Source organism: Runella aurantiaca (genome assembly GCF_003339505.1).
Classification (GTDB): Bacteria; Bacteroidota; Bacteroidia; order Cytophagales; family Spirosomataceae; genus Runella; species Runella aurantiaca.
In genome coordinates this window covers 1-57671 of record NZ_QPIW01000022.1, presented here as the reverse complement: position 1 = coordinate 57671, position 57671 = coordinate 1, and the positions used below count along the sequence as shown (strand labels likewise).

The window sequence follows — 57671 nt, the reverse complement described above, 5'->3', positions numbered from 1 at the left end:
GAAAAGCAACGACGGAATCAACAAATTGAAGTTATACATTGCCGACCAAAAAGGCAAAGATTGGGGCGGTGTCAAAGAACTCCCCTTCAATAGCGACGATTATTCTACGGGCCACCCAGCGCTTTCACCCGATGATACCAAGCTTTATTTTGTCTCAGACATGCCCGGTGGATTTGGTGGCACGGACGTTTACGTTGTGGAATACAACAATGGACAATGGGGCACGCCTGTCAACTTAGGCAAAGAAATCAATACCGAAGGCAATGAAATGTTTCCGTTTATCGACGCAGGCGGCAATCTCTACTTTGCCTCCGACGGTCATGAAGGATTGGGCGGTCTGGATATTTTTTATGCCGAGCTGAAAGAAGGAATTGCTTACAAAGGCGTAAAAAACCTGGGTGCCCCCATCAACTCCGAAAAAGATGATTTTGGATTAATTAGCGATAAAGAATTGGGTACTGGATATTTCAGCTCCAACCGCAGCAAAGGCGTATCTGACGACAATATTTACCGCTTTACCCGCACCTGCCGTCCGCTTGAAATCTTAGTACTTGATGCCAAAACCAATACTCCCATCGAAGGTGCAGACGTTAGAATCGTAAAAAATGGTTCTAACCAAGACATTCAACAAACAGGAATCGATGGTGCTACAAAAATTTGTTTAGAATCACAAACCGATTACGACTTTAAAGCCATCAAAGAAGGATACGCTACCAACAATATTCGCTTCTCCACGATGACCCAGTCGGCCAATCCACAGATGAGCGTGTCGATTTACCTCAACAAGAGCGAGAATACTATTTTGCGAGGAACGGTAAAACGTGAAGTAAATCAATCACCACAGGAAGGCGTAAAAGTAACCCTGAAAGACCAGAAAACGGGTGCTGAGCGCACCGTAGTAACGGGCCCTGATGGAGGATACGAGTTTGAAGTTGACCCAAGTCGCAACTACGATCTGCGGGCCGAGGGCGACGAGTTGGCGACCAACGAACAGACCATCAACAAAAATAAGAAAACCAAGAAGAAAATCGTGGAAAGTGACCTGAGCATGTACGGTACAGGCGACGTGTTTACCCTCGATAATATTTATTACGATTTGGATAAGTTTTTCATCCGTCCCGAAGCCGCTAAAGAATTGGATAAAGTAGTAGGCCTGATGAAGAAGTATCCAACGATGCAAATTGAGTTGCGGTCATTTACCGATAGCCGCGCCAGCGACGTGTACAATCTGCGCCTTTCAGAACGCCGCGCCCGCGCTGCCTTCGATTATCTGGTCCGCAAGGGAATCACCCCATCACGTTTGGTAGCCCGCGGATATGGAGAATCTGAATTGGTCAACGATTGCGTTGATGGAACAAATTGTGAAGATGCCGAACACCGCCTCAACCGTCGAACAGAATTCAAGATTCTGTCAGTCAAAGGAGGAGTGGGTGAAGCCCTCACTGGAAAGTAAAAGTAATAGCAGTATAGTAAGGATAGGAAACAAACGGCGAGGCTATTAGGCTTCGCTGTTTTGTTTTTGGGGCGTCCTAGACCTTTTAGAACAGAAAAATGTTAAACAGAAAACAGATAACCGCAAAACAGAAAAATGCAGGGACGGGGCCGTAGCAGCGGTTTTACAGTTCCCAAAACGGGCAGACGCGAGGCCTGCCCCTACGTTTACATTTGACATTTATTATTTTGCAGTTTTACGGTTAACTGATACCGACCAGCAGGCCTGCCCCTACGTTTACATTTGACATTTATTATTTTGCAGTTTTACGGTTAACTGATACCGACCAGCAGGCCTGCCCCTACGTTTACATTTGACATTTATTATTTTGCAGTTTTACGGTTAACTCCTACCAACCTACCTTAACTTAGCAGTCCTAAACACAGGTTAACGATTAATCCAACCTAACAACTCATGCAAATTTCATTAATCAGCGCCATGTCAGAAAACCGAGCCATTGGCTTGCAGGGGCGCTTACCCTGGCCTCATTTACCCAACGACTGGGCTAATTTTTTTGCGGTCACGAAAGGTTGCCGAATGATTATGGGTCGAAAAAGCTACGATACCCCCGACCGTTTAGCATCAGAAGTCGGCAACTTTGTTATAACGCGTCAAGAAGATTATACGTTGGAAGAGGGTTTTATCCGAGCTGGAAGTCTAGAAGAAGCCCTTGAAGCCTGCAAAAATGACAAAGAAGTGTTTGTCATCGGCGGTGCTGAAATCTACCGTCAGGCATTGCCATTGGCCGACATTATTCATTTAACCCTTGTACACGGTACATTTGATGGAGACGCCTTTTTTCCAGCATTTTCCGAATCTGAGTTTAAACTAAAAAGCCGGCAGGATTTCCCCACCGACGCGCAACATGCCTACGCTTATTCTTTTTTAGTGTACGAAAAAACGAAGAATCAATAAAATCCAGCTAGGTTGATTTTCTTAGCTTTACAAAACACGTCAGGGTTCCATCAAATGGTCGTGCCACCGTCCACGGTGTAGATTCCGCCAGTACAATAACCCGAGGCATCAGAAGCAAGATAAAGCACCAGAGAGGCTACTTCTTCGACCGTTCCCATGCGAGAAATCGGAATCCGTTTGGTAAAATGATTCAGCGTCTTTTCGTTTTCCCACAAGGCTTTACTGAATTTGGTTTTAATCAATCCCGGACAAACCGCGTTGACCCGTATGCCGTCGTCACCCCACTCTTTGGCAAAAACCTTGGTCAACATATTCAAGGCTGACTTGCTGACGCTGTATATTCCCAAACCTGGGTCAGGCGTTTCTCCCGCAATACTACTAATATTGATGATGCTGCCTCCACCCCGTAGTTTCATGACGGGATGAACCCATTTACTGAGTTGAAAAGGCGCTTTTACGTTGATGTCCATGATTTTGTCGAAAGCAGCATCTGGACAGTCAACGGTGGGCCCGTAATAGGGATTGGAAGCCGCATTATTCACCAAAATATCAATTCCTCCGTAGATTTCAACGGCTTTGTCACACAGGTGTTTGATGTGGGCTTCATCGCCCATGTTTGCCTCAACGGCCGTGACGTCGGCACCTGTTTGGCGAATTTCTTCAGCGAGCAGCTCCAAATCAGCGAGTTTACGACTACTGATGATGACTTTTGCGCCAAATTGGGCAAAATAACGCGCAATTTGCTCGCCTATGCCTTTGCTGGCCCCCGTAATTACGGCAACTTTGCCCGTTAAATCAAAAAGATTTTTTACTGATTCGCTGTTCATAACTTTGGTTTAGGTAAGATTAAGGTATAAAATCCGACTTTCAGTTTTTGGCTTTTTTCTGGATAAAATTTCTTAGACCATCCGCCGCTTTTCGTTGAATTTTTTTCTCCAAAAAACGGCTCCAGCCCAATAATTTTCCCGTCAGTCCCAACGCTTGCGACGACCATTCATAAAAGCTAAATCGGTCGTCATGGCGCGAGATAAGGTCGTTTTTGAACAAAAATTCAGCGTGTATTACGTTATGAACGGTACGCCCAGTCGCCGAAAAAGTGTATGTAGCTTCCCAGTCGCAACTTCCGCTTCGGTAATCGGCCTGAACATTCCCAAACGTAATCGTTAAGTCAGCGCTTCTGGTCAGGAGCATTTCCCACATGAGTCCCGCTTCTTCGCCCTTTAATTTAGGAAAAACAGGATCAGAAAAACGAACATCTGGATGATAACAGGCCTGCATGGTACGAAAGTCTTTCTGCTGAAAAGCCGTATAAAATCGTTCAATAAGGGCTTGATTTGGGTGCATTGTATTAAAATAAGATTGTGCAAAAAAGGTAGTATTCGTATTTCGTGGTTTTAAGAAACCGCTGTCGTTGGTTGTTGGGTTTGAGAGCCCAACAACACAGGTTTGAGAACCCAACGACACATTCCCAACGGCGCTACGCAACCATCAGCCCTCCGTCCATCACAAGCGTGTGCCCAGTCATAAAAGAAGCCGCCGAAGAAGCCGCGTAAATAATGGCGTCGGCAATTTCTTCGGGCTTTCCGAATCGTTTCATAGGAATAGCATTTTGAAGCGCATCTAGGTAATTGGTGTCGTCGTTGGTCATGGCATTTTCGAGCATGGGCGTCATCGTAAACGAGGGACAAACGGCATTGATGCGAATCCCATGTTTGGCGTATTCAAGGGCGGCGGTGCGGGTCATACCCACTACGGCGTGTTTGCTCGCCGAATAACCCACGTGCCCAGCAAAGCCCCCCAAACCCGCTACCGAGGCAAGATTGACGATATTCCCGTTTTTCTTTGCCAAAAAATGGGGTAAAACCGCCTGCATACAATTAAACAGGCCAAAAACATTGATTTCCATTACTTTTTTAAAGTCTTCGGCAGGATACCGTTCGGTCCGGGCGCGCGGTCCCAAAACTCCCGCACTGTTAACGAGCACATGAATCCCCCCAAAACGCTGAATACAATCCGTAACCATGCGTTCTACATCTTCGGCATCCGTCACATCAATGCGGGCAAAAGCCGCATCTGCTCCCACTTTTTCAAGCTCTTCCATCAGTACATCACCTGCTTTTTCAGACAGGTCGGCAATGAATAATTTCGCTCCTTCTTGTGCAAAACGAAAAGCCGCCGCCCGCCCGATTCCGGAGCAACCGCCGGTAATAATTACTACTTGGTCTTTAAACATCATGAGGGTTGAAAATGAATGAATGCGTATATTCAAAACTAAAAAAATGCAATTGAATCCATTTTTACTACGATTTAATCTAATTTTTTGACTTTCTACACCATAAAAAATCGAAACCAATAGATTAGAAGTAATTTTACGGCACGCATTTTGGTTAATTTTCCGTTGTAAAACAAATATACCTGAAAGTTGATAGACTATTACCTCTAACCACTCCCCTATGAAAATAACTGACCAAACGCCGCAATCCTCTCCCCCTCTTGAAAATGAGTGCGAAGGCCTTCCGCCTTTTATAAAAACTTGGCCCCAAATGTACGGGATTGTGATTGGGACTTTAATTTTGCTCATCGTATTATTTTACGCAATGATGCATTATTTTGACTGATTTCCCCGCCGAATAAAATTCCCACATTTATAGTTCCTAACTCTTAACCGCACGGGCTTTCGGGCCATGTCTTAACACCACTTTCTCAATGAGTTCTATTGACTGGATTGTACTGATTGGTACGCTTGGTTTTATCGTTTTGTACGGAGTTTATCGCAGCCGAGGCACACAAAACATGGAAGATTACCTCATTGCCAATCAGTCGCTTCCGTGGTATCACGTCTGTTTTTCGGTGATGGCAACCCAAGCCAGCGCCATTACCTTTTTATCGGCGCCCGGACAGGGATTTTCAGATGGAATGCGCTTCGTTCAATTTTATTTCGGCCTACCGCTCGCCATGGTCGTTTTGAGTATTACGTTCATTCCTATTTTTCACCGCCTCAAGGTATTTACCGCCTACGAGTTTTTAGAAAAGCGGTTTGATATGCGCGTCCGGATGTTTACCGTAACGCTGTTTTTGCTTTCCCGAGGCCTTTCTACTGGACTATCCATTTATGCCCCTTCCATCATTTTAGCTACTATTTTGGGTTGGGACATCATGTGGACCAATATCTTTATGGGAACCGTGGTGTTAATCTACACCGTGTCTGGCGGCACGAAGGCCATCTCCCATACGCACGTCCAACAGATGATGATTGTGACCGTGGCGATGTGTGTAGCGGGCTACATGGTGGTGCATCTGCTGCCCGCTGATGTAGGTTTTGTAGATGCCCTCAAAATAGCGGGTAAAGCGGGGCGACTCAACACCATTGATTTTCATTTTGACCCCAATAGCCGCTACAATATTTGGTCAGGGATTATCGGCGGTTTTTTCTTGCAGCTTTCCTATTTCGGCACCGACCAATCGCAGGTAGGGCGTTATCTTACGGGTGAATCCATCGGCCAAAGCCGCTTGGGTCTGATGATGAATGGTTTGCTCAAAATCCCGATGCAGTTCCTGATTTTGTTGGTAGGCGTGCTGGTTTTTGTGTATTACCAATACAATCCAGCCCCTTTGTTTTTCAATAAAGTAGAAACTGACAAACTTAAAACAAGCATATATGCAACTAATTATCAACAACTTGAGCAAAAACATCAGAAATTAACCTTTGAGCGCCAACAGACCGTCAACGCCTTGGCAAAAGCCATGGATAGTGAAGATGAGGCAGAAGTAAACCGTCAAAAGACAATGCTACAAACCAATGAAGGCATTGCCAAAGAGATACGTAATGAAACCGTGGCCCTCATCAAAAAGAACAATCCCACTGCCGACACCAGCGATGTAAATTACGTTTTTCTGCGGTTTGTGCTCGACCGTCTACCCATCGGGCTCATCGGGTTACTCATTGCGGTCATTTTCAGCGCCTCCATGGGTTCTATTGCGGCGGCTTATAGTTCATTGGCTTCTACGAGTATTGTGGACATTTACAAACGCCTGTACCGTAAAGACGCCTCCGAAAACCATTACCTTACCGCCTCGCGCGTGGCTACCATCGGTTGGGGCGTATTTTGTGTGGCAGTGGCGCAATACGCCAGCAAATTGGGTAGCATGATTGAAGCCGTAAATATCTTAGGCTCATTGTTTTACGGTGTTATTTTAGGGATATTTCTGGTGGCTTTTTACTTTAAAAATCTCGGTGGAAAAGCCACATTTTGGGGGGCTGTGCTGGCCGAAATTGGCGTAGTGGTATGTTGGCTTTCTGACATCATGGCGTTTTTATGGCTCAACGTCGTTGGCTGTATTCTGGTCATTTTGTTTGCTTGGCTTTGGCAATTTACGGTTGAAAAAGCCCCCGATAAAGCCTAAAAGTTTCACCGCTAGTGTCTTTGGTTGTGAGCAACCAAAGACACTCTGTGGTATCGGTTGCTCACAACTGATACTTTGTAAACCAAAAAAGCTGCACAGTCGTTGTGCAGCTTTTTTGTTGGTAACCATAGCAATGCCCTTCAAACAAAAAGCATCACCGACGAGTGATTACTTATATTCAGTGTCTACGTCGGCGAAAATACGGCCGCAGTGTTCACAAACAATGATTTTCTTTTTCTCACGAATATCAGCCTGACGCTGAGGAGGAACGACGTTGAAACAACCTCCGCAAGCACCGCGACGAACCGTTACTACGCCAAGGCCATTACCTGAGTTGTTACGAATCTTTGTGTAGGATTTATACAAGCGGTCTTCTACTTTGGTAGCCTGGAGATCGCGTTTTTCTAAAAGCTTTTTCTCGTCTTCGTGACTTTCAGAAGTGATAACATCCAGCTCTTGTTTTTTAGCTTTCAAATCTTCGCGACGCTCTTTGAGCAAAGCGTCAGTAGCGGCGATTTCTTCTTTTTTGGCCTTCACTTTGTAATCAGCCTCCCGAGATTTCTTTTCGGCAAGCTCAATTTCAAGCGATTGAAGTTCCATTTCTTTGGTGATGGCGTCGTATTCACGGTTGTTACGAACGTTCATCTGTTGCTCCTTATAGCGGGCAATCAGTTTTTCCGCGTCTTTCTTTGCGGCTTTGTAACGACTGATTTCATCGTCAAGAGCGCTGATTTCGCTGTTGAACTTCCCGATGCGGGTTTCAAATCCTGCAATGTCATCTTCTAAATCTCTTACTTCTTCGGGCAAGTCGCCGCGGATTTTTTTGATGTCATCTAATTGAGAGTCAATTTCTTGCAATTTAAGGAGCAAGTCCAGTTTCTGCGCGACTGTCAGTTCCATTCAGTATTTACGATTTACAATTTTCGATTTTCAATCTTTTACTCAAGAGCGGTAAAAGACTGGATTTGTATTAGTTTCCGACAAAATTGTCGCAAAATTAACGAATTTTTTCGACAAATATCGTTGTAATAATTCTTTTGTGTAAACTTCACTTTCATAATGTCCGACATCACAAATGAGAATTCGTCCGTCGGCATCAAAAAACTCGTGGTACTTATAATCGGCCGTCACAAAAACATCGGCTTTGACTCCAATAGCATCATTGAGAAGAAAACCGCCTGCCCCCCCGCATACTGCTACTTTTTTGATAGAATCGCTCACCAAAGCGGTATGGCGAATCATCTGCAAGCCCATTGTATCTTTCAAATGCGTTAAAAATTCATCTCCCGTCATCGCATTCGACAATTCGCCTACGGCTCCCGCTCCCACTTCTTGGTTTAGATTTTGCAACGCTGAAATATAATACGCTACTTCTTCGTATGGATGGGCTTGTTTGAGCTCATTGAGTACTTTCCCCTGCAAATGGGCTGGAAAGATTACCTCAATGCGATTTTCCGTTACTTCTTCGTCTTTCAGAGCACTCCCGATGAAGGGTTGCGCCACTTCATTGGGTCGGAATGTTCCGGTGCCATTTACCCGAAAACTACAATGGTCATAATTTCCAATAGCCCCCACACCCGCTTCATACAGTGCGTCCAAGACGATTTGGGTAACTTCCGTCGGGACAAAACTAACTAATTTTAGTAGGGTATCCGATTTCGGCGCTAAAATCCTGACATTTTGAAGTTGAAGTCGCTCGGCAATCATTGAGTTTACTCCCCCCATTACATGGTCCAGATTGGTGTGGATGGCGTAAATGGCAATGTCATTTTTAATGGCTTTGATGATAGTCCGCTCAACGTAGTTGCGCCCGTTTAATTTTTTAAGTCCTTTAAACACAATCGGATGGTGCGCCACAATCAGATTACAACCTTTGGCGATGGCCTCCTCCACTACGGCCTCCGTCGAGTCAAGCGTCAACAGTACGCCGGTCACCTCAATTTGGGGATTTCCCACAATCAAACCTGCATTATCATACGACTCTTGGTAAGAAAGGGGCGCAAGTTGTTCTAAATAATGGGTAATTTCTTTGACAAGCGTCATTTTATTTAATTTTGTAACTCTTTAGAAATGAGAATTTTCGAACATAAAAACACATTTTTTTATAAAAAAAGCGTGTTTTTATTTGGCGAATGTATTGCATTGAACGCTAAAAATACTACTTTTGCACCACTTTTAGCAGAAACCAAAACGCAAAAAGTAAATCTTGGTTCGGTAGTTCAGTTGGTTAGAATACCTGCCTGTCACGCAGGGGGTCGCGGGTTCGAGTCCCGTCCGGACCGCCAACAGTGTTTTAGTAACGTTCTTTCAAAGTAAAAATGGTTCGGTAGTTCAGCTGGTTAGAATACCTGCCTGTCACGCAGGGGGTCGCGGGTTCGAGTCCCGTCCGGACCGCTTGGAAGCTCAGAGAAATCTGAGCTTTTTTTGTTTTATACCCTTTCTGACGCTTCTAGGGCACTTTTTTAAAAAATCATACACTAACAGCTTTGATACTTTTTTGATACCTGCCACACTGTTTTATTAAAACTTCTTCTATCATACCATTTAAAAAAGGCTGAAAATTGAGCAACGGTTGAATTTCCGGTGCCACCCGTTTTGGCATTTTTCTTACTATGTTTTACCATATCATAGCAGATTTTTTGCTACTTTTTTGATACCTGTTTTTCCTGTTTTCCAATACTTATGTTTGTGCGAACTTAAAAACACAAGCACAATGAAAGTAAAGTATGAGTTAGTTTTCGATCGTAAGAAAGAAATTCAGAAAAAAGGCAAAGGATTGGTGCAGATTCAAGCTTACTTAGGTGGAGCCAGGCGCTATTTTTCAACCCGACTGCACCTGACGCTTAAAGAATGGGATGATAAAAAGAACACTGCCAAAGACCCCTACACTGCCAGGATGCTGCGGGAAAAAATCGGAGAACTTGAAAACTTCGAAATTCATTACAGAGCTACCCATAAGAAGTTTAGCTTAAATGATTTTAAACATTTTCTCAAATCGTTAAAACCGGTCAAAAAGGTTGATACATTGAGTTTCACAGAATTCTATCGCCAGCAGCTAGCCAAACAACCTCAATTGGCTAAAGCTACAATCGTGACCCAAACTGTTACCTTCAATACGTTGTGCTTGTTTAAAAAACAGGTAGAATTTGAAGACTTGACGTATTCACTTTTACAGGACTTTGATATTTTTCTCCGTAAGGAAGGAAAACACATCAATACGATAGAGAAGTATCATCGTCACCTTCGTAAATACATTAATCTGGCCATCCTCCATGATTTACTGGCAGAAGGTAAAAACCCCTATCGAAAGTTTAAGCTAGTTACTGAGCCAACAGACACAATTTTTCTACTGCCTGAACAGAGGAAACGAATCGAAATGCTTGAGTTTACACCGGAACAAAAGGAGCTGGAAATGGCAAGGGATATGTTTTTATTCAGTTGCTATACCGGTTTGAGACATTGCGACAGCTATGCCCTAACCCGAGAAAAAATTATTTTTACTGAAGATGGCGAGGACTTAAAATACCAATCAATAAAAACAGGCAAATGGGATTATAAGCTGCTATCCCTATTGTTTGACGGTGCACCCGCAAGAATTATCAAGAAGTACCTTCCGCAAAGAAATAATGTAAGGATTTTCAAAGGGATGACTAGCCAAAAAGTAAATAGCCTGTTGAAAATTATTGCAGTTATGGCGGATGTTGACCCAAAATTGTATTTTAGAGCATCAAGAGATACCTTTGGGACAACTCTCTACATGCTGTCAGGAGATGACAAGCTGGTTCAATTACAACTTCAGCACAGTAAACGAGAGCAGACTGACAAATACATTCATGCAGTACAACAAATCCAAAATGCAGCCCTCAAAAAAATCTTTAAACAAAACAGCTCACCTTCCAATGACGGAGGAACTGAGTCAGGACAAGATTGATCTTGTGAATTTTACGGATAAAAAAATTACCGTTAAACATTACCTGAATTTGTACATACGTCCCGTTGTCGATAATGATGAAACAGAAAAAGACCCCACTTTGTGGAGACATACTGTATACGTTCGTATCACCTTTAATCGGCTGACCGCTAAAATTAAAAGTGCAACTAACTTATGGTGTACCGTCAATGAGTTAAATACGCTGAGCAAAGACATCCAAAAATTGCTTGATCGAGAGAGTATGTTTCTAATGGACCATATAAGCAGAGCTTATTTAAGTTTTGTAAGGCAGAATAGGTCCCAGACAACCATGGAAGAGTTTGATATCAATAAACTGTTGGAAGGGTTTAAATATGAGGATTATGAGTTGGATAATATAGTAAACAAATTGTTAAACCAAAGTATGATAACGTACTTGACTCAGGAATTCCCTAATGAAGATACCTCACTGCTTAAGGAAGCTATTCATGGTACTTACAATATAAGCCCATTGGAGTTGTTTACTTATTATTCCAAAACTATTCCTTCGTTAAGTCAATTTAAAGAAAAATATGCTGACGAAATTTGGACATGGAAAGTGCTTTATATCAACTTCAAGAATACTAATTCGGAATATAATCGTTTAGGAGCTTCAATTCTTGATTTTACGCATGGTGACTTTAAAAAGGCCTTTATTGAGTCTAATCCCACCCACAATTCACTGTATATCAAAATTATAGACAACATTCAAGCGTTACTTGAGGAGCATTTTCACCCTGTTTCCTTTAATTTTATTTAGCCGATTTTTCAGAATTTCAGAAAGAACGCTATTATTTTAAATGTTTTGTTTGAACGATTAAATCTATTTTGTTAATATTGCATAGTAAATCATACCAGATTTTTTCAACCCTCATTACCATGAAGCAAAATCCCAAACACGACCCCGGTCCTCAGGCAGTAGACTACTCCAAATTAATGTCAGAAATGACCCAGCACTTTGAGCGTATTACTCGGTTGCTTGAAAATCGACAGGAAACATTTACGTCCCCAGACAAATTACGCCCAGCTGAAGTTTGCAAAAAAATGGGATGGTCAAGGTCCAAATTCGAGCAATTTAAAAGGGATGGAGCATTCCGAACCGTGAAGATCGGCGGAATGGTATTCGTATATGCTTCTGATTTAAATAAGCTATTTCCAGAAGATTTCTTTTAATCCTTCTCAAATCAGGGAACACCACTCCCCTATCAATTAATCATCTCCTCTTCCAACAAGTCCCAACTGTAGAAAACCTACGGTGGCTACACTATTGCCTAAATTTACTCCATAAAGCGATGTCAAAAATGCCCTTTCAATTTGAAAAGCATCCTAAAAAGAAAGGCAGATGCCCTTCCTGCGGTGACCCTAAAAGTTTTAGATATTACGAAAAAGACGGTGTTCGACTCAGTGAAGAATTCGGAAAATGTGAAAGAACTAATAGCTGTGGGCACCATTCTAAGCCTAATTTACCGTCGTTTTCAACTACCATTTCATCGGTAAATGTCGGCTCAGACTCCGAAACACTGTTACCTGATGTTTACAAACAGGAGCAATACAAGACATGGAATGAGAATCAGGAAAGCGCATTCCATGTCTACTGCCAATCACTGGGAATTACCAAAAAGCACCTCTCAAAACACAGTGTAGGGACAGATCAAAAAGGAAGGACTGTTTTTATTCTTAAAAATGAAAAAAAGGAAATTGTAAACGCCAAATGGATACTCTACAAATCTGATGGACACCGTGATAAGGCTTTTACCAGTCATTCATTAAAACAACCTCCCGATGGCAAAAAGTATGGAATGTGCCTCTACGGAGAAGATTTATTGGACCCTGAAAAGCAAAAGATGGTCATTGTGGTGGAATCCGAGAAAACCAAGGTAATCGCATCCTTTTTCTACTCTCAATTTGATTGGGTAGCCTGCGGTTCCGCCAACGGTTTGACAGATACCAAAATTACTCCATTGAAAGGACGAAAGGTAATATGGCTGTGTGATGCTGATAAGGCTGGCAGACTGGAAGCTTCAAGTATTAAAAACTTAGAGAAACACGGAATTGATTTTGAAATTATTGACCTGTTTCCCGAACGAAATGATGGTTATGACATTGCCGACGCAATTGGTGACAAACAGCTGCACGACATTCTTTCTGGGGTACGAGTGGTTAATTACGGGGTACATTTGGATTCAACAAAGCAAAAAAAGGATACCTATGCACTAAATCGGTCCCAATACAGTACGGTTGATTATCGAAAGGATGGAAGTATTTGGGTGTTAGGAAAGAAAAACTGGGAGAATGTTGCCAATTTTCACTTGTTCATTAAATACTGCACAGAAGATGAAAACCAACAGATTACGTGGGTATTGGAGTTACGCCCCAAAAATGGGGATACCGTTTTTTTGGAAGTGGAACATGATGGTTTTTGCTCATCCAAACGGATGAAAAACCTGATTACGGCAAAACAGCTAAGTTTTAAAGCGAATGACGATCATTTATCAGAAATTCATGCCCATCTCTTTGCCTTAAAAAGCTTCTCTAAAGCCGTCAAAATTAACCGTTTTGGCCTTCATCGTGAATCAGAATTATTTTTGTTTGCCAACCATGCTGTAACTCCCGAGGGAGAAATAATCAGTCCTGACGAGTTTGGTATTGTATCATTCAAAGATTGGTGTATTTCAATTCCACGCATCAATACCAACAAAAGACATCGTTTTACGCTGTCGGACTATCCGATTAAGTTCAATGATTGGTTTAATCTATTCCAGGAAGCACATTTAAAAGAGAATGCATTTCTGCCGGCTTGTTTCTATATTATGTCGCTTTTCAGGGATTTAGTGATTCTGCATAAGCCAACTTCCCCTATACTTTATGCGAAAGGTCCCGCCGGTACAGGTAAGAGCAGCATCATCCGAAGCCTGACGTATCTTTTTGGTTTTAAGCAGGACGACATAAACCTTAAATCTAAAAATACCGATGCAGCGCTTATAAAACTCATGAGCCAATCGTCAAACACATGCCTATGGATGGATGAATTTGTGAATAACTTGCCTCAGGAAGGATTATTACAGGCTGTGTATGACAACACAGGCTACCATAAAACACCAGACAATAGCCGTAATAAAACTGAAACAGAGAGTATTGATATTCATTCCGCCTTAATGCTGACCAGCAACTACCTCCCTCAAAATTCTATCTTTTTTTCACGCTGCCTTTTTATCCCCATTGAATCACACCAAAAAACAAAGGAGCAAATTATTGCTTTCACCCGGTTATCTGAGCTTCAGGAAAATGGACTGGGAATGATTACGGTTGAATTACTGAAACACAGGGCATTGATAAAAAAATCATATGATTCTGCTTATGCAACCCTGTATGATCGGTTTAAATCAGGTTTTATTAATGAAGGATTAAATGAACGCCTGTTTAGCAATATGGCTCAAACGATGGCCTGTGCTTTTGTTTTGACATGCGAAGGGCATATAGCGCTTTGTGAGTACACTGATAGAGAAGACATTTTGGACGAGTTTACCGAAATAGGAAGAAAATCCATAAGTCGCCAGCAAAGTATAAATAATGTCAATTCAATACTTGCTGAATTTTTTAACACTCTGCAAGTAATGTTCGACCAACATCAAATTCACGAAGGAATTCATTTTAGGTTTGAGGGCCCCTTCCTTTATATACGTGCTCCTTTGATTTATACAATTTTCATGGAGAAATATCGTCGTATACATCACAAAGAGGCACCGGATAAAGACAGTGTTTTTCAGGAAATTCTACAAATGGAGGCTCCAAGAACCGAAAAAGAGGTAAAAAAGACAATTCGTTTCCGTCAACATGAAAGAAACGAAAACAAGGCTCCAACTCAGGCAGTAACAAACTCTCTTTCAATAACTTATGAATATGTAAAATCAAAATACGATTTAGACCTTATCAACAGACAACCCAAAAATTTTTAATTTAAAAAAAATGACCATTTTTCTTACAACATTACAACAACAGTATATAAGTAATTGATTATTAATATTTTATATTAAATATTGTTGTTGTAAAGTTGTTGTAAATCTGTTGTAGTGTTGTAAAATATTTTTTTGATGCTGTTGTAACTGTTGTAGGCATTTACAACAGATTTACAACAAAAATAATTTTACAACTAATTGATTATCAAATTTTTAAGCTCGGTGTTGTTGTGTTGTAATACAACAGCCAATTATGCCCTGTCGCAACTTTTTTTATTGTCATTTTCTTTTTCCCTCATCTGAAATATGTACAACTTTTAACCCTGAAACATTGTCATTTATTAAAGAACTGAAGTATCGGCTTTGGGTGATTATAAAAACACCTTAAAAAGGCAAAAACAGCAGATAAACCACGTATCTAAGTCATAATTAGACTTATTTAATTAATTTTGCATATATTTTCTTTAACCCTTTAACAGCATGAACACTAAAGACAAAACCTTCAATTTTCGTGTGGATGAGCCCACCAGACAACTACTTAAAGATTTCGCTCAGGAGTTACACCTTAAAGAAAGCGAGTTCATTCGCAAAGCAATTGTCAGCTTTAAAGAGTTGACCGGCCAAGTACAGGCCGCCGCCCTGGACAGGGAAATAATTCAGGAGCAGGAAGCACAACTAAAGCAGCTCCGTTACCTGCTGGATGGGTATGAAAAAAATGAAACCTTTACCACACTATTCAAAAATATCAAGGGTCATACCATTGAGGGTAAAAAAATCTGTTCCAAGTCCGATCTGGTTGAGTTGCTGGCCAAGAGTGCTGCAGTGGAAATAGTGGAAGCAACTTCGGAAACAGAAGAATCAACAATCTCAATCTCCCCCGTTGTATTACAGGCGCATGTAACGCCCGAAACCATTGAAGAGCCCATCACCCGCCAACACGTAATGAGTTTCTTAAAACGAAATTGGCTATGGTTATTAGGACTAGGATTAGCACTGGCAGCATTTGTCTTCTGGAGATGGACCTCAATCTTGAAAATGCGACCAAAAATCATCCAATATTCTCCTTCAAAATCAGAAGAAACCCTGCTGGCAGCCTGATTGTCTACACAAATGTATGTACATGCCCTGACATGTAGAGGTATATGTTCTTTTGCTTAAAAACCCACGTTACAGGCTTGTAACGTGGGTTTTTGTTGTCAGAGAAGTATATATCTGGGTTAAAAAAGCGATGTATATACAAATGTATGGACAATTGTATGTACAAAGGTGTGTATTGAAAGTGGTTGTAACTGTATACAGTAGGATACCGTACTTTTTGCCGATAGATGCAACGACATTGGAAGAGAATACATCCCCATTGTTTACTAAAAGGCTGCGTTTACGTTTTCATAAACAAAAAATATATGTAAACGTGACAGAAATACAGATTGTAGATCAGGCATTGAAAAATCTCCAAACCACTATGCCATTAAAGGGAACATAGCGGGCCATTGGACAGTACATTTCAACCGATAGCTGATGAGAAGGCATAGAATGCAAAAATTAATGGAATGGCAACGGAACTAAGCTGAAAGCAGCGTTTTAGAATTGAATTCAAAACTTATTATGAGCGGCAATAAAACTTGGGCTAACTTTGTCCAGTTTTTTGCATAAAAAACTGGACAAACCTTTATCTTTGTTGACAAAAAAATAAATGAAAGTATCTGAATATATATCGTTTGTGATAGACCGACTGCCTAAAGGGTATGTATTCACCTATATGGATTTAGGTGTAGAAGTCAATAAAAAAGAAGCCGTTATCAAATCCCTAAATCGGATGGTGGTAAAGGGCAAAATTGCCAAGTTATCCAAGGGCAAATACTTCAAACCGGAGACTACGCCCTTGGGGCCAGTGCAACCCTCCCAAAAACAGGTAGTGAAAGATCTGTTGGAAGAAGACGGTAAGGTCATTGGGTACCTGACAGGCTACAGCATCTACAATCAGCTGGGTTTAACAACCCAAGTGAGCAACACCATCCAAATTGGCCAAAATCACCCTCGTGCCGCTTTTCAACGTGAGCGTTATACCATAACCTTTATCACACAAAAGAATATCATTACTAAGGACAACATCCCGTTGTTACAAATTCTGGATGCGATTCGATACATCAAAAAAATACCTGATGCCCGCATAGAGCAGTCTTGTCGACGGTTTTTGTCCATTCTTAAATCCCTCTCCGAAAAAGACACCACGACCATCATTCGATTGGCCCTCAAATATCCTCCGGCTACCCGGGCACTTTTGGGTGCTATGATGGATGAATTACAATGGGCAAACCTCGCCGAGCCTTTGTATAAATCGCTGAATCCCTTGACCAAATACCCATTGACTGGAGCGAAAAAAGCACTATCGACCACCGAAAAATGGAATATCGAATGAACCTTCACGAAAACAAAAGACTGTTTAGGAATTTGGCCCAGCAAATGGCCGATGTGCTGCGCATTCCTGCCATCTACATCGAAAAAGACTATTGGGTAACGTATGCGCTACGGGCGGTTTTCAGTCATGCAATTGGTGAAGACACGGTCTTTAAAGGCGGTACGGCCCTGTCCAAATGCTATCAAATGATAGAACGTTTTTCGGAAGATATTGACTTGGTGGTGATGCGGCACGAAGGCGAAAGCGATAACAAACTCAAAACCAAGTTGAAAACCATTGGAAAAGTAGTGAGTGACCTGCTGCCCGAAATAGAAGTGCCGAGCATTACTCAAAAAATGGGGATGAACCGAAAAACAGCACACACTTACGACAAAGAATTTGAGGGTGGATATGGACAAGTCAGAGATTCCATTATCATCGAGGCTACCTGGTTGGGCTACTACGAGCCGTATACTACCCGAACGATGAACTCAATGATTGGGGAAATGCTGTTGACCAACGGGCAGACCCAATTAGCTGAGCAATATGGGCTTTTGCCTTTTGAGGTACGGGTATTGGAACCTACCCGTACACTTTGCGAAAAAATCATGAGTCTGGTTCGATTCTCGTACGGGGAGAACCCCATTGAAGATTTGCAACAAAAAATCAGGCACACCTACGATTTGCACCAATTATTGCAACAGGCAGAGTTTAGCCGTTTTTTTCATTCACCTGCCTTTGATGAAATATTGCTGAAAGTAGCCACGGATGATGTAAAAAGTTTCCGCAACAATAACCGATGGCTGGCGTATCATCCCCGGGAGAGCTTGATGTTTCGTGAACCGGACTATGTATGGACTGAACTGAGCGAAGTATATCAGGGTGAATTCAAAAATTTGGTCTATGGCAAGCTTCCGGCGGCCGAAGCCGTGCTCAACACGCTGAAAATGATCAGCGAGCGACTTACAACGATAAAGTGGACAATTGAAATAGACTTTAACGTATGAAATTCACCGAAGAAAAACCGGAACAGGCATTTTACAGGTGATACCTAAAAGCCGCTTTTGGGCTGCTTTTCTATACAGATGTATATACATGCCCCGGCGTGTAGAGGTATATGTTATATTCCTTAAAACCCACGTTATAGACTTGTAAAGTGGGTTTTTATTTTGGAATAATACCTCTAGCTCAGTTTCATTCCCCCAAATACGGATGTATATACACCATGTACATACAAATGTGATACAAAACCTTTAAATCATAGCCTAAATTAAGAGCTCCAACGACCGTTTGATAACTATTTCATGGGAGATGTCAGAAAAATGCGTAGAAAGGTGGGGGTCTCGCTTTTTGGAATAAGTTATCTTTAACTTCAGAACGCTATGAGAGCAAAGACCTATCGAAGCACCAACGGGTGGACCGCCCCTCAATCTTTAAGCACTTTTGGCATACCGGTTACAAACGGTAAAAAAACCAAATACTTGGGGCTCGAAGAGTTTAACTTTACGGAGATCTACAAGAAGCATAAACTGGCTTTCATTCCCGCGTTCAGCATTGAACGAGATGCCGTGATTCCTATCGTCAAATTATTTTACAGCGTTCCGGGAGCTACTTTTCATTATGCTACATTGGAGAATGTCCGACAAATACCGCAAAATCCTTTGATTATTCAGGCGATACGTGATAATCAATTGGCGGATATGGTAGACTTCGTTGAAAATAATGCCGCTTTTAAGCAAAACTACGGCATCCTGTTTAACCCTGCTGTAGACATTTGGAATAACTGCTTCGCCAGCAATGTGATTATTGCTGATGGAGTAGATACTCGCTTTGTTGTCAATGTTTATTATGAAAAATTGTACTCTATTCAGCCCCATAACAACGTAGAATGGACCAATCTAAAGCGAGTAAGGAGCTTATATCCAGACACTTAAAAATCAGCACCTCTTCTATGATTTACTCAGCGTTTACATACATTTTCTCGACTTATGAAAACTGATTTTTGCCTCAATAAACAACATATTGGGACTGATTTTGCTATTTTGCAGCGCGGCAAGGATTTGCGCGAATGCTTTAGAAGCGATAGAAAAGCAATAATCAGTATGAACGAATCAGAAAAAGATTTAAAGGCAACCCAACAGGTAAAATCCAAAAAACGAGTAGCCGAACATGGTGAAGTTTTTACAAATGAACGTGAAGTAAATGCAATGCTCGACTTGGTGAAACACGAAACAGAACGCATAGACTCTCGTTTCCTTGAACCTGCTTGTGGTAATGGCAATTTTTTAGTAGAAGTTTTGAGACGGAAATTAGGCGTAGTTGACAGTCGATATGGCAAAAGCCAAATTGAGTGGGAACGCTATGCGGTAATTGCAGTTTCAAGTATTTATGGGGTTGATATATTAGAAGATAATGCTTTGGAGTGTCAAGAACGACTATTCTCTATTTTCTCAAAAATTTATTTGGGAAAGTTTGGCACAAATTGCAAGTTAGAGTTTATAAAATCTATCAAATTCATCCTTAAAAGAAACATCCTCTGGGGTGATGCCTTAGATTTTACTAACCCCATTACCAAAAAACCAATCGTATTTTCTGAATGGAGTATGGTAACTGAGAATATGATTAAACGCAGAGATTTTGTCTTTAAATTTTTAGTGGAGAAAACCCACCAGTTTTCAATATTCAATGACGAAGGCAATCCTGCGGCCATTGACGAGCCAGTCAAAGACTTTCCGCTGATTCATTTCTTAAAGCTTGGCTAAGATAAGATGATCCAAACCAATTACAACCCTGATGTACTATCTTGCCTTGCCAACCTAAGCAACGATGAGGTGTTTACGCCGCCCAATCTGGTAAACAACATTTTGGATTTGCTTCCTGCCGAGCTTTGGCGCAACCCAAACGCCAAATTTCTTGACCCTGTGAGCAAAAGCGGTGTGTTTTTGCGCGAAATGGCAAAACGGCTGATGATGGGGTTAGAGCCCCAAATTCCTGACAGGCAGAAACGTATTAATCATATTTTCAAAAACCAACTTTACGGCATTGCCATTACGGAGTTGACCTCTTTGCTCTCTCGACGCAGCGTGTATTGCTCCAAAACCGCCAATGGTAAATATTCCATTTGCGAAACCTTTGATAATGAACAAGGTAATATACGCTATGAACGTATGCAGCACGCATGGCAAAACGGAAAGTGTACCTTTTGTGGAGCAAGCCAAGAGGTGTACGATCGAGATGATGCATTGGAAACTTATGCGTACAATTTTATTCATACAGACAACCCCGAAAAAATATTTAATATGAAATTTGACGTTATCGTTGGTAATCCGCCCTATCAATTAAGTGATGGTGGCTTTGGTAAAAGTGCAGCACCATTGTATCATAAGTTCGTATTACAAGCAACGAAGCTTAATCCTAAATACCTCACCATGATTATCCCATCAAGATGGTTTGCCGGCGGAAAAGGGCTAGATGACTTTCGTAAAGAAATGCTCAATGATTCAAGGATAAAGAAAATAGTAGATTTTGAAAATGCGGGAGATTGTTTTCCGGGCGTAGACATAGCTGGCGGCATTTGTTATTTTTTATGGGAAAAAGATTACAAGGGTGACTGTAATGTAGTAAATGTTGTTAATGGAAAAGAAACACATTCTATAAGAGCACTTAATGAATTCTCAACATTTATTAGAAATAGTGAGGCCGTTCCAATTATTAGAAAAGTTCTTGCGCATAATGAGGCTAAAATGAGTACTATGGTTTCAAGCAGAAAGCCTTTTGGTATTCCTACAAATGGAAGACCCCAAAAATCGGGGGATATAATATTACGTTGGCAAAACGGAGAAGGTCCTTACAAAAGAAATGATGTTACTATAGGCACAGAAATTATAGACAAGTGGAAAGTAATAACTTCTTATGTTGGCTTTGACCATGCCGGAAATCCGGGAAAAGATGGCAAGAGAAAAGTATTCTCTAAAATTGACATACTTCCTCCCGGAACTATATGTACGGAAACGTATTTAGTTGTAGGGGCATTTAAAACCGAGAAAGAAGCCAACAATCTCAGAAATTATATGAAAACTAGGTTTTTCAGGTTTCTAGTATCGCAATTTATGTACTCTCATCATATTACTAAGGATTCTTATCAATTCGTCCCTATTCAAAATTTTAATGAAGAATGTCCTGAAAATAAGTTATATGAAAAATATGGTTTGACATCTGATGAAATTGGAACAATTGAGAATACAATTAGATCAATAAATAATTAACATATAAAAACTAATCTAATGACAAGACAAGAATTTTTTGAAATAGTAGGTTACTTCGCTAACCCTATACGTGATGTAAGAATTGAGATAGAAGCTCGTGAAATTACAATTACCAACTATAACCAGGCTTATATGTCTCAAACAGGGACTCCAATTCCAATTGGCTCGGATGCAGTTACCATTCTATCTAATAATGCAAATAAATGGGGAAGAGAGATGAGAGTATATTTTATTTGTACTGATCATGAAACTACTCCCGATTCATTAGATGAATTAATGACTAGTAACAATCGCCCTGGTTATGAAAAATGGACTAATCGACTGAATAGTAGAAGTATTATTGATGATTTGATCGGTCTTGGATTTAGAATTGGTGGACCTCAAAATCTTGAAAATATTCAAGGCCATATCGACCCACAAGACTTAAATGATTTTAACAGTGGATTTAATAAACCCTAGTTAAAGTATTTTATATTTGTGTTAACACCGTTACATGACGAAAAACTTCTTCCCTCCACGTCCATCTGCCAATCCTACTATTTATGCTTATGAGTTGGTAGGGGTAACCACGCATAAAGGTTTGCTCAAAGTGGGTTTTACCGACCGTGATGCCCAGTCGAGAATCGCCGAGCAATTGAAAACAGCCCGTCTTCAGTATAAAATCGTGTTTGAAGAATCGGCCATGAAAAATGACGGCAGTTCCTTTACTGACCACGATGTTCATCGCTATTTGCGCAAAAAAGGAATTTTCAATCCCGAAGGCGAATGGTTTAAATGCACCGTCAAAGACGTTAAAGCTGCTATGTGGGCGCTCAAAAGAGGGGAGCAAAACGACGACAACCGAACCCTGTCTTTCGGGATGCGGCCCGAGCAGGAAGAAGCCGTTAATAAGGCAATCGCGTATTTCAGGAGTTTCCGTAAAGAAAACCCTGATAAAACCCCACACTTTCTTTGGAACGCCAAAATGCGTTTCGGGAAAACCTTTGCCTCGTATCAGTTGGCAAAAAAAATGGGCTGGAAAAAACTATTGGTGCTTACCTTCAAACCGGCCGTTGAATCAGCTTGGGATGAAGACCTGCAAACACATACCAATTTTGCCGGTTGGCAATTTGTGTCCAATTCCCCCGATACTTTAACATACGATAAAGCCGATAAAAGCAAGCCATTGGTTTGCTTTGGTTCGTTTCAGGATTATTTGGGCAAGAATACGAGTACCGGCGGCATTAAAGCCAAAAATGAATGGGTACACGCTACCAATTGGGATTGTGTCATTTTTGACGAGTACCATTACGGGGCATGGCGCGAAAACGCCAAGGAGCTTTTTGAAGCCGAGGGCAAAAAAGAACTGGAATTCGGTGAAGGAGAAGGCATTGAGTATTTTGATGAAGAAATGATGCCCATCACTACCAACCATTACTTGTACCTATCGGGAACACCTTTTCGAGCCATTGCCTCAGGAGAATTTATTGAAGAGCAGATTTTCAACTGGACATATTCAGACGAACAAAAAGCCAAAGAAAATTGGCCAGGTGATAACAACCCCTATGCTTCTTTGCCAAGAATGGTGATGCTTACCTATCAACTCCCCGACTCTATCCGTGAAATTGCGATGAAAGGTGAGTTCAATGAATTTGATTTGAATGTTTTCTTTTCTGCTGAAGGCGAAGGGTACAAAGCCAAATTTAAGTATGAAGATGAAGTTCAAAAGTGGTTAGATTTAATCAGGGGCTCCTTCAGTGAAACCTCCGTTGATAATCTTAAAATGGGAGCCCAAAAACCGCCGCTCCCCTTTTCACACGCTCCCTTGCTCAAAGTGCTCACGCATACTTTTTGGTTTTTGCCAACGGTAGCCTCCTGCAATGCAATGGCTAATTTGCTAAGGCAACGGCAGAACAAATTTTACCACGATTATACCATCGTAGTAGCCGCCGGCACGCAGGCAGGCATTGGCGTAGAAGCGTTGCCACCCGTATTAAATGCGATGACCGATAACCCCCTGGAATCCAAAACTATTACTCTTTCCTGCGGCAAACTTACCACCGGGGTCTCGGTAAAGCCTTGGACGGGTATTTTTATGCTGCGAAACTCCTCCAGTCCCGAAACCTATTTTCAGGCCGCTTTTCGAGTACAAACGCCCTGGGTTATCAAAAATCCCGACAGTAAATCGCCCAACAAAGAAGAAATCCTGAAAGAAGAATGCTACGTTTTTGATTTTGCTCCCGACCGTGCCCTGCGTCAAATCGCCGATTACAGTTGTCGACTGAATGTCAACGAATCTAATCCTGAAGCAAAGGTGGCCGAATTTATCAACTTTCTGCCCGTATTGGCGTATGACGGCAGCTCAATGAAGCAGGTAGATGCCGCAGGTATTCTGGATATGGCCATGAGCGGTACCACTGCCACGCTTTTAGCCCGGCGTTGGGAAAGTGCTTTGCTGGTAAACGTAGACAACAATACCCTTGCCCGATTGATGAAGAATGAGGAAGCAATGAAGGCATTGATGAACATTGAAGGTTTCAGAAATCTGAATCAAGATATTGAAACCATCATTAATAAATCGGAAGCCGTCAAAAAGGCGAAGAAAGGAGCCAACGATAAAGAACTCACCCCTAAGGAGAAAAAAGAATTGAATGAGGAGGAAAAGGAGTACAAAACCATCAGGAAACAGATTCAGGAAAAACTAATCAAGTTTGCCACTCGTGTACCTGTGTTTATGTACTTGACCGATTACCGTGAACGTAGCCTGAAAGACGTAATCACTCAATTAGAACCTGGATTATTCAAAAAAGTAACCGGTCTGAGCGTAAAAGATTTTGAATTATTGGTGAGCCTTGGGGTATTCAACAGTGCTTTAATGAATGATGCTGTATACAAATTCAAACGCTACGAAGACGCCTCACTGGAATATATCGGCATCAATAAACACGAAGGCGAAGACATAGGATTATATGATACAGTGATTACTTCAAAAGATTACAGGGCAAGTTTTGTTAATGAGGGTTGATAATACTAAAATAACCTGCGAATCAAATTTCCATCCTTTCTGAATTTTAAGTATACATCTAAAAAAACATGTCGAAATACAGCGTACAGCAACAGCCCGTTGAAACCTTACTCACTTGGGTCAAATCCGGTGACATCGCTATTCCTGAAATACAGCGCCCTTTTGTGTGGAACGCAACCCGCGTCAGGGATTTGATTGATTCCTTATACAAAGGATTTCCGGTGGGCTACATTATTACCTGGCGTAACCCCGATGTAAAACTGAAAAACGGGTCGCTCTCAGCTGGAAGAAAAGTACTGATTGACGGTCAGCAGCGTATTACAGCCCTCACAGCGGCCATTGTCGGCCAGCGCGTACTCAATAACAATTACAAAGAAATCTACATTCGGATTGCATTTAATCCACTCGAAGAGAAGTTCGATGTGCTCAATAAAGCCTATGAAAACAGCCCCGAATGGATCAATAGCATTAACCCCATCATCAACGATGAGATTACGATCACCAAGGCCATCCGGGAGTACATGACCCAAAACCCAGGAGCCGACGAAGATTTGGTGGAAGAGCGGATCGAAAACCTAAAGCGTATCAAGAACAAACAGGTAGGTATCATTGAGTTAGACCCTTCACTGGACATTGATACCGTCACCGAAATATTTATTCGTATCAACCAAAAAGGTGTAGTATTGAGCAATGCCGATTTTGTGATGTCCAAAATTGCCGCCGACGAAAAACACGGAGGTAACAAGATGCGGAAATTGGTGGATTATTTTTGCCGCTTTATCGTGGACAAAGATTTCAACAAGCACATTATTGATAATGATAAAGAGTTTTACAATCACGAATACTATCAAGCCATCAAGTGGATGACGACTGGTAGTGATGATTTGTACGTCCCCGATTATATTGATTTTCTGCGAGTTGCATACACCTACAAGTTCAGTCGCGGTAAGTTCAGTGATTTAGTGGCGTTATTGTCGGGAAGAAACTTTGAAACCAGAGCCTACGAAGATGAGATTTCAGAGCACAGTTATCAAATGCTTTCAGATGGTCTTTTGGATTTTGTAAACCAAACCAATTATCAGCGTTTTTTGATGCTGGTCAGCTCAACGGGACTCATCAGCGAAAAACTGATTTCATCCAAAAACAGTCTGAATTTTTCGTATACGCTCTATTTAAAATTGCGCAAAGACGGCTTTCCTGAAGCTGAGACGCAACATTATGTCAAACGCTGGCTTATAATGTCTTTGCTAATAGGCCGCTATTCGGGTTCTTCTGAATCAATGATTGACGAAGACATCAAACAAATTAATGTAAAGGGCATTGCCGCCTATCTGACCCAAATGGAGCAGACGCATTTAGGGCAAGGTTTCTGGGAGTTTGGGTTAGTCAATGATTTAGAGACTTCCAGCATCAATAACAACGCGTATAACGTTTATTTGGCGGCGCAATGCAATGAGAACTCCACAGCTTTTCTTGCTAAAAGCATGAAAATAAGAAGTTTGATTGAGCAAAGAGGCGATATTCACCACCTTTTTCCAAAAAAATACCTGAGTGCCAAAAACTTTTCGCAGAAGCTATACAATCAGGTAGCCAACTTCGTCTATACGGAGCAATCGACCAATATAAAAATTGGCATGATGGCACCTAATCAATACATGGCCAAAGTAAAAGCGCAGATAGACAATCGGGTATTGGACATCAGCACGCTTGATTCAGAAGAAGCCCTACACGAAAATCTCCTTCAGAACGACATTCCTTTAAGCATCATGGATGCCGACGAAAGCTTTTATGAAGAGTTTTTGAAAGAACGGAGGCTATTGATGGCGCAAAAAATCAAAACGTACTATGAGCGGTTATAGAACTTGGAAAATGCAATGAAAAATGATGATTGGCTAATACCGATGGTGATGAATGAGCGGTAAAAGAGAAAGAAACAACATGGATGTAAGCAATTCTCAGGTCCAATTTATTGCCGAAATCAAGCAAAAAATAAGGCAAGCGCAGTATGAAGCCCTAAAAGCCGTTAATACTGAACTCATCATCCTGTATTTGGAACTCGGCAAGGCCATTACTGAAAAGCAAGCCATGGGTTGGGGCAAGGCCATTGTGCCTACGTTATCCACAGAACTGCAAAAAGTGTTTCCCGAAATAACGTGATTCTCAACCACCAACTTGTGGTATATGGTTCAGTTTTACACTGAATATCAGGCAGATAAAAATCTCCAACCAATAGTTGGAGAAATTAGATGGAGTAAACATTTAGTGATTTTATCTAAATTCAAAGACCCGCAAGAGTGGCTTTTTTACACCATTGCCACCAAAAAGATGGAGCGGGTAAATAATGTTCTTATTCACAAAGACCTGCTGCCCGTAAAATTAGATATTGGACATCAACACACTTGATTCTAAAGAAGCCCTACACGGAAATGTCTATCTTATTGAGAAATTCGAGAATTTTAAGAAAAACTGATAAAATATAAATAATTCTACTATGTTTCTCACTCAAACTACCACTTGATAACTTTTTGATACAAAAAATTCATTTTTAGTTGGTTTTTTGTCAATAAACAAATAATATTATCATAGTTTTAAACACCCTCTATATAAAACCTAATTTTGAAAAACTCTAAGCCACTTTATACACATAACCCTTATGACTCATCCTTTTTCCTTCTATTAAAAATCTTTACTTTTTACCAAATCTTCTTTAGCAACTTGAAATTATGTTAAAATGGGACTATAACTAATTTCAGCTCAAAAATACCCATTTAAGAATTACAAACAAACTCATTGGCTCAGCAAATACCTCTTAAATTCTAAGGGAGAAATTTTGTATTTTGAATCCAAGGGACTCAATGAATATAGTTAAAATTAAAGAGTTATTCTTTTAGAATGATAAGGTATTCAATTTAAAAATAAATCATTATTCGACTCTAAAAAGTAGATAGTAGTAATTTTACATTCAGCATTTATTCAAAAAACAAAACAATAAATGGAAAAGTACATTAGTTTTGCTATCATACTTTTTATACTTAGTATGATTTGCGAGCGTATTGCTGACTTTTTAAAACATTTTATTGGAGAGCAAAATGGGTGGCAAGCAAAGCTGATAATAAAATTTTTTAAAATTGGAAATACTAGCCTTAAAGGCCCTCTTAACTCACTAGAAGAAGATAAGCGATATTACCGACTTTTAAAAATAAGTATTTTCTGCGGGTTTGTGACAGCCTTTATTTTACATGCTGATTTTTTCACAATTCTCAAAAATATAAATGAGCCAACCAAAGTGTTTTCTTGGGATGGCATAGACCTATTTAGGTTATTTGACTTAAATTATTTTTTGGAAAATTTAACTGATGGGATAAAATATATAGTTGGATGTTTATTCACTGGTTTTTTTATCAGTTTTGGTTCCAAATTTTGGCATGACCTACTTGACCTTTTACTGGAGGCAAAAAATCTGAGGCGTAAACTAGTTGATGAAAGAACATTTACCTCAATAGATAATATAAATCAGTTTGATGAATTTATAAAGATGCCTGAAAGTAAGCTGGCACAAATTGCGGATGAAAGATATCGAACTCAAATTGAAAAAATACAAGGCGTAATAAGTGCTGCTCCAGGTTATATGGACGATAATGGTAGTAGAATAGGATGTTTGGAAATTCATTTTGAAAACGCAAGTTTTTTAAGTAGCGTAAATGACTCTTACCCAATAGCACTAAGCACAGGTATGATAGTACAAATACCAGTACATAAAATAGTAACAGGGGTTGCTAAAGCCCAATCAGCTATTATTGGTGCAGGTATGTTGATACAAAACTTTAGCAAGGTTAATGGTATAGGATCAATAGGTGGTGTTGTCAGAAAAAAAAAGACAGCAGGCGAAGCAGAAAGTACAGACCTGTATCTACTATCGTGTTTTCATGTTTTAAGCGGAGAAAAGGATTTAACAAAAAACTCAATCAATACAAAAGTAACAGCTCAAATAAATAATATAGAGATAGAGGTAGCAAAACTTTCCGAAGGTTTTAGATCTATAGATATGGACGCAGCCATTGCTTTAATTACCAATTCAAACTTTGAATTTACAAATGATAAAATTTTAAATCCGCGCCCAACTAGGAGAGTGAATAGTATAGATGCTCGAGACAAGATCCCAATACGTATTTTCTGTGGAATTAGTGGTAGAGAACGAAATGGTTTTGTTCATAATGATACTTGGCCACAACCTTTAGATTATGATGATGTAAAAGGGTTTAAATTAGAGGATCTATTCGTTTTAACAAATCAATCAACGGGACGTTTCCGACCTTTGACTGAGAAAGGCGATTCAGGGTCATTAGTGATTGATGATACAAGTAATGAAGTTTTAGGTATTGTAGTAGGTGCAGACCTGGCATTTACATATGCTTTAAAAATGACAACGATTGAAAAATATTTAAATGTTGAACTTATATAAACCAAAAGATGAAAAAGGTATTTATTATCATTGTTTTTTATTTTTATGGGATGAATACTTTTTCCCAAACTCAAAATTTGCCAATACTTAATATTGAAATTATTGGAAGCATTAACGATGTCAACTTCGAAGTTTCTTATCGCGTTAACAATAAGGTTTTAAAAAAATCAGAAATTGACTTAAATAATATATTTAAGGATGGCGGGGTAATTAAAATAGCAAATAATATAAAAGATGTACCCGTTGAGTTTCAATTAATCACAAAGGATGGGTTTGATACAAAAGAATTGTCAAATAAAATAAATTTAGAATTTAGCAATACTAGAGAAATTTCATTTGACAAAGAAAAGGAGTTCGATGAAAAAGATTCTATTTTAAAATTTTCTGTATTAAAATCAGAAATTAGAATATCAAAGCCTAAATTAAAAAAACTAGAACTAATAAATTTAATTCAAGAAAAATCCAACCCAGATACTAAAAAAAACAACTCAGTTGTTATTAAGAATGATTGCTTAGAATGCGACAATAAAAATACACATCTTCTTCATTATGATTTTTCCTGTAAACAATTTTATAAAATTAAAAATGGTGATAAAATACATATTACAAATGTTAGAAAATTAGGCTACCGGCAAATGATTCAATTAAAAATTGAAAATGTTAATCGGTACATATACGATATTAGTATATATGGAACAGAGGTAGTTCATGAAAGCTCTGTTCCTCCATTACTTAGGCAACTATTTATTGGCGATTCAACATTGCTTAATACATTAATAAATAATGTTTCGGCTACAACGCAATCTCTAAAACAAGATGAAAAAGGAAAAGGCAACGAATTAAACAATAAATATGAAAAATTTGTTGATGCAATTGACAAACTAAGTCTTCACTATGAAAAACTACAAGTGGAAAGGTTAAAAGCTTTTGAGCTATGTGGCAACTTTTCATGTTGTAATGTAGATAACATCGGAATCACTTTTGGAGAAATACTCTTTTCACTAAGGAATATTAACATGACTCTTTATGATTTAAAAATGGCAATTGCTAAGGATGATGGCATTAATAAACTCAAAGCAGATTTATCAGAAAATTTAAACAAAGTTGCAGCATGTAAAAAAATAGAGAATGAAATTTTATCTTTGGGAAAGCAAATTGATATTTTAAAAAAGAAAGAAAAACTTACTGATCCTGAGAAGAAAGAACTAGATGATTTAACCACCAAAAAAGACAAACTTAAAGTCTGTACTCCAGAAGATGTAGCAGTATTCAACCAACAGGTTCAGAACCTAAAAGACTTATTAGCACCCTATAGCAACATAGATAGTTTACAAAAATATATACCTAGTAAATTACAACTTGAAAAGCTATTCCTTTTTGTGCAAAACATACGTAAAAGCCAGAGCTATTATTTATCTCCACCAATTTTTCAATCCGGAAATCGAATAGAACTGGCAATCAAGATAAGCCCTAACTCTAAATCGTTAACTTCTGAGTGGAGTACTATATCTCATGACAATGATTCACTTAACTTAAGCATTCCAATGCTATGGAAGCCATTTGTAAGCTTTAGCAGTGGCTCCTTCTTGAGTTTAGGAAAACATCTGCAAAATAAGACATATGCTTGGCAATCAGTGCCAAATGGTTCAAATCAGGTTGACTCTTTAAATAATTTCATATTAGCAGAGAAGGGATACTCAACACCTGTAATGGGTTTTGCAGCCTTGGTCAATGTAGAATTCAAATTATTACCCAGCTTTGGGCTTGGAGCTTCGGCTGGAGTTGGACTTACAATTGAAAAAGTTCCTAGAATGTCATACTTAGCAGGGTTTTCAGCATTTTTTGGTGATATGCACCAATTAGTTATCACGGGAGGGATAGCAGGAATGCAAATAGATCAATTGACAAATAATTTACAAGCAGTCCATAATCTCAATACAATTTATAAGTCTAAAGTTGATATTGAGTATTATAAAGAATTCAAAGTTGGTGGATTCTTTGCTATCACTTACACTCCTTTTAAAAAATCACGTAAACTGGTTTCAAAATCAATTACACAGAAATAGAACTTTACCATTATGAATAAAATATGTCTTTTGTCTATAATTCTGTTGGCTTTCAAATGTAGTCCTGAGCCTGAAGCACTTAATGCGCCAGAATTAAAAAAAATATCCATAACCTCAAATGATCTTGTACTTATAATTGAAAAAGATTCAATTGACATAGATGGAAAAGAAAATGCTGAAGTAAGAATAAAGGTCAACTCTAATCTATTATCTAGCTTAAAAGAGAAAAAGGTTGTTTTAAAAAGCACGGGAGCAGGGAAATTCTCCAATGAAACAGCTACAATAGAGAAAGATTTAGATTTAAATGGAGAAGCCGTTGATTATATCAAATCTACAGAAGAGAGTATCGTTATTATTAGTGCGGAATTAAAAGACCCCATTATGTCTAAAACAGATAAAGTTAAATTTTATAAAGTAGAAGCAACAGTGATTACCCCAAGTATTGAGACAAATGATGTTGATGCCGATAATTTTACAAACAATGTTTTAAGTCTTAAATCAGTACCTCCTTCATCAAATAAACTAGTTCATTTCGTAGCAGAGAAAGGGACATTCATTTCAGGTACCAACACATTCTCAACTACCATGCCTTCTACTGGTATCGTTAAAGCATATTTAAAACACAACAAACCAGAAGATGTAAAAGTTGTAGCTACAGTTGGCTCGACTTATTCAACTGAAATGACCGTTAAGTTTAAGGCTGCACTACCAACAATTGCTATCATCACTTCAGATCTTAAGAGTTTACCTCCTAAATTAAATTCAGTCACACCAGTAAAAGCTCAACTTTTGCGATCAACAGGGAGTGTTTCAGAAGGACAGCATATTGTGTTCTATGACTCAACTACATCAGGTGCACGAATTGGTACTTTTTTTAATACTACTACTTCATCAACTTCGGGAATAGTCACTGCAGAGTATTCAATTCAGGATACTACAAAAACAGGTTTCGTCTATATTAAATGTTATATTTTAACTCCATCTGGTCGAAGAGTCTTAGGTGAAAACCGGATCTTAATTAAATGATTTTTTTCTCAACTGAAATATCTCCCAGTAAAAACATACGATAGAATTGATGTTGACTGCATTACTTTTTGATTACAGTTATTCAACTTATGATACCCTGTATGATACCCAAACCCAAAAACAGGGTTAACTAACTGATATTCAGCACTAATTTTCAGTCCCGTCCGGACCGCTTGAAAGCTCAGAGAAATCTGAGCTTTCTTTGTTTTATGTTGGTTAGAATACCTGCCTGTCACGCAGGGAGGTGCGACGATTCGAGGGTTGCTCGTTGCCATTCGAGTCCCGCCGGTGTGCCGTACCACCAGACCGCTAGGAAGCCGGAGCGCCGGACCGTTCAGAGAAATCTGAGCTTTTTTTGTTTTATACCCTTTCTGACGCTTCTAGGGCACTTTTTTTAAATTCACATCGCTTATTTTTGATACCCGTTTTGATTTAAATGAAATGGGTATCAAAAGCTTCACCCATTAGAACCACAAATCAGTTTAATTTCCCCCACCTCCATTTTGAGATTGATTCAAAAATCGAAACCGTTGAACGTATTTTGTCGTATTTTTGGGTGTTTATTTATCTCACCCCATTCACATGTTAAGAAAAATTTTGCTTCCCCTTCTGCTGCTGCACATTTCGCTGGCTGCTTTTACCCAATCAGGTAGTTTTATCAAAGGCAAACTCGTTGACTCGCTAACGACCGAGCCGCTGGCGTTTGCCACGATTCGACTGGAATCCAAAAATCAGGGGAGTATGGTCAAAGGAGAAGTAGCCGACGAAAAGGGTTCGTTTCAGTTTGTGGGCTTGAAAGATGATAAATACGTTATTAAGGTCGAATATGTAGGCTATAAAACCAAGTACATTGAAGTAAGTTATGACAAAGCCAGTCAACGGCTTGATTTGGGTTCGATTGCGCTCAGTCCATCGAGTCAACAACTGGACGTGGTGACCGTGACGGGCATTAAACCCAACGTGGTAGCCACCCTCGAAAAACAGGTTTTCAAAGCCGAACAGTTTGAAGTGGCTCGCGGTGGTACGGCCACCGATGTCCTAAAAAACATCCCGTCGGTGATGGTAAATGCCGAAGGAGAAATTACGGTGAGAGGGTCAAAAGGCTTTTTGATTTTGGTCAATGGCAAACCTTCGCAGATTGATGCCGCCACGATTTTGTCGCAAATTCCTGCCAATACCATTGAAAAAATAGAAATGATAACGGCTCCCTCGGCCAAATACGATGCCGACGGCAAAGCAGGAATCATCAACATTGTTACGAAAACAGGCACCAACGACGGTTTGTCGCTGACAACCAACGTCCAATACGGCCTGCCGCGCCTGAAAGCCTACGAAAACGCGACTGAACCCCTTCGCTACGGAGCCGATGCCACGCTCAATTACCGCAAAGGAAAGTTGGACGTGACGGTTTCGGGAAATTACCTCAAAAACGACATTGCTGGGAGAAGAGAAGGAGATGTTTATACCATTATTAACAACGTATTGACCCAATTCCCAAGCGACGGAGAGCGGAGCCTAAAACGAGATAACTACGGCGCCCGGGCATCGGTCATTTATTCCATTTCAAAATCAGATGAGCTTTCTGCGGGGGTGTATCTTGGTGCCCGCGATCAGTATCGCACGGCCGATATTTATTACCGAAACAACACCAAAACCAACCTTCTTACCAATCAAGTAGTAGGAAGAACGCAGTATTTTAACCCCAACTTGGTACTAAAATCTGGTGAGTTTAAGGTGGTAAACCTTGATTATACCCACAAATTCAAAAACGCCTCGACCTTGAGCGTTTCGGGCTTGTACGAAAATGCGCTGATTGACGGCTTTACCAAAAACAGCAATATCAACATTAATAACCTCCGCGATACCCTTCAATACACCCTTAACACTGGCTCTAATCCGCTCAGGGCCCTTCGCCTCAAAGCAGATTACGAAAAGCAAATAGGCATTGGAAAACTGTCACTGGGCTACCAGTACCGTCAACAAAACCAAGAGGGTGTGTTTGTTTATTCGGATAAAAACGGCAACAATCAGCCGTTGGTGGTCAATCCTGCTTTTACGGCCAACATCGCCATTTATAACCGCATTCATGGCCTGTATACCCAGTACGCAGGTAAGTACAAAAAACTAGAATTTTCGTCGGGATTGCGGTATGAGAATGCCCTTCGTGAATTTACGGACGACCGTGGTGGAAAACCCAATGAATTGAAATTGTCAAATTTGTTCCCTTCGGCCAATTTGCTGTACGATATGGGAAAAGACCTGCGACTCAAAGCCGCCTACAGTCGCCGCGTGCAACGTTCGACCAATAATGAGCTGAATCCTTATCCCGAACGCGAACACAGCGAAACCCTCGAACAAGGTGACCCCAACATCCGCCCTGAATTTGTAGGAATTTATGAGTTGGGGCTGACCAAAGATTTTAAGAAAGTGTCGTTGTACTGGAATGTGTATCGCCAACAAATTACGGACATTGTCAACCGCGTCAACAGTGTATATAACGACACGATTTTGAACCGAATTTACACCAACGCAGGCAAGGCGCGGTTGATGGGCTCGGAAATTGGGGTGACGATTTCACCCGTTAAAAAGCTTAAAATCTTTGTCGGTGGAAATGTTTATAACCTGAAAATCAAGGGAAGACTGTTTGATAAGTCGGTGGTGGTCAATAGCCAAGGCTGGGTGTATTCCATAAATTCTAACCTTAATTATCAAATCACGCCTACTCTGAGTACGCAGTTCAATTTGTCGTATTTATCGGCGAGAAACACCGCGCAGGGCGAGGACTCGCGGTTTTATCAGCCTAATTTTTCGGTAAAAAAATCATTGTTGAACAACAAAATAAGTGTTTCGCTACTTTGGCAAAATATGTCATTCGGGAAAATGAAAGTCAATGAACAACGAATTACAACTTGGGGTAGTAATTTTTACACCACCACCAATTACATCCAAGAGACCAATATTTTCTTGTTAAACCTCTCGTATAGCTTCAACAAAACCGATCGAAAAACCAAGTTGCCAGCGAGCGAATTTGGCGAGCGCGAGTTCTAAGCCTCAAAGGTTGTTTCGCCCAAAGCCATGATTTTGTTTGCCAGAAATGGCTATTTATGGCCACCCCAAGCTCAGAGGAATCTGAGCTTTTTTTGTTTTATGCCCTTTATGACGCTCCTAGGGTACTTTTAAAAAAATTACATCGCTTATTTTTGATACCTATCGAGCTATTTTAATAAGGATTATTTCACATATTGAAAACAATTTGTCACTCAAGTTTATTCATTATCAAGCTACGGCCCGTGTGGTCATTTAAGTTTTATTGCATAATTTGCCACTCCATATTTATTTCTCTCAACCTTCAAACTTCATTAGCAATTCAACATGAAAAAAAGCTTTATTTTAACTTTTACAGCACTGATTTTCGGTTTTGGCACTTACGCCCAAACCACCCCCAAACGACCTTTAAAACCCTCAGATGTATATCGTCTCCAAACGCTAAGCGACCCGCAAATTTCACCCGGTGGGAAGTGGGTGGCTTACACCCTGTCGTCGGTAGATTCGGTCAAAAACAAACGCAACGCTGACATTTGGATGAACTCATGGGATGGTAAAGAGTCGATTCAACTCACCTACAGCCCCGATGGAGAATCGCAGCCGCGCTGGAGTCCAGACGGTAAATATTTGTCGTTTACCTCTTCCCGTAACGGGCTCACGAGCAGTCAGATTTGGCTGATAGACGTTCGCGGCGGGGAAGCACGGCAATTGACCGATTTGAAAAAAGGAAGTTTGTCGGACTATGCGTGGGCGCCCGATGGCAAAAAAATCGCCTTAGTCATCAGCAACGACCCCGATACTTCAAAATCCAAAATGACCAAGCCCATCGTCATTGACCGTTTTAAATTCAAACAGGATGTAGAAGGCTACCTCACCAAAAAAACGACACATTTGTACCTGTATGACTTGGTTACTAAGAAAATAGACACCCTAACCAAAGGCATCTACAACGAAACTTCTCCCAAATGGTCGCCTGATGGTACACAGATTGCATTTGTGAGCAACCACACCACCGACCCTGACCGCAATGCCAATACCGATATTTGGATCATCGATGCCAAACCCAACGCCATCATGAAGCAGGTTACCACTTGGACGGGCCGTGATTCAGGCCCTGAATGGAGCCCCGACGGAAAACAAATCGCTTACGTACGCTCTACGTCTTCCGATAATTACTTCATGTATGATCAAACGATTTTGTGCGTGGTGTCCAAGGACGGAGGCGAGCCAAAACTGTTGAGCAAAACGCTCGACCGTCCAGTAGGCTCGCCACTTTGGACCAAAGACGGGGCGTTTCTCCACGCCTTAGTTACCGATGACCGCACCCGTTATGTGGCCCAATTTGCCATAGCCGACGGAAAAATGACCAAAACATTGACGGGTAACCGGAGCGTTTCGGCCCTCGAACGGCACCCTTCTGGAACAATACTCACGGTCATGAGCGACCCACAAACGCCCAGTGAACTATACGCTTTGGAAAGCGGCAACCTTCGTCGCTTAACCACCCATCAAGAGGCTTTTCTGGCGCCGTTGGCCTTGGCCACCGTCGAAGGGTTTACCTCAAAAAGCAAAGATGGGGCCAGCGTTTCCAACCTTTTGTACCGCCCCGCCAACGCGGTAAAAGGCGTTAAGTTGCCCACGATTCTGTTTATTCACGGCGGTCCCGTAGCGCAGGATGAATTCAGCTTTGATCTGAGTCGCCAGATGCTATCAGCGGCGGGCTATGCCGTTGTGGCCGTCAATTATCGCGGTTCCAATGGGCGCGGCTTGGAGTATAGCAAAATTATTTCGGCCGATTGGGGCAACAAAGAAGTATTGGATATTTTGGGAGCAACGGATTACTTGGTCCAAAACGGCATTGCTGACCCCGAAAAATTGGGCATCGGCGGCTGGAGCTACGGGGGTATTTTGACCAATTACACCATCGCTTCCGACACGCGTTTCAAAGCGGCCTCCAGCGGGGCGGGCGTAGCGATGATTTCGTCGCTGTACGGCGTCGACCAGTACATATTGCAGTACGAAAATGAACTAGGCTCCCCGTGGAAAAATTTCGATAAATACGTGGCCCTGTCCTATCCCTTCCTCAAAGCCGACCGCATCAAAACACCTACCCAATTTATGGTGGGCGAAAGTGATTTTAACGTTCCGTCGGTAGGCAGCGAACAGATGTATCAGGCCTTACGCTCACTCGGAACACCCACGGAATTGATTATTTACCCGGGCCAATTCCACGGTATCACCAACCCAAGCTTCCAAAAAGACCGTTTTGAACGCTACATCAAGTGGTTTAATACCTATTTGAAGAAGTAAAGGTAGGAGTTTAGAAGTAGGAGGTCAGAAATAAGAAGTATAAAGTAGGAGGTATGAATTGAGAAAAGTTGAAGCAAGGCCGTTGGTGGAATAACACCAACGGCGGCTTTAGAGGTCATTGTGCGTCGGGTTGCTCACAACCCGACGTGCGCTAAGGCGTCATAAATTTCCAAGTCACGTTCCCCACGGTGTTGGGTTTGCCGTTTTCGGGGTTGGAGATAGTACCTTTCCATTCGCCATTGGCTTGGCGCGCAACGGTAATGGTTCGCCAACTGAACTGGCCTTTTTCATAATCGAAGGTTTCACCGTCGTCGTCGTAGAGCTTGTATTGGGCAGGTTTTTGACCGTAATGACGTATTTCAATATCTACTTTTTGGTTGGGTTGAGGAGCGTGTAACATCACGGGCATCATCGGGATAATGCCCCCGTCTTTGACGAAAACGGGAATTTTTTCTAACCCCGGCGTAACGGAAATCACCTCACCCTCTCCTACCAATTTGCCAGTATAGAAATCGTACCATTTCCCTTTAGGCAACACCACTTTACGGGAGGTCTGGCCCGTAAACATCGGCGCTACCAACAGGTATTCTCCCGCCATGTACTGGTCTTTGATTTCTTTGTTGACGGCCACGGCGTAAGGGTTTTCTTCCAAATTGGCATTCAGAAGTTCCTTTTTTAGCTCCGTCTTAAAATCGGGTTCAAGATTAACGGCCCGAAACGGCGGCGTACCTTCAAAATGATACTTGGCAAATTCGGTGTACCAGTACGGCATCATGCGCATCCGTAGTTGCGAAATTTCTTTGATTTGCTCCGCCACTTCTGGAAACGTCCAAGGTTTGGTGCTGCTGGCCCACGCATTTATCATCGCCATCGGCGAAAAACACACCGATTGAAACCGCCGCAACCATTCTTCACCCGTCTTAGAAGCCCGCACTTCTGGCGTCCATAGGGTTCCCGAAAAACCGCTGTTAATCAAGCCCGTAATAAAATCTTCGTGGCTGTAATTATCATTGTAAATCACGTACGGCAACGACACCCCACCCGCGTTGGACGCCCGCACCAACCCGTAGGTACGTCGGTTGTGTTTACGAAACAGGTCAGTGCTTTGTTTCATCACCAACACCCCGTATGTCTGGCGCATTTGCTCGGCACTGAGCCCCGAAGGAAACGTAGCCACATCGGGCCAAAGCCACGAATCAAAGCCATCCACTTCGTCGATTTTATACCCGCTGACACCGATGCTGACGTGGTCTTTGTCAAATTGACCCCAATAAATGGCTTGCGCTTTGGGAATCGTTAAATCAGGCACGGCTCCCACCCACACCGAATGTGAGCCCGTAAACGGCGCAATTTTGGGGTAAATTGAAGCCTCGGGTGATATGTACGGATTAGTCCAAAGATTGATGCGAACGCCCTTGCTGAGCATGTCTTTTACAAAAGCAGCAGGCTGAGGAAAACGGGTTTTGTCCCACTCAAAAGTGCAGGGATAAGATTTACTCTGCCAGCCAGGTTCGAGTCCGATAAAATCCAGCGGGTAGCCTTTCTCTTCAAACTCAAGAGCCTCTTTTTGCACGTCTTTGTCGGAATACAAACGATTGACGCGCTGCGTAAAACCTAGCCCCCAACGCGGCGGCAGGCAGCCTCCGCCATTGAATAAATTAAATCGCCGTACGGCTTCCATCGGCGATGGCCCACCAAAAACATACAGCTCCACACCGCCCGCTGGCACGAGCATTTCGACCGCATCGGAATAAGGGTGCGCTTGCCAGTTTTTGTCGGTATTGCGGTCTTGTAGCAACGGTGGATTTTTGCTGTCGGTCCGGACGGCGGTGCCCGCGTACACGTTGATGTAACGCGCCGAATTCACAAACACCCCGTAGCCTTTGGACGACACATAAAAAGGAACGGGCGCGTGGGTACGACCGTTGTCTTTGTTGCCATAATGGTCCATGTGTAGTTGCAGGATTTTCCCCCGTTGATGAACGGTCTGAAAATTGAGCCCGAAGCCGTAAAGTTGTTCTCCCCTATCCAGAGGGAAGCGTAAATAGGTCTTGCCGTCTCGGAGTTGCACCGAAATCTCGTTTTGGTCCAACGGAAATCCCGTTGTACCCATATTTTTCAGGGCATTGGTATTGGGCTGAGCGCCCGAAGCCGTCAGCAGATTATAGGCTTCAGGCTTACCCACAGACACTTTCCAGACACCCGAAGCAATTTCTTTCCATTGCATTAATTGGGCAGAAGCCCCAAAGTTTGCCGAAAGCAAACCCAGCAACAACACTGTTTTATAAATAGATTTTTTCATTTTGTTGGTACAATTACAACCTCTCTATTACTGGATTGAGTGGGTTAGCCCCGACGGATTGACTTGGTTAAATAGATATTTCAACTACTTGAGTGGACAAAAAAAACGCTTTCTGGATGACATCAAAATACCGAAGTCTTCTTTTTTCACAAGCTCAATTTGTGCCTTACTTACTCTATTTAGAACCTAATCTTTAAGTCAGTGGTCAACTGAAAGTACCACTTTCTTTCGGGCGATTAATGCTTTCTTTCCACCAAATTTTTGGTTTATGTATGATTTTTAGCCAATTTGAACCATATTTGTATAAAACCAACCTTCGTTGAAAAACTTGTTACAAAAACATACAGGGTATCTTTTGTCACTAATCATCTTTGATTCCAGTGGTGATACGCTCGATTATCGTTTTATTTGAAAACTCAATCCACCCCCACCTAACGCCCAATGAACATGTGATTTTTTAGAATGACGCTTCATGCTTTGAAACAGGCATGTTTTTTCTATTAAATACCTCTTTGATGCTCCTTCAAAAACGCGGCAAACCACATCTGTAAAAGAATTGTTTGCCAATGGAGTAGACGTCATCGCAATATCTTTCTCAATTTTTAACTCTTACATGGAATTATTTATCATATTTCTGCTTACGATTATCAACGGCATCTTCTCAATGTCCGAAATCGCGGTAGTCTCTTCTCGCAAAGTAAAACTTGAAAATTCGGCCAAACGAGGCAGCAAATCAGCCAAACAAGCCTTAGAACTTATCAATTCACCCAATCAATTTCTTTCTACAGTTCAAATCGGCATCACCCTCATCGGGATTTTATTGGGTATTTTTGGGGGTGAAAATCTGACCAACGATTGGCAAGACTATTTAAACCAATTTGAGGTCTTGAAACCCTACAGCCGCCCGTTGTCGGTGGGGGGCGTGCTGGTGATGATTACGTTTATTTCTTTGGTCGTCGGTGAACTGGTCCCCAAACGCATCGGTCTGACCAATCCAGAGGGCATCGCCAAGGCAGTGGCATTGCCGATGCAGATTCTTTCAAAAGTTACCTCGCCATTCGTGTGGCTTTTGACCCATACGTCTGATCTTTTACTCAAAATTTTGCGGATAAAACCCTCCGCCGACAGCCGCGTGACGGAAGAAGAAATCAAAGCGTTTATTCAGGAAGGAACGGACGGCGGCGAAGTGCAGGAAATCGAGCAAGAAATCATGGAGCGGGTATTTCATTTGGGCGACCGCAAAGTAGGCTCCCTCATGACGCACCGAATGCAGCTGGTTTGGCTCGATTTGACCGATAGCCCCGACGAAATACGCGAAAAAATCAAGGGTGAAATCCACTCCGTTTATCCCGTTTGTAGAAACACCGTCGACGAGGTGGTCGGGGTCGTATTGATGAAAGATATTTTCCAGCAGGTCATGGAAAACCGCCCCCTTGATTTGGAGGCGTTGATTAAAGAACCCCAATACCTACCCGACAGCAGTTCGGCCTACATTGCGCTCGAACGCCTTCAAGAAAACCGTCAACACTACAGTATGGTCATTGATGAATACGGGGCTTTACAAGGAATCGTAACACTAAATGACCTGATGGACGCCCTCGTGGGCGACGTGAGCGATACCAATTATGATGACGAAACCAGCATCGTCCAGCGGGAAGATGGCACTTATATCACTGATGCTCAGATGCCTTTTTACGATTTTCTAAGCTATTTTGACCAGTTGGATTTATACAACGACAACATGCCTTTTAACACCATTGGAGGTCTCTTGCTCGAACATTTTGGGCACGTACCCAAAACGGGAGAAATCATCTCTTGGCATGGTTTTAAGTTCGAAATTTTTGACATGGACGGTGCAAGAATTGACAAGGTATTGGTAACGCAGGAAGAAGGTGATTCAACGGACGCTTAAAACACCGAATTATCAAAATTTATGGGCCAATAAAGGCTTACAACTTTTTCAACACCAGCGTCTTATCATTTATACCAGCGGGACTTTGAAGCATAATAGAATAAGCCGCAACGCTCACATTTTCAGTTTTAAGGGTGTTTCCAGTCACTACATCCGTCCATGTAGCTGAATAGTTTCCTTTGGGCAACTGTAAGTTTATCCGACAAGGTTGCGCCAAAAGCGGCTCGGCATACACCAAATATTGCTGGCGGTCTTTCATCGAATACACAAAAGCACCTTCGGCGTGCCCCAAAAAGGAAGCATCGGGCTTGAGCGTGGCCAAATCCATCCGTTCCAGTTGATTTTTCAGCATTTTGAACTGCCTTCTCAGCGTCGGACTTCCGCCGCCGGGGGCGTTGTTGGTCAAATCTTTTCCATCTTCCGAGCCTACCGAAAACGAGTAGTCTAAATGGCCAAAAAGTCCGCCGCCGCTCATCATAAATCGCCATGCTTGTCGGCGATAAGTATCGTCGCTTTTTCCGGCAAAGCCCGTTTCATTAAAACCGACAACTTTGTTGAGGCGATAATTCAGGCCAGCCGCCTCAGGGTGTGCGTAGTGAAACGTATAGATAGAAATATTGGAGTCTGACACAAAAACGGGCAATTTAAAATTGGCGATATTGTGCGAAATCAGGTGTTTTTTCGCGAGGCTTTTTTCTTGGTTTACAATCCAACCTGAAACATTTTTGTGCCAATCGCGTGATTTGGCGGAGGCAACTTCGAGCGTATTTTTCCAATTATTTCCAGGTTGTTTCAAATCATCAGCGCCCATATAATCGTTCCAAATCAACACCGTATCTTTGCCTTCGGCCCAAGGTTCGTTCTGAATTTCGAAGTAAAAATGGTCGTATTGATTCAATTCCTGCACCAATTTTCGGGTATAAGCTTCCTGAAATTTTAGGATTGCGCCATTGTCGAGCGTATTGACTTTATTGGGCGCGAGGTCGGTAGGCGTTTGATTGACGTTATTTCGGCCATTGAAAGGATGATACGCCCAACCCGCCCCGTAATACGACGAAAAAAGGCAGATTTCCACAATCACCCCGCTCTGCTCGGCCTTTTTCATGAAGTCATGCAAACGCGCAAAAAACGCTTCGTCCCACACATTAAGGTCGTATTTATCATTTACTTTTTTCCACGGCAATAGCAAACGGTCGTCGGCGGGGGCCATGGTGTTTTTTTGAATACCAAACGCCCCCGGCTTTTCGTAGTACGCACCCGTAAACAACCGAGTTGTGTTAAGCCCGTCGACTTGCTGGGTTTTGAGATAAGTATCGTAATTAAAATCAAGGTTCATCACGGCGCCGTAGTGTTCACCCGAGCCCACAATGACGGTCGGTTTGCCCCTGTACGTAAAATAATGCGGGTTTTGCGGCAGTAACGCCAAGGTTTGCGCCACTGCGACAAAGTGCACAATAAACGCGCAGAGGAAAGAGAAGAAAATTTTCATGATAGGTTTTGGGTAGGTAGAACGAGCTGGCAAGTCTACATTTTTCAGGAAAGCCATTTATCAAACCACTCAAACGCGTCTTTTTGCATGGGTTGGTCAAACTTATGCTCACCGTCATAGAACTTCCCTTGGTATTTGTCTTCCGCTCCCGCTTTGGCAAAGATTTCACGGAGTTGGGTGTCGGCTTTTTTCATTTCTGGCAACGTAAATAAGTCATCGTCATTGTTGTTTTGCACCATCGTTGGCAAAGGCGCCCGTATCCCCAAAATCTCAGGAAAATCTAAATAATTGGGCAACAACGGCACGTACAGCATCCACGTGTGCGTGTACGATTTGTGCAAAATAAAATCATCCCACGTTGACATAAAACCCACGCACACCGCGCATTTGATACGCGCATCCAATCCACCTAAGTACGCCGTCCGTAATCCACCACCCGACAGTCCCGCACAGCCGATGCGGTTCTTGTCTACTTCGGGACGATTGCTTAAAATATCCAAGGCAATTTGGTCTTCGGCCAAAACCACGCCAGGCCACGTGGTGCCGCCGCAAAACAATGATTTAGACATAACGTGCTCGTGCTCCCCCGCCCAAGTATTGTAGGCTTGGATATTTTCTGTTTTTTCGGGGTCAGCATCCGATTTGCCTTCCGTTTTGAGCGGTCCCCATGAATACCCAGCGACTTCGTCGTATAATACCCGGCGACTTTCAAACGCAAATGTATCATGAACCAACACCACATAACCGCGCTTGGCAAGCTCATTTGCCCAGGCTTTACCTCCGTAATAATGCTCCTGATGCTCAACCAACAGCGGGTGCATGTCGTCCGAAAGGCGCACGATTTTACGTTTACCAAAGTATTTATTGCCGCCGTGGTCGTGAAGCGCCAGAATCGCAGGCAAGGGTTTGGTTGCTCCTTGGGGCTTCAAAAGATAGGCTTTGGTCGGGCGGCCATAGGGCAATTGCCACGACAACTCTTCAATGTCTAGGCCATCATACGCGTATTTTTTTTCGACCATAACGGCGGGTATTTTGCCCAAATCGGGTTTAAAAATCAGCTCACTGGCTTTGGCAAGGGCTTCTTTCTGCCACGTTTTTACGTTGTTCCATTTGGCGTGTCTGAACGATAACGCAGGGATATTTTTTACCAATGAAGCGGCCCATTCGCCGTACGTGCCAATCAGGCTTTTCTGAGTTGCCATTGTTTCTGTGTGGGTTGAAAAAACATGATTCCCTAACGATACATCTATTGCATCGGGCAGTACCGCCAAAGAAGCCGCCATACTTGCCGAAGTTTTAATGAATTTGCGGCGGGAAGCAGAAGATTTTCCGTTCATTTTTGAGGGTTTCTATCGTCTGTTTTGCTTACTTTATTTGCACGCTATCCAACAGCTCAAATTCGGCCTTAAACAGCGATGGTCGCTCCTGCACGTTATCGCCCAATTCCAGCACTACGCCCGACTTTTTATCGTGGCCTTTCCACTCGGGAAGGCCCTTGGCGTTGGGGTTGCCTGTTTTGGCAAAATTCACCCAATAATCGGCCATGTTATTTTCCAATTGGCGGTCAACTTCCTGCCAAGGCCGATTCCAGCGGTGCAAAGTATGCAACGCATAGGGTACTTCTGAGGTGTGAAACGCGCCATAATTGGGGAAGTTGGGCTTATCGGGCGGCACGTGCGTAAACTGATAAAGATAGGCTCTGCTTTTATTGAAGCCCGCCCACAAATGCGCCGAACGGGCCGCAAACGAAAGCAAACCCAATTTCAACTGGGCAGCTTTGGCTTCGTCGTCGGTGGCGGCGGGAAACAGCTTCAAAAATTCGTCGGCCTTGTCACCGTATTTTTCCCGCAATTGTTGTTTGAATTTTTCAGCCGAAAGCGCCTGTCCGCCCGTGATACTGCCGTCGCCCGTGACCCAGCCCGCCATCAGCGGCACGTCGTTGTGTTTGCCTTCTTTAAAATGATTGAAAATATCCGTAGGCAACACGTGGCCGTCGAGCGTAATGCCAAAACGAATGCCGCCCTGCGTCGCAGCCAAAATTTCTTCGGGTGTTTTTTTGCGTAATTCTGCCAAATTGGCTGCATTCGCCTTCTTCTGAAAAGCTTCCCCCATTTTTTCGGCATCCGCCAACGACGTCGGAATTCGGTTGGAAAGCATCCCGCCGCTTTGGGCAATGGCGCGGTGGAAAAGGCGCTTGGCTAAGGGCGAAGCCACCAAACAATTGACGCTCATCGACCCTGCCGACTGCCCTGCGATGGTAACGTTGTTGGGGTCGCCGCCAAAGGCGGCAATGTTGTTTTGAATCCATTTGAGGGCCGCAATCTGGTCCAATAAACCATAATTTCCTGATGCGTTGTTTTGTTCTTTACTCAACTCAGGATGCGCCATAAAACCCAACGCGCCGACCCGATAATTAATACTCACAAAAACAACCCCTTTTTTTGCCATTTCTTCACCGTCGTAAATGGCGCAAGCGGCCGAACCCGACGAAAAACCTCCGCCATAAATCCACACAAAAACGGGACGATTCTCGTAGGCCAACTTCGCACCTGTCCAGACATTGAGGTACAGGCAATCTTCACTCAACGGCTCCGGTGGGGCAATAAACTCTTCGGTCCAGCAATAAAACGGCGCAGGTTTGGACTGAATCGGACTGGCCGAAAAAGCCTCGCATTTGCGAACGCCTTGCCAGTTTTTGGCAGGCTGAGGGGCTTTCCAGCGCAAGTCGCCCACGGGTGGGGCGGCAAAAGAAATCCCTTTATAAATATGAATGTCGCCACTTTTTAGGCCTGATATAGCCCCATTTTCGGTATTGACAATGTCGTATTGCGCCTGCGTTTTTAGCCCTACCACAAGCAATCCTACCAGTAGAAGATTGGGAAGTATTTTCATAACTTATCAAATCAAAAAAAGAGAAAAACTACTCGTTTTTCAAACGCCAAAGTGAGTAGTGACAGGCCTGCGTTTTAATGAATAACCATTCAATTTGGCTTTATCTGTTGTTTTTACCCCACATTAAGCCAAATTTAACCGTCAATTTGGCTTAATGATAGATGAATAAAGTTGGGGCTAATCTTCACTTTTTAACCTTCCCCAACTCCCCCTTAAAAAACGCAACCATCTTTTCATAGTACTTTTCAATCATCACGCCCGGGCCATGACCGCCGCCCGGAATGATGATTAGCTCACTTTTGACGTTGTTTTTCTGTAAGGCTTCGTAGAGTTTTTCGCTTTGACAATGGGGAACGAGCGGGTCTTTGTCGCCATGAAAAATCAGGAACGGAGGGTTTTGAGCGTTAACGTACGAAATGGGATTGGCCAAGGCGCATTTGTCGGGATTATCCTGAATGGCGCCGCCTATCAATGAGGATTCGGGCGATTTGGCTTCGTTGTGTGCAAATGAACTGCCGCATTGGTCCATGATGAGAAAATCCGTCGGCCCAAACCAATCCACGACCGCGTTTACCTTGCTGCTTGTTTGCGTATGTTTGCCTAAACTGCCTTCGATATCTACCTCCAAGCCGTGGATAGAGTGCGTTTGGGTGGTATTGGTGGTTCCCGTCAAGGCAGTCAAATGCCCGCCCGACGACCAGCCCGTGACGCCGATAAACGAGTCATCCATTGAAAATTTGGCCGCATTGGCCCGTACAAATCGTATGGCTGCTTTCACGTCCTGAATTTGGGCGGGAAACTTGGCGTCGCTGCTCGAACGGTGATTAATGCTTACTACGGCAAAACCATTGTTCAGAAGTGTTTGGCCTAATCCATCAGTAAACACGGTGCCTTTGGCAGCATTGGAAAACCAGGCACTTCCGTATATCGCCACTACGATTGGAAAAGGTGCTTTACCCACCGAAGGCAAATGAATATCCAACCGATGCCCCATCATGCCGTCGCCAACGTAATCAATATCTAACCAGTGTTTAGAGGAAACAATGGCCGTCTTTTCGGCATTGATTTCTTTGGGCTGAGCCATAGCAAGAAAAGAAATAAAAGTGAGGAAGAAAGTTAGGGTTTTCATGTTAAGATGGTTAGTTATCGGCATTGAAATTTATGTATTTTCAAAGTAAATAGTATATTAATGCTGAAAATAAGCATGTATTATGATACAAAGGCAAATTAACGGTAATGAAGTGGATTTGCTGCGTCCTGATGCAATGACCATGGAATCAATTGTGGGACAAATAATTTGAACCGAAACTTCTGCTCAAATAAATTATGAAAAAGGCTGCTGCGGCTATATGGCAATCTAAGCCCCTCAATTATTTTGACCGTCCGAGTCCTTTTTTCTAAAAAAACCGTTAATGTATGTTAAGAATCACGCTAACGTCAGTTTTTAGCTAATTTTGTGCGTTAATAATGCACAAGGCAGCCTAGTGGCCCGTCGCCTGTGTGAACGACACTTTTTATTGATTTTATGATTTTTTCAAAAATTAGCCATATCCATTGCAACCCCAAAGCCTTATTCTGCGTATATGGGATTAAACGACTTATCATTCTCATGAGCGTCTTCAGTTCCGTATTCACCTATGCCCAACGCCCTTCCGCAGGCCCTTCTTCTCCCAATCAAGGAGAAGATAAGGTTTTTTTGCTGGGTGCCGACAGCATGACCGTCATGAAAATGACGGATGGAAGTGAAGTACGCAGGGTAGTCAACAAAGTGGTTTTTCGTCACAAAGGTGCGCTGATGTATTGTAACTTGGCCATTCACAACGTGGCCTCCAACGCCATTGAGGCTTACGGCAATGTTAGGATTGTGCAAGGTGATACCATTACCGTAACGGGTGATACCCTGTTTTACTACGGAAATAGCCGTTTGGCCAAAGTGATGGGAAAAGTAGTCAATCTCAAAGACCGCAAAAGAACCGTTACATCAACCAAGATTGAATACGACATGGCAACGGGCGTTGCTTTTTATCCCAACAAAGGAAAAATCATTGATGCCGAAAACACCCTGACCAGCAACATTGGCTATTATGACACCCGTACCAAGGTTTCCACTTATTACACCAACGTCAAACTGGTCAATAAAAAGTACACGCTGACCACCGACACCCTCATTTATAACTCACTGACCAAAATCGCCGATTTTAAAAGCCCCACCAAAGTAGTAAGCAAGGAAGGAACGGTCATTGCCAAAAATGGCTCATATAACACCGATACTGGCGAGTCGCTGTTCAGAACCCGCACCACCATTGACAATCCAGACTACACCCTCACTGGCGACTCACTCTCCTTTGACAACCTAAACAAAAAAGGGTTTGCCAAGGGAAAAGTAGAAATAGTTTCCAAAAACGACGACACGATTCTCAACGGTGATTTCGGAATCTACAACGGCAAATTGGGCATTTCAAAGGTTTGGGGACACGCCCTAACGCGGTCTGTCATTTCAAAAGATACCCTTTTTATGACAGCCGATACCCTTTACTCTATTGATATACAACCAGATACAACCACAGCTACGACCTCAAAACCAAATTTATCCAGCAAGCAACTTGACAAAAATAAAGTTGACGCTGATTCTTTGGCTAAGGCAAAACCTGTAGTTGGTTTTTCGCTCAAAGGGAGAAAAAGTAATGTTTTTTTAAAGGAAATGACCCCGTCCAATCAGGCCAATTTAGCAAAACGTATCGCGGTCAAAACGAAGGCAAGTGCTGATTCATTGCTCAGTATTTTACCTTTGCCCGCCTCGGGGCGTGAGCTTTCTAAGCCCGCCAAAGACGCACTCGTAAACCAAAAAGCAGATACATCTAATGCACAAAAACCCCGAAAGTTAATTGGGTACAAAAACGTGCTATTGTACAAAAAAGACCTTCAAAGCCGCTGTGATTCACTGATTTACAACTCATTGGACTCCAACATTACGTTTCTAAAGAAGCCCATCATCTGGTCGTCTAAGTATCAGTTGGAGGCCGATTCAATCGTGGCGCAGATGGTCGAACAAAAGTTGAGAACCATGTACCTGAAAGCAAAATCATTTGTTATTTCACAGGATACCCTTCTCAATTTTAATCAAGTAAAGGGACGACGAATTACGGCTTATTTTGACGACAGCACCCGACTGCAACGTGTATTTGTGGAAGGCAACGGCGAGAGTATCTATTTTGCGGCCAACGAAGAAAAAAAAGCCATGGGAATGAACCGCGTGGAATGTGCCAAGATGACGCTCAATTTCCGTCGTAACCAAGTACATCGAATTCAATTTGTGGGCCAACCCGATGGTCGTTTCATTCCTCCGCAGAGTATAAAAGGAGATGACAAAGAACTTGAAGGGTTTAGCTGGCGAATAAAAGAGAAACCAACAAAGCTTGAAATTTTAACCAAAGCTGGCTTTAAACCAATCGAACCGAAAATTGTCAAACCGCCAGAAACGAAAGAATCAAAAGCCGTCAAAACGGTGACGAAAGAAGTTTTGAAAACAAGGGTAAAGTCCAATAAAAAGAAACTTTAGTCTAAAAAAAACCTTTTACGCTTTTTTTTCGTTTATATTGTATCCCGATTAATAAATTTTAACACTCTTTTAAGGCACAATTTTTGATATTACAAAAAATAGCCTATATTTTTGCAGGAAACAGAAAAAATATGATTTTTCAATCCATCCACAGCTATGAAAAAAACTATACTAAAATACATCTTTCTTACCATCTTCAGTGTTTTTGCCCTGACTGATGCTTCGGCGCAGTCAGAAGTAAATCGAAGCAAAAGCCGCCTGAACGTCGGGAAGAAATCAACATCCGTTACTTCACCCACTCTTACCAAGATACCTCGGTCACTGGATCGCAGCATCAATTTGCGTCCAAGCTCGGCCATCAACGCCTACTACCGTTCTATTTTACTTAGTCCGGGCGCTGCTACGAGTGCAAATACCGTCAATAAAAACCGTACCAACGGTGAATTGTCCACGGCCTCCGATACCCGCCCGAATTTGGAAGAAGTTGCTAAGTCTGAGGATTTATTTTTTGTGAGCGAAAAACTGCGCGTATTGAATGCGTATCCTAATCCGGCAAATGACTACGCCGAGATTGATTATCAGATTTCAGGCAATGTTGGCAACGCAAAAATCTCATTGTATAACATCTTGGGAGCCAATGTAGCGGAATATGATTTGGACAGAAACGAACGTCAGCTGCGCATTTCGACCCGCGAAATTCCGACTGGAGTTTATTTCTATCAGTTACTGTTGGAAGGCAAAAAAGTAGCAACCAAAAAGTTGCTGATTAGACACTAATTTGCGATAGTCAATCACTTAAAACGTACTGAATACTTTTTACGCTTCTATTTCGTTATGAGATATGAAGCAATTTTTGTATTTTTGCGCCCGATATGCGTAACACCCGATTTGGATTTTTTCTGCTGATTTTCACCGCCGTAGTGCTGGGTTCGTGCAGCAAGTTTGCTAAACTGCAAAAAGAAGGAACACTTGAACAGAAGTATGAGGCGGCCCTTCAGTATTATAAGAAAGCTGATTATTATCATGCTGGCCTGCTGTTTGAAGAAATCACTCCTTTGTTAAATGGCAAAGACGCTCGCCAAGCCGAGCTCGCTCAGTTTTACAATGCCTATTGTAATTTCAAGCAATCAAATTACAACATGGCACAGTTCCTGTTCAAGAACTTCTATGAAACGTTTCAGCGGAGTGAATACGCTCAGGAATCCTTGTACATGCATGCTTATTCGCTGTACAAAGACTCTCCCAACTCAAACCTAGACCAAACCAACACACTGACCGCCATCAGTGCCCTTCAGGATTTTATCAATACCTATCCCGAAAGCGCATTCCGCGAAGAGAGTACTCAGTTGATATTGGAGTTACGGGACAAACTAGAACGTAAAGCCTACGACAAAGCTAAACTTTACTACAAAACCAGTGAAGCCAACATTGCCAATTACCGTTCGGCCGTAGTTGCCATCAATAATTACCAAAAAGATTTTCCTGATTCTAAATACAATGAGGAGTTGGCGTTTTTACGCGTTGATGCACAATATAACTTAGCGAAACTGAGCTTTGTCGAAAAGCAAAAAGAACGTTATCAGGACGTTTCAAAATATTATTTGGCATTTTTGGACAAGTACCCTAATAGTAAATACATACGTCAGGCAGAACGGTATTACGAAAATACCGTGAAAGAATTGGGCGTAATTTTAGAAGCAGAGAAAGCCGAAAAAGCATTGAAGGAGAAAAAACCTTCAGACGCTGGTAAACTTTCGACTCCTTCTTCTACTCAAAACTAAAAGTTGAACATTAAATTATTCAAATACAATGGCAGCAAATCCATCAATCATAACCCGCGACACCGACAAATTGGCCGCGAAAACTGGTAACTTGTACGAATCGGTGGCGATTATTTCTCGCCGTTCACGTCAAATTGCCTCCAAAACCAAAGAAGAGCTTAACAACAAGCTTGCTGAGTTTGCATCAGGTATTGACAACCTCGAAGAAGTATTTGAAAACCGCGAGCAAATCGAGATTTCTAAATTCTACGAGCGTCAGCCTAAGCCAACGGGTATCGCCATTGAAGAATTTATGGAAGATAAACTTTTCTGGCGTTCAAGCGACGAAGAAGTTTAATCTTCAATCCCATAAAAAAAGCCGCACGATTAAACAACGTGCGGCTTTTTTGTGCCATTTATGTACATTTGGAAGTAAATATTCTTTAAATACTTCCTGTATTTTTTCTTTGTACACTATTGTAACCCATGCCTTCAACCCTTTTCCATAAAAAAATCCTCGTAGGTGTCACGGGTAGTATCGCCGCCTACAAGTCAGCATTGTTGGTACGTTTGCTCATAAAAGCGGGGGCAGAAGTACAAGTAATCATGACTCAATCGGCGAAAGATTTTATAACACCGTTAACTTTAGCCACTTTATCAAAGCGCCCTGCCCTATCTTCCTACATCGCCGACGAGACAGGGAGTTGGAACAACCACGTAGAGCTAGGGTTGTGGGCAGACGCCTTCATCATTGCCCCAACTACGGCACATACGCTTGCTAAGTGCGCCAACGGACTCTGTGAAGATTTGTTGACCGCCGTTTATCTGTCTGCCCGTTGCCCGGTATTTTTTGCCCCCGCCATGGATTTAGACATGTACCTGCATGGCTCTACGGTTGAAAATCTACAAAAACTGCAACGCTTCGGCAATTCCATCGTTGAAGCTGAACACGGAGAATTGGCGAGTGGATTGGTCGGAACTGGGAGGATGGCCGAGCCAGAACATATTGTAGCTCACCTTGAAAAGCATTTTGCGGCCGTACCAGCATTAAAAAACAAGAAAATTCTCATCACCGCAGGCCCCACGCAAGAAGCCATTGACCCAGTGCGATACATCAGCAATCATTCAACGGGAAAAATGGGTTTTTCGATTGCAAAAGCATTTTCGATGGCAGGTGCTGATGTTACGGTAGTGAGCGGCCCAACCGCTCAACCAATACCAGACACCAGCGTCACCGTTGTACCTGTTCGCTCAGCAAAGGAAATGTACGAAGCCACGCAAAAGCTATTTGCGGAAGCCGACGTAATAATCCTTTCGGCCGCCGTGGCCGATTATACCCCCGCACACCCAGCCGACCGCAAAATCAAGAAGAAAGAAGCACATTTCAACATTGAGCTTACCAAAACGGTAGACATTGCGGCAACGCTCGGGCAGCAAAAACAGGCCAGCCAACTCATGGTTGGTTTTGCCCTTGAAACCGATAATGAGCTAGAAAATGCCTTGGGGAAATTGAAGTCCAAAAACCTTGATTTGATTGTGTTGAACTCCTTGAATGACAAAGGCGCGGGTTTTGCACACGATACCAATAAAATTACCGTTATTGAAGCAAACGGAACGGTACACTCCTTTGAGTTAAAATCCAAAACCGACGTTGCCCAGGATATTTTACAACTTGTGGCAGGAAAATTGCACACATAGACACGAATGTTTCAGCATAATGGCAAAATCATGAAAGTTATAAAGAAAGGAATTTGGTTACTTTTATTTTCCTTTAGCCTTGTTTTATCTACCCAGGCGCAGGAACTGAATTGCGTTGTTACGCTCAATTACAACCAACTTTTTACGCAACAAAACACGGATAATGCCAGCCTGAATCAACTCAAAAACGTCATTACTGACTTTATGAATGCCCGCAGGTGGACAAATGATAATTTTAACCCTGAAGAGCGCATTAATTGCAAATTGAACATCAACCTTATCCGCTCCCCAGCGCAGGGGGTGTATGAAGGCACTACGCAGCTGATTGTGACGCGCCCCGTATACGGCACCAATTACGAAACCATTTTACTGAATTTCATTGACCGAAATTTTAACTTTAATTACCTGCCCAACAATCCGATGTATTACAATGAAAATACGTATTCGGATGAGTTGACGCAAACCCTCGCGTTTTATGCCTATATTATTTTAGCCGTAGATTATGACTCATTCAGCAAACTAGGCGGCAATAATTACCTGCAACGCGCCCAACAGGTGGCCAACTTAGCACTAGGGGTAAATCCCGGCGGCGCACCTGCGGGTTGGAATGCCACCGGCAACGACCGTCGAAATCGTTTTTGGTTGGTAGATAATCTCAACAATCAGCTGATGCTGCCCGTGCGGGAAGGAATGTACAATTATCACCGATTGGCGCTTGATACGTTTACCGAAAATCCAATTGGTGCCCGTACCCAAGTCATAAATTTGTTGACTACCCTCCAGCAAACCAACCGAGTCTTGCCCGGTTCGGTTTACATTAATTCTTTTTTTGACGCGAAAGGCGAAGAAATCAACAAGATTCTGTTGGAAGCAAGCAAAGAAGACCGCCAAAAGGCCTTTAATATGCTGTCTCAACTTGACCCTTCCAAGACCGAACTGTATCGAAAATTATTAAGATAATTGACCTAATATAGTGGGAAAAAGACTTATCCGAATCGTTCAGTCGGCGATTTCTGCCCGGACAGAAGAACTTCTGAACCGAGAAATAAACGTAATCCTTAAGAGCAATCAGACGTTTTTTGGTCGTTGTCAAAAAATCGAAAACAACCTTCTCTTTCTCCAAGACCAACGAATGCACCGTCATACATTTACTTTTACGCAAATTGACACCGTCGTTTACGACCTTGAGGCTACATTTTAACAAGTTCCGAACACAAAGTCTGTACATTTTGTTGAATAGTTAACTAACTTCGCGGCGGTTCAACCGATTGCTTTATGCTTGCGCATCTACTAATCAAAAATTACGCATTAATCGACCATTTGGAGCTTACTCCTGACCCACAGCTTAATATCATCACGGGCGAAACGGGGGCGGGTAAATCCATCATGCTCGGCGCTATTGGCTTATTGTTGGGCAGCCGTGCCGATACAAAAGTGCTGTACAATCCTGCGGGAAAATGCATCATTGAAGGAACCTTCGACCTTTCAGGCTACTTCATTGAACACTTATTTGACGAAGAAGAGCTGGATTTTACGACTACCTGCCTCATTCGTCGCGAAATCAGCCCCACTGGCAAATCGAGGGCTTTTATCAATGATACCCCCGTCAATCTGGAATCTCTGCGACGCATTGCGGGCCAATTGATGGATATTCATTCACAGCACGATACCCTGCTGCTCGGTTCCAACGAGTTTCAGCTACAGATTGTGGATACTTATGCCCAAAACGAAGAAATACTTCGGCACTATCACGCTGACTTTCAGGCCTATCGTAAAGCAAACCAAGTCTATAATCGCCTGATAGCGGAAGCGGCCCAAATGCGTAAAGAGTTTGATTATAACCAATTTTTGTACGACGAACTCGAAAAAGCCAAGCTGCAAGCCGACGAACAGGAACAATTGGAGCAGGAATTAATCATTCTTGAAAATGCCACAGATGTGCGTGAACGGCTGCTACTAGCCACCGAATACCTTGACAATCCCGAACAATCGGTGATTGTGTTTTTAAAAAATGCAGTTTCTAGCCTGAATGCCATCAGTAAGTTTGCGCCTCAGTATGAGCAACTTCGCGAACGTGCCCAGAGTGTTTACATTGAATTAAAGGATTTGGCGGGCGAAATCAGCGACGAACAAGACAATGTAGAAATCGACGATACCCGCGCCGAGGAAATCCGTGAGCGGCTTAATTTGTTTTACCATTTACAACAAAAACACCAAGTCAAAACCCTCAGAGAGCTCATTGCGATTCAGAGGGAATTGGAATCAAAAGTAAGTCGGGTGTTAAATCTGGATGAAGACATCAACAAGGCCAAAACTGCCGCCGACAAAGCCCAAGCAAAACTCCAAAAATCAGCTGAAAAGCTTTCCAACAGTCGAAAAGCCGTGATGGCATCCGTTGAAAAGCAGGTAAAGACCTACTTGTTGGAATTGGGAATGCCCAATGCCGCGCTGAGCATCCAACACACCATCATCGAACCAAGCGAGTCGGGCATCGATGACGTAGACTTTTTGTTCAGTGCCAACAAGGGAATCAAGCCGCAACAACTGAAAAATGTGGCGTCGGGTGGGGAGTTTTCGCGGTTGATGATGGTGATTAAGTACATTCTGGCCAGCAAACGTAAACTGCCCACTATTGTTTTTGACGAAATTGACACGGGAGTTTCGGGCGAAATTGCCATTAAAATGGGTCAAATGATGCGCGAGATTTCCAAGAGTCACCAAGTGATTTCCATTACGCACTTGCACCAAATAGCCACGCAAGGAACCGCTCATTATTTTGTATACAAAGATAACTCTTCCGAAAAAACGGTGAGCAAGATTCGCAAGCTTACGTTTGAAGAACGCGTGAAGGAAATTGCCCAAATGATTGGGGGAAGCAAGCCAAGCGAAGCCATCCTCCAAAACGCCCGTGAAATGCTTCAGACGCAATCGGGAGTCAAGCAAACAAATTTATTTTAGAAAACCAATCAATTGTTAATCAACAAATTACACCCAAATCAGTCCTTAATTAGAAATGAAAAATATAATCATCGCCTTCGGTATCGTATTATTTGCAAGTGCTTGTTCGGAAGAAAAAGGCTCCGTAGAACAAACTGAAAAAGAAGTATTTGTCATCCACGATGAAGTAATGCCCAAAATGGGGCAGCTCATGGAATTAAAAACTGGACTCAGCAAAGAAATCAGCGCGATTGACAGCTTGGTAAAAATCAACCCCAATGACAGCCTCCAAAAGCGCAAAGAAGAAGCGTTGGCGCTGAGTGTGGCGCTAAACGAAGCCGACCAAGGGATGATGAACTGGATGCACGATTACAACGGGGATTCTTTAAAAGCACTCTCTGGCGAGGAAGCCATAAAGGCAATGAATGCCGAAAAAACCAAAATCAGCGCGGTACGTGATAAAATGCTCGAAAGCATGGCCAAAGCTGAGCAGTTTTTAAAGAAATAACCCATTAATTGTGAACGAGCACCCAAGCTATGAAAAACACCATTTTTGTCCTTTTATTTTTAGTCATTTGGGGATGTAACAAAAACTCCGACCGTTTGCCCATCTTGGGCGAGCGCGAAACCACCACCCGAATCGTGGATGGTAAGGAAGTCGTTGATACCCTGTACCATACCATTCCTGATTTTAAGTTTGTGAGTCAAAACGGCGATACTGTTACCGCCCAAAACTTCAAAGACAAAATTTACGTTGCAGATTTTTTCTTTACCACCTGCCCCACGATTTGCCCCGTGATGAAGAAACAAATGCTGAAGGTCTACGAAAAAATCAAGGGTCAGAACGACGTAGCCATCCTCTCCCACACGATTGACCCCGACCACGACACGCCCGCTGTGCTGAAAGAATACGCTACTGATTTGGGCGTAACGGGCAATCAATGGCTCTTTGTGACGGGTAATCGCGAAAAAATCTATGAAATTGGGGAGAAAAAGTACTTGGTCGTTGCGGGGGCTGATTCTACCGCGCCAGGTGGTTACATTCACAGCGGCGCTTTTGTGTTGGTCGATAAAGAAAAACACGTCCGTGGTATGTACAACGGCACCGACGACGAGGCCACCAAGCGGCTCATCTCTGACATCGAACGTTTGCAAGAAGAATACAAAAACAAAGAGTAAGGTGTGCGGAGTGCGTTAATAAATTAAGGTATATGTTACATTTTTTCAGGGTCAGTTTCTTTCGTTATTCGGCGCTTAGTTCTGTTTTTTTGCTCGTATTTTTTTTCTCCTGCCAAAGCGAAGAAAGCACAAAACACGCGCAGTACGTAGCAGAAGGCTATACATTGTTTCAGACCCACTGCGCCAACTGTCACCAACGTGATGGCAAAGGACTAAGCAATTTATATCCTGCCATTGCTCCTGAGTATCTCAAAGACAAAGCAAAAGTTATTTGTTGGATTAAAAACGGAGTAAATCAGTCGGTAACGGTCAATGGAAAAACCTTTAACCGACCCATGCCTGCTAATCCAGCCCTAAAAGAATTGGAGATTGCCGAAATCATGACCTATATGTACACCACATGGGGCAACGACTCCAAAATTATCACCACCGAAACCGTACAAAAAGCATTGGAGCAATGCGTATCTAACTGATATGCACTGCTCCAATATTTCTTCTCTGCACGGTCTGCCGTTGCAATGATTAGGCTTCCCTTTAAAGGGTTAAGATATTAAATATCAGTACTTTGCATCAAAAAATAATCCCCGAATATGCGCGTATTTGGCATAATTCGGGGATTTTCGTATTTTAGTTGTGCTAACAAACCTAAAA

At 42.3% G+C, this 57671-nt stretch carries 43 protein-coding genes, 2 tRNA genes and 1 pseudogene (1 of these 46 running past the window's edge); 36 read left to right on the top strand and 10 right to left on the bottom strand.

Features of this window, described 5'->3' with window-relative positions; genetic code table 11:
- Window positions 1–1453, top strand: the 3' portion of a protein-coding gene (locus tag DVG78_RS21605) for an OmpA family protein (protein WP_114463114.1). Its footprint begins 875 nt before the window's first position; the window shows 1453 of its 2328 coding nt (coding positions 876–2328); its start codon lies beyond the left edge, outside the window; the stop codon is at window positions 1451–1453.
- A gap of 453 nt (window positions 1454–1906) precedes the next feature.
- Complete coding sequence (locus tag DVG78_RS21600; RefSeq protein WP_114463113.1) at window positions 1907–2407, top strand: dihydrofolate reductase; 501 nt, start codon at window positions 1907–1909, stop codon at window positions 2405–2407.
- A 50-nt stretch (window positions 2408–2457) separates the two neighbouring features.
- Here the strand turns inward: DVG78_RS21600 and DVG78_RS21595 are convergent, their stop codons facing one another.
- From DVG78_RS21595 to DVG78_RS21585, 3 genes are all read right to left on the bottom strand, one after another.
- Window positions 2458–3234 carry an SDR family NAD(P)-dependent oxidoreductase gene (locus DVG78_RS21595; protein ID WP_114463112.1) on the bottom strand — a complete coding sequence of 259 codons (777 nt, stop codon included), beginning with the start codon at window positions 3232–3234 and terminating at the stop codon, window positions 2458–2460.
- A gap of 40 nt (window positions 3235–3274) precedes the next feature.
- Window positions 3275–3751 (bottom strand): nuclear transport factor 2 family protein, encoded by a 477-nt coding sequence (locus tag DVG78_RS21590; RefSeq protein ID WP_114463111.1) that lies wholly within the window; start codon window positions 3749–3751, stop codon window positions 3275–3277.
- 133 nt (window positions 3752–3884) lie between these two features.
- On the bottom strand, window positions 3885–4643 hold the full coding sequence (locus DVG78_RS21585; RefSeq protein ID WP_229598289.1) for an SDR family NAD(P)-dependent oxidoreductase: 759 nt from the start codon (window positions 4641–4643) through the stop codon (window positions 3885–3887).
- Window positions 4644–5113: 470 nt separating this feature from the next.
- On the opposite strand from DVG78_RS21585, the gene DVG78_RS21580 reads away from it, so the two are divergent.
- On the top strand, window positions 5114–6811 hold the full coding sequence (locus DVG78_RS21580) for a sodium:solute symporter family protein (RefSeq protein ID WP_114463109.1): 1698 nt from the start codon (window positions 5114–5116) through the stop codon (window positions 6809–6811).
- A gap of 168 nt (window positions 6812–6979) precedes the next feature.
- Here DVG78_RS21580 and DVG78_RS21575 read toward each other — a convergent pair whose 3' ends face one another.
- Together DVG78_RS21575 and DVG78_RS21570 are read right to left on the bottom strand one after the other, a co-directional pair.
- Window positions 6980–7711 carry a zinc ribbon domain-containing protein gene (locus DVG78_RS21575; RefSeq protein ID WP_114463108.1) on the bottom strand — a complete coding sequence of 244 codons (732 nt, stop codon included), beginning with the start codon at window positions 7709–7711 and terminating at the stop codon, window positions 6980–6982.
- Window positions 7712–7753: 42 nt separating this feature from the next.
- A complete protein-coding gene (locus DVG78_RS21570) occupies window positions 7754–8854 on the bottom strand; it encodes a Nif3-like dinuclear metal center hexameric protein (RefSeq protein WP_114463107.1) in 1101 nt (366 codons plus the stop codon).
- Between the two features lie 165 nt (window positions 8855–9019).
- Here DVG78_RS21570 and DVG78_RS21565 point away from each other — a divergent pair.
- From DVG78_RS21565 to DVG78_RS21455, 21 genes and pseudogenes are all read left to right on the top strand, one after another.
- Window positions 9020–9096: transfer RNA gene (locus DVG78_RS21565), tRNA-Asp, on the top strand.
- A 35-nt stretch (window positions 9097–9131) separates the two neighbouring features.
- Window positions 9132–9205, top strand: a tRNA-Asp gene (locus DVG78_RS21560).
- 319 nt (window positions 9206–9524) lie between these two features.
- On the top strand, window positions 9525–10742 hold the full coding sequence (locus DVG78_RS21555; RefSeq protein WP_114463106.1) for a site-specific integrase: 1218 nt from the start codon (window positions 9525–9527) through the stop codon (window positions 10740–10742).
- Window positions 10711–11520 (top strand): hypothetical protein, encoded by an 810-nt coding sequence (locus tag DVG78_RS21550; protein ID WP_114463105.1) that lies wholly within the window; start codon window positions 10711–10713, stop codon window positions 11518–11520. The genes DVG78_RS21555 and DVG78_RS21550 overlap by 32 nt, the downstream gene beginning before the upstream one ends.
- A 119-nt stretch (window positions 11521–11639) precedes the next feature.
- On the top strand, window positions 11640–11933 hold the full coding sequence (locus DVG78_RS21545; protein WP_114463104.1) for a hypothetical protein: 294 nt from the start codon (window positions 11640–11642) through the stop codon (window positions 11931–11933).
- A gap of 119 nt (window positions 11934–12052) precedes the next feature.
- A complete protein-coding gene (locus DVG78_RS21540; protein WP_229598288.1) occupies window positions 12053–14716 on the top strand; it encodes a DUF6371 domain-containing protein in 2664 nt (887 codons plus the stop codon).
- Between the two features lie 480 nt (window positions 14717–15196).
- Window positions 15197–15814, top strand: a complete 618-nt coding sequence (locus tag DVG78_RS21535) for a hypothetical protein (protein ID WP_114463103.1) — start codon at window positions 15197–15199, stop codon at window positions 15812–15814.
- Between the two features lie 595 nt (window positions 15815–16409).
- Window positions 16410–17135: a DUF6088 family protein gene (locus DVG78_RS21525; RefSeq protein WP_114463101.1), complete on the top strand. Its 726-nt coding sequence runs from the start codon at window positions 16410–16412 to the stop codon at window positions 17133–17135.
- Window positions 17132–18121, top strand: a complete 990-nt coding sequence (locus tag DVG78_RS21520; protein WP_114463151.1) for a nucleotidyl transferase AbiEii/AbiGii toxin family protein — start codon at window positions 17132–17134, stop codon at window positions 18119–18121. The genes DVG78_RS21525 and DVG78_RS21520 overlap by 4 nt, the downstream gene beginning before the upstream one ends.
- 375 nt (window positions 18122–18496) lie before the next feature.
- Complete coding sequence (locus DVG78_RS21515) at window positions 18497–19048, top strand: hypothetical protein (protein WP_114463100.1); 552 nt, start codon at window positions 18497–18499, stop codon at window positions 19046–19048.
- Between the two features lie 54 nt (window positions 19049–19102).
- Entirely contained in the window at window positions 19103–19876 is a 774-nt protein-coding gene (locus DVG78_RS21510; protein ID WP_229598287.1) for an SAM-dependent DNA methyltransferase, read from the top strand.
- Between the two features lie 6 nt (window positions 19877–19882).
- Entirely contained in the window at window positions 19883–21379 is a 1497-nt protein-coding gene (locus DVG78_RS21505) for an Eco57I restriction-modification methylase domain-containing protein (RefSeq protein ID WP_114463099.1), read from the top strand.
- 18 nt (window positions 21380–21397) lie between these two features.
- The gene (locus DVG78_RS21500) at window positions 21398–21838 is read left to right on the top strand and encodes a hypothetical protein (protein WP_114463098.1); all 441 of its coding nucleotides are present in this window, start codon (window positions 21398–21400) and stop codon (window positions 21836–21838) included.
- A 34-nt stretch (window positions 21839–21872) separates the two neighbouring features.
- Window positions 21873–24383, top strand: a complete 2511-nt coding sequence (locus DVG78_RS21495) for a GIY-YIG nuclease family protein (protein WP_114463097.1) — start codon at window positions 21873–21875, stop codon at window positions 24381–24383.
- A 68-nt stretch (window positions 24384–24451) separates the two neighbouring features.
- Window positions 24452–26242 (top strand): GmrSD restriction endonuclease domain-containing protein, encoded by a 1791-nt coding sequence (locus DVG78_RS21490; RefSeq protein WP_114463096.1) that lies wholly within the window; start codon window positions 24452–24454, stop codon window positions 26240–26242.
- Window positions 26243–26294: 52 nt separating this feature from the next.
- Window positions 26295–26786 (top strand): annotated as a pseudogene (locus tag DVG78_RS30410) (DUF1016 N-terminal domain-containing protein).
- 589 nt (window positions 26787–27375) lie between these two features.
- Window positions 27376–28845, top strand: a complete 1470-nt coding sequence (locus DVG78_RS21475; protein ID WP_114463093.1) for a hypothetical protein — start codon at window positions 27376–27378, stop codon at window positions 28843–28845.
- A gap of 8 nt (window positions 28846–28853) precedes the next feature.
- Window positions 28854–30911: a hypothetical protein gene (locus DVG78_RS21470; protein WP_114463092.1), complete on the top strand. Its 2058-nt coding sequence runs from the start codon at window positions 28854–28856 to the stop codon at window positions 30909–30911.
- 12 nt (window positions 30912–30923) lie between these two features.
- Window positions 30924–31937 carry a hypothetical protein gene (locus DVG78_RS21465; RefSeq protein ID WP_114463091.1) on the top strand — a complete coding sequence of 338 codons (1014 nt, stop codon included), beginning with the start codon at window positions 30924–30926 and terminating at the stop codon, window positions 31935–31937.
- A 582-nt stretch (window positions 31938–32519) separates the two neighbouring features.
- Window positions 32520–34985, top strand: a complete 2466-nt coding sequence (locus DVG78_RS21460) for an outer membrane beta-barrel family protein (RefSeq protein WP_114463090.1) — start codon at window positions 32520–32522, stop codon at window positions 34983–34985.
- A gap of 324 nt (window positions 34986–35309) precedes the next feature.
- Window positions 35310–37292 (top strand): S9 family peptidase, encoded by a 1983-nt coding sequence (locus tag DVG78_RS21455; RefSeq protein ID WP_114463089.1) that lies wholly within the window; start codon window positions 35310–35312, stop codon window positions 37290–37292.
- 151 nt (window positions 37293–37443) lie between these two features.
- On the opposite strand, the gene DVG78_RS21450 is transcribed toward DVG78_RS21455, so the two are convergent.
- Entirely contained in the window at window positions 37444–39594 is a 2151-nt protein-coding gene (locus DVG78_RS21450) for a glycoside hydrolase family 31 protein (protein ID WP_114463088.1), read from the bottom strand.
- Window positions 39595–40207: 613 nt separating this feature from the next.
- Here DVG78_RS21450 and DVG78_RS21445 point away from each other — a divergent pair.
- Window positions 40208–41506, top strand: coding sequence for a hemolysin family protein (locus DVG78_RS21445; RefSeq protein ID WP_114463087.1), 1299 nt, complete (start codon window positions 40208–40210; stop codon window positions 41504–41506).
- A 37-nt stretch (window positions 41507–41543) separates the two neighbouring features.
- On the opposite strand, the gene DVG78_RS21440 is transcribed toward DVG78_RS21445, so the two are convergent.
- From DVG78_RS21440 to DVG78_RS21425, 4 genes are all read right to left on the bottom strand, one after another.
- The gene (locus tag DVG78_RS21440) at window positions 41544–42995 is read right to left on the bottom strand and encodes a cellulase family glycosylhydrolase (RefSeq protein ID WP_114463149.1); all 1452 of its coding nucleotides are present in this window, start codon (window positions 42993–42995) and stop codon (window positions 41544–41546) included.
- 44 nt (window positions 42996–43039) lie between these two features.
- Window positions 43040–44332, bottom strand: a complete 1293-nt coding sequence (locus DVG78_RS21435) for a dienelactone hydrolase family protein (protein WP_199563285.1) — start codon at window positions 44330–44332, stop codon at window positions 43040–43042.
- A gap of 28 nt (window positions 44333–44360) precedes the next feature.
- Window positions 44361–45887 carry a carboxylesterase/lipase family protein gene (locus DVG78_RS21430; protein ID WP_114463086.1) on the bottom strand — a complete coding sequence of 509 codons (1527 nt, stop codon included), beginning with the start codon at window positions 45885–45887 and terminating at the stop codon, window positions 44361–44363.
- Window positions 45888–46071: 184 nt separating this feature from the next.
- Window positions 46072–47016, bottom strand: a complete 945-nt coding sequence (locus DVG78_RS21425; RefSeq protein WP_114463085.1) for an alpha/beta hydrolase — start codon at window positions 47014–47016, stop codon at window positions 46072–46074.
- Between the two features lie 480 nt (window positions 47017–47496).
- On the opposite strand from DVG78_RS21425, the gene DVG78_RS21420 reads away from it, so the two are divergent.
- The 11 genes from DVG78_RS21420 to DVG78_RS21370 all read left to right on the top strand — a co-directional run bounded on the left by DVG78_RS21420 (window position 47497) and on the right by DVG78_RS21370 (window position 57493).
- A complete protein-coding gene (locus DVG78_RS21420; protein ID WP_158550071.1) occupies window positions 47497–49446 on the top strand; it encodes an OstA-like protein in 1950 nt (649 codons plus the stop codon).
- 156 nt (window positions 49447–49602) lie between these two features.
- Complete coding sequence (locus tag DVG78_RS21415; protein ID WP_114463083.1) at window positions 49603–50223, top strand: T9SS type A sorting domain-containing protein; 621 nt, start codon at window positions 49603–49605, stop codon at window positions 50221–50223.
- Window positions 50224–50318: 95 nt separating this feature from the next.
- Window positions 50319–51227, top strand: a complete 909-nt coding sequence (locus DVG78_RS21410; RefSeq protein WP_114065459.1) for an outer membrane protein assembly factor BamD — start codon at window positions 50319–50321, stop codon at window positions 51225–51227.
- A 28-nt stretch (window positions 51228–51255) separates the two neighbouring features.
- A complete protein-coding gene (locus DVG78_RS21405) occupies window positions 51256–51564 on the top strand; it encodes a DNA-directed RNA polymerase subunit omega (RefSeq protein WP_114065458.1) in 309 nt (102 codons plus the stop codon).
- A 128-nt stretch (window positions 51565–51692) separates the two neighbouring features.
- Window positions 51693–52904, top strand: coding sequence for a bifunctional phosphopantothenoylcysteine decarboxylase/phosphopantothenate--cysteine ligase CoaBC (gene coaBC / locus DVG78_RS21400; RefSeq protein WP_114463082.1), 1212 nt, complete (start codon window positions 51693–51695; stop codon window positions 52902–52904).
- A gap of 30 nt (window positions 52905–52934) precedes the next feature.
- Window positions 52935–53864: a type IX secretion system protein PorD gene (porD, locus tag DVG78_RS21395; protein ID WP_114463147.1), complete on the top strand. Its 930-nt coding sequence runs from the start codon at window positions 52935–52937 to the stop codon at window positions 53862–53864.
- 13 nt (window positions 53865–53877) lie between these two features.
- Window positions 53878–54105 (top strand): hypothetical protein, encoded by a 228-nt coding sequence (locus tag DVG78_RS21390; RefSeq protein WP_114463081.1) that lies wholly within the window; start codon window positions 53878–53880, stop codon window positions 54103–54105.
- A 74-nt stretch (window positions 54106–54179) separates the two neighbouring features.
- Window positions 54180–55862: a DNA repair protein RecN gene (recN, locus tag DVG78_RS21385; protein ID WP_114463080.1), complete on the top strand. Its 1683-nt coding sequence runs from the start codon at window positions 54180–54182 to the stop codon at window positions 55860–55862.
- A 55-nt stretch (window positions 55863–55917) separates the two neighbouring features.
- Complete coding sequence (locus tag DVG78_RS21380) at window positions 55918–56349, top strand: hypothetical protein (protein ID WP_114463079.1); 432 nt, start codon at window positions 55918–55920, stop codon at window positions 56347–56349.
- Window positions 56350–56378: 29 nt separating this feature from the next.
- Window positions 56379–57020 (top strand): SCO family protein, encoded by a 642-nt coding sequence (locus tag DVG78_RS21375; protein WP_114463078.1) that lies wholly within the window; start codon window positions 56379–56381, stop codon window positions 57018–57020.
- A 32-nt stretch (window positions 57021–57052) separates the two neighbouring features.
- Window positions 57053–57493, top strand: coding sequence for a c-type cytochrome (locus DVG78_RS21370; RefSeq protein WP_114463077.1), 441 nt, complete (start codon window positions 57053–57055; stop codon window positions 57491–57493).
- Window positions 57494–57671 lie beyond the last annotated feature (178 nt).

What these genes read in the sequence shown, in the direction of transcription:
- DVG78_RS21600 (WP_114463113.1), top strand. Translation starts at nt 1,907, where the DNA reads ATGCAAATTTCATTAATCAGCGCCATGTCAGAAAACCGAGCCATTGGC.
- DVG78_RS21595 (WP_114463112.1), bottom strand. Translation starts at nt 3,234, where the DNA reads ATGAACAGCGAATCAGTAAAAAATCTTTTTGATTTAACGGGCAAAGTT.
- DVG78_RS21590 (WP_114463111.1), bottom strand. Translation starts at nt 3,751, where the DNA reads ATGCACCCAAATCAAGCCCTTATTGAACGATTTTATACGGCTTTTCAG.
- DVG78_RS21585 (WP_229598289.1), bottom strand. Translation starts at nt 4,643, where the DNA reads ATGATGTTTAAAGACCAAGTAGTAATTATTACCGGCGGTTGCTCCGGA.
- DVG78_RS21580 (WP_114463109.1), top strand. Translation starts at nt 5,114, where the DNA reads ATGAGTTCTATTGACTGGATTGTACTGATTGGTACGCTTGGTTTTATC.
- DVG78_RS21575 (WP_114463108.1), bottom strand. Translation starts at nt 7,711, where the DNA reads ATGGAACTGACAGTCGCGCAGAAACTGGACTTGCTCCTTAAATTGCAA.
- DVG78_RS21570 (WP_114463107.1), bottom strand. Translation starts at nt 8,854, where the DNA reads ATGACGCTTGTCAAAGAAATTACCCATTATTTAGAACAACTTGCGCCC.
- DVG78_RS21555 (WP_114463106.1), top strand. Translation starts at nt 9,525, where the DNA reads ATGAAAGTAAAGTATGAGTTAGTTTTCGATCGTAAGAAAGAAATTCAG.
- DVG78_RS21550 (WP_114463105.1), top strand. Translation starts at nt 10,711, where the DNA reads ATGACGGAGGAACTGAGTCAGGACAAGATTGATCTTGTGAATTTTACG.
- DVG78_RS21545 (WP_114463104.1), top strand. Translation starts at nt 11,640, where the DNA reads ATGAAGCAAAATCCCAAACACGACCCCGGTCCTCAGGCAGTAGACTAC.
- DVG78_RS21540 (WP_229598288.1), top strand. Translation starts at nt 12,053, where the DNA reads ATGTCAAAAATGCCCTTTCAATTTGAAAAGCATCCTAAAAAGAAAGGC.
- DVG78_RS21535 (WP_114463103.1), top strand. Translation starts at nt 15,197, where the DNA reads ATGAACACTAAAGACAAAACCTTCAATTTTCGTGTGGATGAGCCCACC.
- DVG78_RS21525 (WP_114463101.1), top strand. Translation starts at nt 16,410, where the DNA reads ATGAAAGTATCTGAATATATATCGTTTGTGATAGACCGACTGCCTAAA.
- DVG78_RS21520 (WP_114463151.1), top strand. Translation starts at nt 17,132, where the DNA reads ATGAACCTTCACGAAAACAAAAGACTGTTTAGGAATTTGGCCCAGCAA.
- DVG78_RS21515 (WP_114463100.1), top strand. Translation starts at nt 18,497, where the DNA reads ATGAGAGCAAAGACCTATCGAAGCACCAACGGGTGGACCGCCCCTCAA.
- DVG78_RS21510 (WP_229598287.1), top strand. Translation starts at nt 19,103, where the DNA reads ATGAAAACTGATTTTTGCCTCAATAAACAACATATTGGGACTGATTTT.
- DVG78_RS21505 (WP_114463099.1), top strand. Translation starts at nt 19,883, where the DNA reads ATGATCCAAACCAATTACAACCCTGATGTACTATCTTGCCTTGCCAAC.
- DVG78_RS21500 (WP_114463098.1), top strand. Translation starts at nt 21,398, where the DNA reads ATGACAAGACAAGAATTTTTTGAAATAGTAGGTTACTTCGCTAACCCT.
- DVG78_RS21495 (WP_114463097.1), top strand. Translation starts at nt 21,873, where the DNA reads ATGACGAAAAACTTCTTCCCTCCACGTCCATCTGCCAATCCTACTATT.
- DVG78_RS21490 (WP_114463096.1), top strand. Translation starts at nt 24,452, where the DNA reads ATGTCGAAATACAGCGTACAGCAACAGCCCGTTGAAACCTTACTCACT.
- DVG78_RS21475 (WP_114463093.1), top strand. Translation starts at nt 27,376, where the DNA reads ATGGAAAAGTACATTAGTTTTGCTATCATACTTTTTATACTTAGTATG.
- DVG78_RS21470 (WP_114463092.1), top strand. Translation starts at nt 28,854, where the DNA reads ATGAAAAAGGTATTTATTATCATTGTTTTTTATTTTTATGGGATGAAT.
- DVG78_RS21465 (WP_114463091.1), top strand. Translation starts at nt 30,924, where the DNA reads ATGAATAAAATATGTCTTTTGTCTATAATTCTGTTGGCTTTCAAATGT.
- DVG78_RS21460 (WP_114463090.1), top strand. Translation starts at nt 32,520, where the DNA reads ATGTTAAGAAAAATTTTGCTTCCCCTTCTGCTGCTGCACATTTCGCTG.
- DVG78_RS21455 (WP_114463089.1), top strand. Translation starts at nt 35,310, where the DNA reads ATGAAAAAAAGCTTTATTTTAACTTTTACAGCACTGATTTTCGGTTTT.
- DVG78_RS21450 (WP_114463088.1), bottom strand. Translation starts at nt 39,594, where the DNA reads ATGAAAAAATCTATTTATAAAACAGTGTTGTTGCTGGGTTTGCTTTCG.
- DVG78_RS21445 (WP_114463087.1), top strand. Translation starts at nt 40,208, where the DNA reads ATGGAATTATTTATCATATTTCTGCTTACGATTATCAACGGCATCTTC.
- DVG78_RS21440 (WP_114463149.1), bottom strand. Translation starts at nt 42,995, where the DNA reads ATGAAAATTTTCTTCTCTTTCCTCTGCGCGTTTATTGTGCACTTTGTC.
- DVG78_RS21435 (WP_199563285.1), bottom strand. Translation starts at nt 44,332, where the DNA reads ATGAACGGAAAATCTTCTGCTTCCCGCCGCAAATTCATTAAAACTTCG.
- DVG78_RS21430 (WP_114463086.1), bottom strand. Translation starts at nt 45,887, where the DNA reads ATGAAAATACTTCCCAATCTTCTACTGGTAGGATTGCTTGTGGTAGGG.
- DVG78_RS21425 (WP_114463085.1), bottom strand. Translation starts at nt 47,016, where the DNA reads ATGAAAACCCTAACTTTCTTCCTCACTTTTATTTCTTTTCTTGCTATG.
- DVG78_RS21420 (WP_158550071.1), top strand. Translation starts at nt 47,497, where the DNA reads ATGAGCGTCTTCAGTTCCGTATTCACCTATGCCCAACGCCCTTCCGCA.
- DVG78_RS21415 (WP_114463083.1), top strand. Translation starts at nt 49,603, where the DNA reads ATGAAAAAAACTATACTAAAATACATCTTTCTTACCATCTTCAGTGTT.
- DVG78_RS21410 (WP_114065459.1), top strand. Translation starts at nt 50,319, where the DNA reads ATGCGTAACACCCGATTTGGATTTTTTCTGCTGATTTTCACCGCCGTA.
- DVG78_RS21405 (WP_114065458.1), top strand. Translation starts at nt 51,256, where the DNA reads ATGGCAGCAAATCCATCAATCATAACCCGCGACACCGACAAATTGGCC.
- coaBC (WP_114463082.1), top strand. Translation starts at nt 51,693, where the DNA reads ATGCCTTCAACCCTTTTCCATAAAAAAATCCTCGTAGGTGTCACGGGT.
- porD (WP_114463147.1), top strand. Translation starts at nt 52,935, where the DNA reads ATGAAAGTTATAAAGAAAGGAATTTGGTTACTTTTATTTTCCTTTAGC.
- recN (WP_114463080.1), top strand. Translation starts at nt 54,180, where the DNA reads ATGCTTGCGCATCTACTAATCAAAAATTACGCATTAATCGACCATTTG.
- DVG78_RS21380 (WP_114463079.1), top strand. Translation starts at nt 55,918, where the DNA reads ATGAAAAATATAATCATCGCCTTCGGTATCGTATTATTTGCAAGTGCT.
- DVG78_RS21375 (WP_114463078.1), top strand. Translation starts at nt 56,379, where the DNA reads ATGAAAAACACCATTTTTGTCCTTTTATTTTTAGTCATTTGGGGATGT.
- DVG78_RS21370 (WP_114463077.1), top strand. Translation starts at nt 57,053, where the DNA reads ATGTTACATTTTTTCAGGGTCAGTTTCTTTCGTTATTCGGCGCTTAGT.